Source organism: Dyadobacter psychrophilus (assembly GCF_900167945.1).
Lineage (GTDB): Bacteria > Bacteroidota > Bacteroidia > Cytophagales > Spirosomataceae > Dyadobacter > Dyadobacter psychrophilus.
On record NZ_FUZA01000008.1, the window covers coordinates 173015 to 230685 of the forward strand.

Here is a 57671-nt window from a genome sequence, read left to right on the forward strand (position 1 = left end):
AATTAGACGAATATGCGTGGCACCGCAAAAATAGCGATGCAGCTTATAAAAAGATCGGACAGAAAAAACCAAATGCGTTCGGCTTACACGATATGCACGGAAATGTGATGGAATGGACATTAGATCAATACATTCCGGATTACTATGCCAAACAACCTGCCGGAGAAAAATACGCACCTGTAACGGAGCTTTATCCAACAGCTGTTCGCGGCGGTTCCTGGGATGATGAGCCAGCAGACCTGCGTAGCGCAGCCCGCACAGCTTCGAAACCAGAATGGAAAATCCTTGATCCGCAGCTTCCTAAAAGCGAGTGGTGGATGACAAGTGCTTCTTTTGTTGGTTTCAGGGTGGTTAGGCCGCTTAAACAACCTTCGCAGGAGGAAATTAATGCTTATTACAGTCCAAAATTGATTGAAGATTATTGAGATCATATTTAAACTCTTAACGTAAAGGTAATGGAACAAAATAGACGTGATTTTTTAAAAGCATCGGGCTTGTTTGCTGGCGGTGCAATGCTGAATCCGGTTCGCGGATACGGCTTTAACAGTGCTGTCGATGAGACGATTAAGGTCGCTCTTATCGGTTGTGGCGGAAGAGGAACAGGTGCCGCTGCGCAAGCTTTGAGCACAACCCAGAATGTCCAGATCGTTGCGATGGCAGATGCTTTTAAGGACCGTCTGGATGAATCATACAAAAACCTGACTGCAAAAAAATACAAAAATGCAGCGGGAACGGTGGTTGATATTAAAACCAAAGTAGATGTGCCCGATGACCGTAAATTTGTAGGATTCGACGCATTCAAAAAAGCCATCGCTTTGAAAGACGTGGATGTTGTGATCTTAGCAACACCTCCGGGCTTTCGTCCTTCGCATTTTGAAGAGGCTGTAAAAAATAACAAGCACATTTTCATGGAAAAACCGGTTGCTACCGATGCACCGGGGATTCGTAAAGTGCTTGAAATTGCAGAAGAAGCTAAGAAAAAGAAATTGAATGTGGTTGTTGGTTTGCAACGCCACTATCAGGCAAACTATCTGGCGGCTATCAAGAGAATTCACGATGGCGCAATCGGAGACGTTGTAGGTGGACAGGTTTACTGGGTTGGCAGCAGCCCATGGATGAAGGAGCGCCAGCCGAACCAAACTGAGATGGAATACCAAATGAGAAACTGGTATTATTTCAACTGGCTTTGCGGTGACCACATTTCTGAGCAGCACGTGCACAACATTGACGTGGCTAACTGGGTGAAAAAAGGCTATCCTGTTTCAATTCAGGGCACGGGCGGTCGCGAAGTGCGTACGGGAAAAGCATATGGAGAGATTTTCGATCACCATACTTTGGATCTTGTTTACGCAGACGGAACCGTTATTTCAAGCCAATGCCGTCAGTTTGAAGGCACCTGGAATAAAGTTGATGAGGCTTTTGTAGGAACAAAAGGACGTATCGACAGTTTTGATGGTAAGAAAACAATCTTGAAAGATTACAAAGGTGGCGTGATTTATCAGCACGACGATAAAGGTGATAAAAATCCTTATCAGGTTGAGCACGACGAGTTGTTTGCTGCTATTGCGAAAGGTGAATACAAATTTGCTGATGCTGAAAATGGAGCAAAAAGTACAATGACAGCCATTATGGGCCGTATGGCGACTTATTCTGGTAAGATGATCAAGTGGGATGAAGCTTTCAATTCAGACATTAACCTGTTCCCGGACAAATTAGCCTGGGATGCTTCTCCAAAAATCCTTCCGGGCCCTGACGGACTTTATCCGGTTGCGGTTCCTGGTAAGACGCAGGTTATTTAAGATAAAATGCAGTAGAAAAGGGCTCTTAGGAGCCCTTTTCTGTTTGTAAGTTGTAAGAGAAATTTCTAAATTCGATAAGGAATGTCCATTTTGACGGAATTCAATTGTTGAACCAACGATATAGTCAGTGAAACTTGGCCTGAGAAACGCTGTGCTTATTCTGCTAACCGGTATGCTTTTGCTTGCGGTTGGTGCCTCACTTAGATCTGATCAACCAAAATTCAGTAATCCTGTTATCCTCACTGCCCTCGCTATTGAATTCGTTGGAACTATATGGCTAGTATTAAGCCTCAATCAAAGACGTAAACGCAATAAGATCTAGACTTTGCTGGCCCTGTTGCGAAGATAAAAATCAGCCAGAACCAATGCAGCCATAGCCTCTACGATAGGAACGGCGCGCGGCACCACACATGGATCGTGACGGCCCTTTCCCTGCACAATCGCAACGTCCCCATGCTGGTCAATGCTTTCCTGATCCTGCATAATGGTGGCAACCGGCTTGAATGCTACGCGGAAATAAATATCTTCCCCATTTGAAATACCACCTTGCACTCCGCCGGAATGGTTTGTCCGCGTATGCACTTTGTCCTCATTATCTATATAAAATGCATCATTATGCTGCGAACCCAGCAATGTGACGCCTTCAAAACCGCTTCCATACTCGAATCCTTTTACCGCATTAATGCTTAACATGGCCTTGCCCATTTCAGCATGCAGTTTGTCAAATACGGGTTCGCCCCAGCCTGCCGGAACGCCTGTAATGACGCAATTCACAACACCACCCACAGAATCTCCCTGCTTTCTCACCGAGTCGATGTAATCGAACATTTGCTGTGCCATCTCCGGATCGGGACAGCGAACAGCGTTGCTCTCTGTTAATGTCAGGTCGAGTTCTTTGTATGATTTTTCGAGTTTCAATGTCCCTACCTGTGAAACATATGACTGAATGCTCACGCCCAGATCGGCCAGAAGCAACTTAGCCAGTGCGCCGGCAGCAACTCTTGCAGCCGTTTCCCGCGCCGAACTCCTGCCACCGCCCCTATAATCACGCACTCCGTATTTAACCTGATATGTATAATCAGCATGCGAAGGACGGAACTGGGCAGCAATGTGAGAATAATCTTTGCTGCGCTGATCTTCATTTCTGATAATCAGTGCAATGGGTGTTCCTGTGGTTTTGCCTTCGAATACGCCTGAAAGCACTTCAAATTCGTCCGCTTCCTTGCGCTGCGTCGTGATCCTCGACTGGCCTGGCTTACGCCTTGTCAGCTCGCTTTGAATGAAGTCAGAATCGAAATTTACGCCCGCGGGGCATCCTTCTATAATCACACCGATTCCTGCTCCGTGCGATTCGCCGAATGTGGCTATCTTGAAAATCTTACCGTATGTACTTCCCATTAAATTTTACTTTCTGAATACCCAAACCATTGCTATCAGCAGAAGAATGACAATGCCGTTGGTGGTGTCTTTTAAAATCTTTTTATAATCTATTGATTCTTTGCTGCTATCTAAGCTTTCCAGGTTATCGTACAGCCCGGAGGAGCCGCTTAGTGATAAGTTGGCGAGCTTGTAGTCCTCTCCTTTCACAGAAAGCATTTTAGCGGACCTTAATGTATCATATTTTGCTTTTGCTGAATTGAAATACACCCATTGAAAATATCTTCCCAAAGGAAACTCTCCATCTTTTCTTGGAACAACAAAGTAATCGAAAGTTTTCTCCCCAATCACACTCTGATAACTCCTTTTAATGATTTGGCTGACTTCCGGCGGATAAATGTCAAACGTTGAGCTGGTTTGGATCGTTGGTGCCGGAATCGCTGCAATGTTTCCAACCCCTTCGACCTTGAACATATAACGCACGCTTTCACCCGGATAAACGAGTTCGCTCGACAGATTCTCTTTCAGGCCATATTGCCCAACAGCCACTTGATCACGAAGCGGATGATCGGGTAACTGACGCACGGAAATTGTCGCTTTATTCGATCTAAAAGATTTGATGACCTTGCGCTCAACATTGACTGCCTTGCTATTATCAATCACAAGCATCTGTAATGCTATGGATGGAAAAACAATATCTTCTGTTGTAATCGGGAATAGGCGCGCTTGATACATGTTATATTCCGTATAGCGGCGCCCCCTGATGGTCACCTTGCGTTTGACAATTTCCTCGATGCCCACATTCTCTTCCCAGCAATTGCCTGGCCGTAATTGTTTCAAAATGGATTGCAGCTGTTCATTGAAGCGGTAAAATTCCATTTGGACAGGAGCATTTTCGGCAATATAGAGCGAAATGCGAAGCGCGAAGCCTTCCCGTATATAGATTGCTTTTTTATCGGTTTGTACCGAGAGAAATATCCCATCACCTGTATCTTCTACCTCTGTCTCGAATGGAGGGCTTACAACGGCAGAAAGTGCCTCGCCAGGGCCCGTGGACTTTGAGAAGACTACCATTGTCTCCTCTGATTTTAGTTTAAGTGTGTTAACAGTGATGACAAATTCAGGAATAAGATAGTTACCCGGTTTGGTTGCATAATATTCCTGCGTGATAGTTTGTATTACAACTTTCTTTCCATCCACCGTACTGATTGCACTCGTAGCGGATTTGCTCCGCTTTTCCAGGCCATTAATTTCAGGAAAAATAACCGCCGGACGCGTTTCGGCGTCACGCAAAACAACAGATATAAGAAAAGGTTGATCCAGTGAAAGATTTTTGGATCCAAGTTCGATCGTGGAGGCGTCATTAATTGTCTGGGCACAAAGCGTACCAGAAAAACACAAAATAATATTTAATAACGCATATAATTTCATTAAATATTTTCGTTAACTTTATTAGGAATTGCCGTGATCAGATGTTTTTGGCTTGATTCTTAGATAAATTATTCACGTCCCTAAACCACAAAACTACATAATACTATGGCCTCGATGCTTGAATACATTAAAATTATTCTGCAAAAAGTTAGCTTCGACCGCAGATTGTTTGAAAAGGAACTTAGAAAAGCAATTCGTATGTTGATGCCCGCTGAGGTGAGACGTTTAAGACAATGGTGTTACGATAACTACGGAACGATACATTTACCAGTACTTAATACTTGCTTTGCACGCCTGTCATCATTAGGCTAGAATGAAAAAAAATTAAATGAAAGAGGCCGCTTGGATATCCAAGCGGCCTCTTTCATTATGATCTGTTTACTATTGCTTTTTCTTTGGAGCTGGTTTCTTTCCAGCCGCCGCAGCCGGCTGAGCAGTTTCCTGTGTAGGAGCCACTGCTAATCCCAATGCTTCTTTTGCAGATGCATTGTCCGGATCAACCTTCAATAGCTTCTCCCAGTATTCCTTAGACTTAGCTTCGTCTTTCAACGTAGTTTGTGCGTGGAATGCCAGATAACCATAAGCCAATTTCAGATAAGACTTGTATTTGCTTGGATCTGGATCCTTTTCAGCAAGTTCTGTCAATTTCAGGTAGTAAGGCTGAGAAATGCCTTTATCTACATTTTCTTGTCTGTCATACGCATTGTAAAGCGTACTTGCTCTCCAATAATATCCATATGGCCATTCAGGAAGCTTCTGTGTTACCGTTGCAAAAATAGAATCTGCTTTCAGGAACAATGCTTTTCTCTCCAGAGAAATCTTAGCGCTGTCTGCATAGTTGGAGTCTGCCGCAGTTGGAAGCACTTTCGCTGTTGCCATCTGGAAGTTAGACAATCCAGTGTAATAGTAGTCGTTTGCACTTGCTTTCGCAGTGTCCAATGCGATACCTTTTTCGAAAGTTGCCGCAGCATTCGGGAAGTCTTTTGCAGCATAGTACAATGCAGCCACCTCTTTGTAAGCTGTTGCAGCTTCGGCTTTGCTCGTATCCATGTCAGCGCCTTTCAAAATGTAAGCTACACCAGTTGAATCATAACCTTTTCCGTCTGTTACTTTCTGATTGTAAGCACGACCCAAGTATTTGTAGTCATCACCTATTACTTTATCCGGAGCAACTTTCAAGAATTCAGTCAAGTTCTGAATTGCTTCGTCAGGCTTGTTTGTCTTGAAATAAGACCAGCCATACATACGCAATGTGATCGGGTTGTTGATCTTGCCCTTAATCTCTTCAAGCAATTGCAATGATTTGCCGTAATCGTCTGCTGTAAAAGCAAACTGCGCAGCGCGCAATTTCATTTCAGGATCAGTAGTTCCGCTTTTCTGAATAAACAAGTCGAAGTTTTCAGCCGCTTGTTTGTATTTCTGAGCTAAGAAGTACAATTCAGCAAGGTCTTTATAAGCAGGTGCAAAGTTAGGATCTGCGTCAATTGCCTTTTTGTAATTTTCAAGCGCCAGGTTATAGTTTTTACCGCGCAGGTAGATTGATCCGATTGCATTGTGAGCAGCTGCGTAGTTTGGTTTTGCAGTCAATGCATACTCGTATGCAGTTACAGCAGCACCACCTTCATTACGCAACATCAATGCGTCACCTTTTGCAAGATAAGCATCCGCAAGATTTTTATCTCTCTTAACAGCTTCGTCCAAAAGTCTGATCGCCTCAGCAGGATCGTTATTTTTTTCAAACAATGTGTAAGCTTCTCCTATTCTGAAAAGAACCTCTGCATCTTTTTTCTTTTTCTTCTCAGCTTCGTCAAAAAGTTCTTTTGCTTTCGCTTTTTCACCTTTTGCAAGTGCCACTGTGCCTTGTCCTACCTTGTTAAGGTAAGATTTGTCATCAATTGTCAAACCTTTATCAAAGGCTTTTTGCGCTTCATCCAGTTGGTTGGTTTTTATATAGTAATAACCAAGGTAATATTGGTTATCAGCAGAAGGCGTTGTTTCTGCGAGTTTTTTGAATAAATCGCCCGCTTCATTGTAACGTTCACCGTTAATCAATGCTAAGCCATCCTGCGTCGTTTGTGCGTGTAAATTAACAAACGCTAATAAACCAATTACCAGTGCTACTAATTTCATTCTCATGTTTCTGTTCATTTTTTACCCGGTTAAAATAATGATAAAAAATTTGGCTTTCCAATAACAAGTCCCAAATCTTAAGTTGTATTACACTTATTAAAAATTCTTCCCCGTGGTTATTTCAAGCTCCCTAGGGTAAGGTACAGTTGGCAATAAGCCCATTTTTTGGATTATCAACCCACCTACATCCCGTGCGATGTAAGTCATTAACCCGCCTCCCAATCCCGAGTATCCTTCACGGCTGATGATATACAAGTCCCGGTGGAGGGGATATCTTTTAAATTCGAGTCCTCCCTGAAAAGGCTGAATGTAACTGGCCAGCGAATCGGAGTTTGCCTTCTGCGCGACACCCATTACGTGGATTCCCTTCGAAAGTTCCTCCGATGCCAGTGAATGTCCGTCGCTTATCCAATTGACACCTATAAATCCCAAGTGCAATGGGTTGGAGCGAACATCCTTTATTACATTCTCGTTCGAACCAGATGAAATAATACGCAAACGTTGAATATCGGTAATCCCAAACTTATTGAGGACGAAATTGAGGTTGCTCGCATTAGCATTATCAAACACCAATGTGATCAGACCTTTCTGGTTTCCGCCTTTCAACTGAGACCAATCAGTGATTTTCCCTTCCAGGATCGCCTTTATTTCCGGCATGGTAATCAGGCTGTCCGCATTAGATTTACTAATTACCAAAGCAAGACCGTCTGTTGCTATATGCTGGAATTTATAGGATCCTTTCTGCTTTTTGATGATCTCCGTTTCCTTTTCATTCAGTTGCCTGGTTGCAAAAATGATCCTCGCGCTGTCTTGCAACAACTGGCGAATCGCTTCCTGCTCAGGCTTGTAATCTAATTTGAAATGCGTATTCGGGTAAATTCCCTCGTAAGCATTGGTTAGTGCATTTACCAGCGGTTTGAATGATTCGTCCGAGGCAATTGTGATTGTTCCCTGCCTGGGGTTATCAAGATCACCATTAGAACCACCGCAACCTAGCAAGCTCAGAAACGCTACTGATGTGCCGAGCATTATTCCGGCTGACCAAAATTTCATAGTTCTTTTTGATTTCTTCTTCTCCAAACCCTGTAACCTCTGTAAGCTCCGTACAAAATAAGTGTGCCAGCAAAGGCATTCCTCGCCAGACTGCCAACAGGTAACAACCTAAAAGACAAGGAGGAGAGGATCAAAAAGACCCCTCCTCCTATGTATGTCAGAGCCATTAACACAGAGGTTAGATCACCGATCTTCTCATGCAATGGTTTTTCCCTCATGAGTTACTCCAGTTGGAAATTGATTGGCAGGTTGTACTTAACACGAACCGCACGTCCTGACTGCTTTCCTGGTTTCCACTTCGGCATTGCTTTCACAACACGGATAGCTTCTTCATCGCAACCAAAACCAAGTCCTTTCAATACCGCCACATCTTGGATACTTCCATCCGTATTTACAACGAATGACATAAACACCCTTCCTGAAACGTTGGCACGTGAAGCCGCACTTGGGTATTTGATATTCTTACCTAAATACTTGTACATTTCAGCCGTACCACCTGGAAACTCAGGCTGCTGCTCAACAACGGTAAAAACCTTTTCCGGTTCTGGTGCTGCTTCTACAACGGTTCCTTTGCTTGGTGCCGCTACTGCTTCCGGAGCAACAATGATCTCGTTCGCGTTTGGATCTCCTTCAATTGTTTTATCCGCAACAACAGCTTCTTTAATTTCTTCTACTGTTGGTGGTGGCACCTCTTCAGGTACTTCCTCGTCCTTTTTTACCTCAGGAGGCAAGAACTTCACCGTATTCACCTTAGGTTGTTCAACCGGCGGCGGTGGTGGCGGTGGTGGTTCTGCCGGATCTATTGGCGGCGGTGGTATTTTCATTAAATCCACTTCAACCATTGCAACCTCTTCTTCCTCGCCAGCCGACAGTTTATTAATAATTGACGGTGTAAACATTGCAAGAACAAAGAGAGCCGCTCCGATCAAGGTAGCCTTCGTCACATCGGCACGATAGCCCCGACGAAGTGAAAATGCTCCGTACGCCTTATTACGATCAGCAAACACTATATCATCCAGTGTAGCATTCGGGCCTATTTCTGCCATGGCGCTTTGAATTTGATTTGATTAATTATTATTTCTCTTCGATTTTGTCACCAAGGAGCTTTTTCTCTGAATCTGTCAGAGTCTCCACAAGTGCGTATCTCTTTGATTTGGTAATCGCCATTTCATCAAGTACGTCAACCATGTTCTTATAGGTCGATACTGGTGTTGGCTTAATTACCACAACAAAAGGATCGTTACCTTTTTCATCCTTCGGGTTTGCAGCATTAATGCGCTTTGCAGAAGCAAAAATCACACTTCTCAAATCGAACCCGTAGCGGGTTGTTTTCAAAGATGCTTCTGCTTTATCATCATCCGCAGCTACTCCGTCAAGATAATATACATCGTCGTTGGCTCCCATGAACAGGGTCAACACTTTCGACGCTTTTAACGGTTCAGTTTTTTCCTGGTCCTTCTCATCAGTCTTATCAGGCACAGCCAACGTCATGGATGTCGGTTTCGACATTGTCGTTGCTAGCATGAAAAAAGTGATAAGCAAGAATCCCAAGTCCACCATTGGAGTCATGTCCACGCGAGTGGACATCTTCTTGGCCCGAACCTTACCGTCGCCTTTGCCATGCCCACCACCACCGGATTCTTCAATTGCTGCCATTTTTTCTTCTTATTAAAATGATCCCTTTTGTTAAAACTAATCGTTCGTGTAGCCGGCAGGCGCTTGTTCGCTACCTGTGATCAGGTTGAACTTGTTAATATTCTGCGACTGTAAGTTAGACAACACATCTTTGAAAACCGGGAACTTAGAAAGGTTGTCGCCTTTCAATGCGATTCTCAATTGGTTGTTGGCCTTACGAGCTGCATAAACCCAGTCAGCCAGTTCACTTGCTCCTGTTGAGTCAACAGGAATACCTGGTTGCTTCACATTAGGCATTTGTTCTTTCGACATGTTCAACCAAGGTTTCAACTGAGCCAACGGAAATCCAAAGCTTGATTGCAATGCAAATTTTGCTTTTTCAGTTTCCGTGAACGTGATCCCTTTTGACTGGCCTATGTTTTCAAGCATTGCTGCCCTAACCGGTTTTGCATCCACTCCAAAGAACACTTTGCCCGCTTTGTCAATACTAATGACCATAATGTCATCATCCGGAACTTTTATTTGCGAAATGGAAGAGGGAGTTGTAATCTCCGCTTCATTCGACTTAAAAGTTGCCGTCATGATAAAGAACGTCAGTAGTAAGAACGCTACGTCAGTCATCGCTGTCATATCCGTATGCGGCGCATGCTTCTTAGGTCTTACCTTTCCCATAGCAAATATATAAGTTTTTTGTATATTAACGAAACTTTCATATTAATAGTTCAGAAAACTATTAATAATGTGTAGCAAAGTTTGATTGAAGGCTCAGGCCGATTTCATCAATGCTATAAGTAAGGTCGTCAACACGGCTGTTCAGGTAAGCGTATGAGATTGTTGCGATTGCAGAAGTACCGATACCAAGTGCCGTATTGATAAGGGCCTCAGAGATACCTGTTGCAAGTGCAGCTGAGTCAGGAGAACCTGATGTACCAAGAGCCGCGAAGGCTTTGATCATACCGATTACCGTTCCAAGAAGTGCCAAAAGTGTAGATGCACCCGCAAGTGTCGCGATAATGGTAAGGTTTTTCTGAAGCATTGGAAGTTCAAGCGTTGTAGCTTCTTCGATTTCTTTCTGAAGTGCTGCAAGCTTCTGCTCTTTGTCAAGGGCAGTTTCAGTAGTCAATTGCTTATATTTCAAAAGACCTGCTTTGATAACATTACCAACAGATCCTTTTTGTCTGTCACATTCTTTAATTGCTTCTTCGATTTGGTTTTTGTCAAGAAGGCCTCTCAACTTCACAACGAATGAATCGATGCTTCCAGATCCCTGAGCTTTGTTCAAAGTGATCAAACGCTCGATTGTAAATGTTAAAACGATCAGGAAACAAGTCATCAAAATTGGTACGATAGGACCTCCTTTGTAAACGATTCCGTAGTAATCACCATCGATTGGGCCTTTTGCGTGATCGCCGTCTTTAAAGTGTTCGGGAGCTCCCAGAACGAAAATGTAAACGCATAATGCAATCGCAAATAGTAGAGGGATTACCAATGCCGGGTTCAAACCGCCTTTGCCTTTTGTTGCTGCCGCAGCAGGCTTTGGAGCTGGTGCCGGACTTGTAGCTTTCTTTTCCATCAGACTTACTTTTAAAGGTTAAATTGAGATTTTGGTTGTGAATTAAATAAAACTTTTGGTTAAAACTGGATTTGGTAAAATAAAATTTTGACCGCGTTTTGGATAATAGCCTTCTACAAAAGTATGAGTTTTCCTTTTAAAAAAAAGCAAGCATTTCGTCAGTTTTTTTCTCAGAATTTTTGACATAGCTCGTAGAAATTGCATATTTTAAAGAAACCCGGACATTCAATTTTCTAAATTATTCTCGATTTTATGCTGATTAAGAATCATATGCAAGCAAGATTCAAATTTATACATAATTGTACTCTTTATGATAATCTCTGCTAACATGTTTTTCAAAGTGACCAATTGTAGTTCAAAATATTTCAACAATCCCTTAGAAAAGCAAATATTATTTTTCTCCTACTATTAGCTAAACAACAATTTTAAAATTCGGATAACCAACATTTTATGCTGTTTGGCAAATTTTACTAAAACAACAGAAACAAGAGGCCGGTTTCATCAGCTGTTCGCAGGGCTTCTTGAATAAATTACCACCACGGAAAACAGAATCGCAAAAATCCGGTAATTTTGACTTCCGTTTCAAGCCTCAACGGTAACTTAACAAATTCATAACACAATGAAAATCGACAAAGAGTCTCTTAAAAAAATAGCCCATCTGGCCCGATTGGAAATAAAACCAGAAGAAGAAGAGGGCCTTCTTAAGAGTATGGATTCCGTTTTAACGTGGATGGAGCAGTTGAATGAGGTTGATACCGAAGGCGTGGAACCTCTGACTCATATCCTTAGCGAGGTCAATAACTGGCGTGAAGATGTAGGTGTAAATACGATGAGCCGGGAGGAGGCACTTGCAAATGCGCCTGCCAAAAACACATCCTATATAATGGTCCCCAAGGTAATTGAGTAATGAATAGGACACTTTGCCCCTCCTGTCACCAATTTATCTGAAAGTCATCGGCATCGGCTAATGCTGGAAATGCGACGCGGTAAGCATCAAGCTCAGTCTTATTGAAACTGACTATTTTTTCAGTTTCAACACCTGATAACATGCTCAGCGGTTCCCCTAAATAATCAAGGGCAACAGAATCTCCCTGATAAGTAAGCCCATTCGGGTCCGAACCGATGCGGTTGACGCCAATTACATAACTCTGATTTTCAATAGCACGTGCCTTTAATAATGTATTCCACGCATGCGCACGCCGGGTTGGCCAGTTTGCTACATATATAAGAAGGTCATAAGGATCAGAAGCAAGATTCCGGCTCCAAACCGGAAAGCGAAGGTCATAGCAGACGAGCGGGCAGATTTTCCAGCCCTTATAATCGATGATCAGCCTTGATTTTCCGGGCGTATAGGTAAGATTTTCCTTACCAAAACTGAACAGGTGTTTCTTGTCATTAAATATATAGGAGCCATCGGGGTTGACGCACATTAAACGGTTGTAATATTTGCCATCTTGTTTCACGGCAAAGCTCCCAATGATCAGCGCCTTTGTTTGCGCAGCCATTTGTTTCATCCAGCGCGTGGTGGTGAAGTTCATCGGCTCGGCTGCGGCGGTGTTCATTGTAAATCCGGAATTGAACATTTCCGGAAGTACGATGATATCGGCCGGTTCCGGGAGCAAGGCTATTTTTTCTTCAAGATTAGCAAGATTAGCAGTTGTGTCTTCCCAAAACAAGTCAGTCTGGATCAACGCGACTGACAATGTTTGCTTAGGCTGTCCTGTATACATGCTGGAAGGTTAATGAGTGAATGAGGGAATGAGCGAATGAGTGAGTGAGTGAATAGGCATGACCTGTTTTATTCAGTCATTCACTCATTCACTCATTCAAAATTATTTATCTCCTTCCAGGAAAACGCATGCGGTAATCTGAGTCCACATTGCCTTTGGTAATATCGGCCAGTTTTCCTTTGATCAGTTGCTTCTTTAATGTAGGCAGGTAATCGACAAACAATTTGCCTAACAAATGGTCGTACTCATGCTGAATGATCCGGGCGGCCATGCCAGTATATTCTTCTGTGTACTCATTCCAATCCGTGTCGCGGTAACGGATTTTCACGCGCTCGGGACGATACACATCTCCGCGGATGCCCGGAATGCTCAGACAGCCTTCTTCAAACGCCCACTCCTTTCCATCCTCTTCCAGGATTTCGGGATTGATAAATGTTTTCTTGAAATCAACCAGTGAAAGATCCGGCTCGTCGTCATCGTCGTCATCTTTTTCACTGAACGGTGTTGCGTCCACCACGAAAACACGGATATTCATGCCAATCTGCGGCGCTGCCAGTCCTACTCCATTGGCACCGTGCATGGTCTCAAACATATCTTCTGAAAGTTTTTTCAGATCAAGCTGGTCTTTTTCAATGAATTGGGTTGGTTTTCTCAGGATCGGATCTCCGTATGCTACGATGGGATAAATCATTGTAATGCGACTTTATTCGTTTTAATATAATGTAACCTAAACATGCCCACTCATCTTTTGCTCTCCATATAAGACTGGAGAATGATCGTGGCGCTTATCTTATCAATGTTGCCTTTCTCACGCCGCTCGCTCTTTTTGGAGCCGGACGCGATCATGGATTGCAAAGCCATCGACGAGGTGAATCTTTCGTCGTGTGTGTGCACCGGGATTTCCGGAAATGTTTTTTTCAGGATTTTAACAAATGCAATTACTCTTGCTGCATTCTCGCTTTCTGTGTTATCAAGTCTCTTGGGCATTCCTACTATAAATGCTTCGATCGGCTCAGTGGCTGCGTATTTTTTCAAGAATTCCAACAGGTCATGCGTTCTGACCGTATCGAGGGCAGTTGCAATGATCTGCAAGGGATCTGTAACAGCAATACCGGTGCGTTTAGCACCATAATCAATCGCCAGAAGACGTGGCATTTATCTTAAAGAATGTTAATTGCTTGCAAAGATAAGACCTTTCAATTAGCTTTTCCTGATAGTGCCGGCTCATTATAGATTTTGATACGCGCATCACAGAATCCGATTATCTTTGTTTCATGATTGAAAAGCGCTGGATACACAACCCTGAATTTACCTCTGAACAAACACACATTGTCCTGGAACTGGCCGAATCGTTAAAAGTAAGCCCGTCGCTGGCTACGCTTTTGGTGCAACGCGGAATCCTTGATTTTGAACAATCCCGTAACTTTTTCCGGCCCGATCTTTCGCATTTGCATGATCCATTCTTGATGAAGGACATGTATGAGGCTGTGACAAGACTCAATGATGCGATCAGAAATGGTGAAAAAATATTGGTTTACGGAGACTATGATGTGGACGGCACCACTTCCGTCGCATTGTTCTACGGTTTTCTGAAAAAAATCTACCCAAATCTCGATTATTACATTCCCGACCGATACGAAGAAGGCTATGGCGTTTCGTGGCAAAGCATTGACTGGGCGCATGAAAACGGCTTTTCGCTCATTGTAACACTGGATTGCGGAGTAAAATCAGTTGATAAGGTTACTGCCGCGAAAGAACGAGGCATTGATTTCATCATCTGCGATCACCACCGCCCAGGTTCGGAGCTGCCGCCTGCTATTGCTGTCCTCGACCCGAAAAGAGAAGATTGCGAATATCCATATAAAGAACTGACTGGCTGCGGCGTTGGATTCAAGTTGCTGCAAGCATTTTGTTTAGACAATGAAATTGATCCGGCGGGTTTGTTCGACCATCTGGATCTGCTGGTGATCAGCATCGCCTCGGACATTGTGCCGATTACGGGTGAAAACCGCATTTTGTCCTATTATGGTTTGCAAAGATTAAATGCTGCGCCAAGATGCGGCGTAAAAGCATTGATCCAGATCGCAGGACTGAATGGCGTGCTGGACATTACTAATGTTGTTTTCGGACTTGGGCCAAGGATCAATGCGGCGGGGCGGATTAAGCATGCAAAAGAGGCTGTAAGACTTTTGCTTTGCGAAGAAGATGACGTGGCCGCGGATTTTGCACAGGAAATAAATAAACACAACAGCGAGCGAAGAACCTTCGATACGAGCATTACGGAACAGGCGCTTTTCATGATTGAAAACGACGACTGGTTCACAACTGCAAAAAGTACCGTATTATATAAGGAAGACTGGCACAAAGGCGTGATCGGAATTGTAGCGAGCCGGTGCATCGAAAAATACCATCGCCCTACCATTATATTAACGCAGTCGCATGGAAAAGCAGCTGGTTCCGCACGGTCGGTTCCGGGTTTTGATGTCTATGAAGCGATCGAGGAATGTGCGGATCTTTTGGAACAATATGGAGGGCACACTTTTGCAGCAGGATTAACCTTGCCGTTGCAAAATGTGGAAGCATTCAAAACGCGTTTCAATGACATTGTAAGCAGCCGCATTTTACCGGATCAGCTGATTCCGATGATCAACATTGATATGCTGCTGGAATTGGAAGTGATTACACCGAAATTTTATAACATTCTTCGTCAGATGGGTCCTTTTGGTCCAGGAAACATGACGCCAATCTTCGAATCGCGCAATGTTTCACTGGCTGGCAGGCCCACGATCATGAAGGAAAAGCATCTCAAATTTGATGTCAAGCAAAATAATTCGGGGATTTTTACAGCGATCGGGTTTGGTATGGCGCACTTTTATCCAGATCTGGTCAACGGAAAGCCGTTTTCGATCGCCTACTGCCTGGAAGAAAATAACTTTCGCGATAAAAAAACGTTACAACTGTCTTTGAAAGACATTAAACTGCTGTGAGCGGATTTTCCACTCAGCAATTGAAATAGAGATAAAACAATGATATTAAGAACCGAAAACCTTGTAAAAAAATACGGGGTTCGTCTTGTCAACAACAATGTAAGCTATCAGGTTGAGCAGGGCGAAATTGTGGGTTTGCTTGGGCCAAATGGTGCGGGTAAAACAACCTCTTTTTACATGGCCGTAGGATTGGTCAAACCAAACAGCGGAAAAGTTTATCTGGATGATAAGGACATTACCAGCCTTCCCATGTACAAACGTGCGCGCCTGGGCCTGGGTTATCTGGCGCAGGAAGCGTCGGTTTTCAGATCTTTGACCGTAGAAGAAAACATTCGCGCAGTGCTGGAAATGACGGACCTATCCCGCCATGACCAGAAACAAAAAGTGGAAGAATTGCTCGAAGAATTTCACCTGACCCACGTGCGGAAAAGCAAGGGAATGGTGCTTTCGGGAGGAGAACGCCGCCGGACTGAAATTGCAAGGTCACTAGCGGTGGACCCAAAATTTATCCTGCTCGACGAACCATTTGCCGGCGTTGACCCGATCGCAGTTGAAGACATTCAGAGCATTGTCGCCAAGTTGAAACATAAAAACATCGGCATTCTCATTACCGACCACAACGTAAATGAAACGCTTTCCATCACGGATCGTGCTTATCTGCTATTTGAAGGAAAGATATTAAAGCAGGGAAGCGCGGAGGAACTGGCGGAGGATGAAGTCGTAAGACGCGTTTATCTGGGCCAGAATTTCGAGTTGAAGCGCAAAGTTTAGCATTCTTCGCACATAGAAAAGGGAACGCTTCGCGGCATTCCCTCTCTTACAATTATTCACCATGAACTGTTTGGGCTCTTTTCAGATCCCGCAGTTATTATTTTTTAGGGCACTTTTTACAGTGTTTACCTTTCTTTTTATATTTCTCACAGCACTTTTTAAATACACATTCGGTATTCTCGCTGAATGATTTCATCCAGGTCACCTCTCCAACCGCACAGTCCGCAGGATCATTCAATGTAAAAGCGCTCATTGTTTCCGATTAATGTGTGACAAATGTAATCGCTATTTAGAATCATTCAAACAAAAACGAAAAATTATTTTGAATAAATCTAAATTATAGCTTTTCAGAATGGCTTACTGGATCTTTTCCCAAATCTCATGAATGGGTTTCCCATCGCTGCTTTTACCACTATGGTCCCAGCGGCCGTTTTCCAGTTTATGATCAAATGTCAGTGACGAGCCCACCCGGTTGTTATTTTTGGAGAAAAATTGAATTTTCTCTGTATACTTTCCATCTTTCACAGTGTAAGTGCCCCCGCCCGTTGCATAGAAGCCTTTCACAGCCGGATCAATCGCAAACCATTGAAAACGGGTTGCAGACAATAACTTCAATGTTTTCCGGGTGCCCTCCTGATGAATTTTAACCAGTTCACCTTGCTCGCCGGCCTTCTCAGTAATGTGCCATGCACCGGCCATAGGTGACGAAGTTGCGTCATCCACACGCATCCATACCATTGCCTCCTCGTATTTCAGTGTCAGAATATCATCTTTTACAGTCACAGTAAAAACAATCGGTATGCCAATTTTCAATGAATCCGCAGAGTTGAATTCAGGTGTATAGGTCATTTGGTCACCATTCATTGTGAACGGCCCGCCTTCTGCCCGTTCGAAATATTTATTACCAATGCTATAGGAAGCAATGACGAGGTAATTATCAGCAACAATGAGGGTCGATGCGCTGCCTGTTGGTTCCTGAGACTTCCAGGCGCCCTTCGGAATCTGCGCCAGGCGTTCCTGCGACAGGCGTTCCTGCGGCACGCGTTCCTGCGGCAGGCGTCCCTGAGCAAATCCAAGTAGCGAGGCAAAAACAAGTGTGGCTGTCAGTAAATGTTTCATTGGATGTTCGATTTTTGATTTTGCAATATACGTTATCAAAATTATGCCACCATTTTCCTGCCTTGCTGCGCTATTTCAAAACTTCGCGCAAAACTTCGAGCGACTTGATCTCGCCTAATGACTCCATATGTATTTTGTAAAAAAAGACGAGCTTTTCTAAAATCAAGATCCTGCGCTTTCGGTCCAAAGGCATATTTAAACCATAATTTCCTATCAGCAGCTGCATTGTGGCACTTTTTTCGACAGGATCGGGCATATGGGGGAAATGGTTGTTTTTCAATTCGCTTTCCAGATCTTCTACAGTCTCTATTCCAAATCCGAGAAAAGAAGCGAGCTGGACCAGAAAATGAATGTGAAAATTCTCAAAAGAGCCTTCGGCTTCGTCCAGATATACTACGGATTCCTCTATGAACTGAAAAAGCAAAGGGTTACTTTCTTCTTCTTTTAAAGTTTTGCCTAACATTTCAGTAACAAAAAGCGCCAGACTTGATTTAACAACATCATAAGGCAAACTTTGAAACGGCTGGTAACATTTCATTTCGGAGATCCGGTGCATGGTATCTTCCTTATTTTTATGATAAACCACCATATCGAGCAAGGTCAGCGGCTGAAATAAAGCAATCCGATTTGTTCGCGACTTGCTGCTCCTGACTCCGTTCACTATATATGTCTGAATCCCAAAGGCTTCCGTGTAAATTTTTGCGATGATCGAAGATTCGCGGTAACGGATATAACTCAGAGCGACTCCTCGCGTTTTATGTAACATATATATTAGCTGGCCTTTTGGTCAAAAATAGTTATCTTTCCATTAAAGAATTGCACACAGAAAACGGCTTGTAAAATTCGGAGAAATTTGAAGTTTTTTAAGCCAAAGGATTTGTACCTTTGCGACGCAAAACGAACTATTTTAGATTATTAATTCGTTAAGTTATTATTCAGGGAATACGATTTGCATACTGCAAATAAAAATATTTCTAACGCATAACTCTTCATATGAGCGACGCCATTAAGCATGAGTGCGGCATAGCACTTATCCGTCTTAGAAAGCCTTATCAATACTACATCGACAAGTACGAGACACCGCTATACGCAGTCCACAAGCTTTCGGTAATGATGGAAAAACAGGTAAACCGGGGACAGGATGGAGCCGGAGTAGCCAATATCAAGATAGATGTCCCGCCAGGGAAACGATACATCAGCAGATACAGATCCGTAGAACCTCAACCACTTACGGACATTTTTTCCAAAATCCATAAGAAATTTCGCAAGGGTTTAAAGAACCATAGAGAGCATACCAATGATGCAAAATGGTTGCAGGAAAACCTGGCTTTTACGGGCGAGGTTTGGCTAGGCCATTTGCGTTACGGGACACATGGTTCGAATGAGGTGGAAAACTGCCATCCGATGCTGCGCCAGAGTAACTGGAGAAGCCGTAACTTGGTGATGGCCGGAAATTTCAACATGACCAATGTGGATGAGCTTTTTGGAAAGCTTGTATCATTGGGACAGCATCCGAAAGAAAAAGTGGATACTGTAACCGTGATGGAGAAAATAGGACATTTCCTGGATGAAGAAAACCAGAGAGTGTTTGAACGCTTCAAAGGAATTTACGAAAATCCGACACTTTCCAATGTCATAGAAGAAAATATCGACCTGCCACGTCTGCTTTACAGATCGTGCAGGGACTTTGACGGTGGATATGCCATGTGCGGATTGACAGGTTATGGCGCATCATTTGTGATCCGCGACCCTGCCGGAATTCGACCAGCATTCTATTATGCTGATGATGAAGTGGTGGTGGTTGCTTCTGAAAAACAGGCGATTAAAGCCGCTTTCAATGTTGATTACAATCAAATTCAGGAAATCACGCCAGGTTCAGCGTTGATCGTTGATAAAAATGGTGAGTATAATGAGTTCCCGATCTTGCCTCAGCTTGAAAAACGCTCATGCAGCTTTGAAAGGATTTACTTCTCCCGCGGAACCGATCCGGATATTTACAATGAGCGCAAGCAGCTAGGCAAGCTTTTAATTCCGCAAATTCTCAAAGAGGTCAATTATGATCTCGAAAATACAATCTTCTCTTACATTCCAAATACTGCGGAAACGGCGTTTTTGGGTATGATTGAAGGTTTGGAAGAATATCTTGCTAAAAAACGCAAGCAAGCCATTATGGAAGGCATTCTCTTTGAAGCCGACCTTGAAAAAGTGCTTTCGTTCAGGCCGAGAATAGAAAAACTGGTTACCAAAGACGTGAAGTCGCGGACATTTATTACAGCCGATGCTTTGCGTGACGATATGGTTTCCAGCGTTTACGACACAACTTTTGAAGTGGTGCGGAAGAATGTGGATACGGTTGTTATTATTGACGACTCCATTGTTCGCGGAACCACGCTTGAAAAAAGCATTTTAACCATGCTCGACCGGTTAAGCCCTAAGAAAATCGTAGTGGCATCCTCCGCTCCGCAGATCCGTTTCCCGGATTGCTATGGAATTGATATGTCAAAAATGAAGGATTTCGTCGCTTTCCGTGCGGTGCTTAAATTGCTGGAAGAACGCGATCTGGAATATTTGCTGGAAGACACTTATATGCATAGTGTGACATCCATTGCGACCAAAAATCCATATCATACCAATTACGTGAAAGCATTGTATGAGCCCTTTACGGATCAGGAAATTTCAGATAAAATTGCTGAGATCATTCGTCCGAAAGATTTGAATGCAGAGCTTTCCGTTGTATTCCAGACCGTCGACAACTTGCACAAAGCTTGTCCGCAGCATTTGGGAGACTGGTATTTCACAGGAAATTATCCAACATTAGGAGGAAATAAAGTGGTTAACAGGGCATTCGCCAATTCCCACGAAGGAAAATTGGAAAGAGCTTACTAAGTGAGAATATAAATATCAAAAGAGCCGTTGCACATTTGCGACGGCTCTTTTTTTGTAATTCAGCTATTTTTCCGGAAATTGGCACGTCCGGCGGTCATTGATTCGCCATTTATTTAAACCTAAATCCTAATGATCCAATTTACCAAAATGACATTATCAAAAGCCTGCTCCCTATTCTTCGCATTTTGCATGCTTGCGACTTTCGCAAAGGCGCAAACAACCGCCACAGGAACGCTTAATGACCTTAGTTTTCTTGAAGGTCACTGGAAAGGCACTTACAACGGCGGCCCCATCGAAGCCGGTTGGACAGCTCCGGAGGGAAGCAACATTATGGGTTACATTCGCATGATTAAGGATGATAAGCCATCTTTATATGAAGTGTTTGCATTTGAGCAAGGTGACAAAGGGCCAATCGCCAGGGTAAAACATTTCAAGCCCGGCCTGATTGCATTGGAAGAAAAAAATGTTTCCGACACTTATAACTTCATTGAAGCCAAGAAAAACCAGGCATTATTCGAAAAAGATGACGTTTCTGTGCGAATTATTTACGAAAGGCGTTCACAAAATCAGCTGGTTATTCAGCGCGGCAAAATGGAGGATAACAAATGGGTTTTCATGGATCTGTTTGTATTCACCCGCGTTCCTTGACCCCGCATTCCAAAAACATTTAAAAGCGATTCAGTAATGGGTCGCTTTTTTAGTTTTTCAAAATCAGGTAAACCCCTGCAACGAGCAAAATCGCCCCTGCTATGCGAGGAAGCGTGATTTGGTGCACTGCAAAACCTTGTAAACCGTAATGATCAATCGTGATCGCGGCAATCATTTGGCCGGCTACAACCAAGCAAATCATATTGGCGGGACCAATATTTCTTACAATAAAAACAACGGTAAGCACATAAAAAGCGCCCAAAACCCCGCCCATAAAGCGTGTCCAGGATATTTGCTTTAAGTCGGAAATACTTGGAACCGGATTCTGATTAAAACAGGCGAAAGCAATCAGAAGGATTACGAAACCGACAAAAAATGAAGTCAGCGCTGCTAAAATAGGGTTATTAAATGATTCGCGCAGCTGCACATTCACCCCGGATTGAACTGCGTTGCTAATGCCAATTAAGAAAGCCAGAAATAGAAAGATCCAATGCATGAAACAGGTTTTTCAATAAAAGCTTACTTCTTCAGTTCGTCTACTTCGTCAGGATCAACGGTCTGGTAATAACCGTAAACGCGCAAAATGATGGCAAGCGCAATAGTGACCTCAGCCGCCGCGACCACGATCACAAAAAGTGCAAAAAGTTGGCCGCTCAGCCTCTCTGGATCATACCGACTGAATGCTACAAGATTAATATTGACCGCATTCAACATCAATTCTATCCCAAGCAAAATCCCAATAAAATGGCGCTTGGTTATGGCAATAGCCAACCCTATGCAGAATAATGCGGCTGCAACAATCAGATAATGTTGTAATGGGATCAATGTCATGGTGCAGGATTGCGGTTCATAGCGAGATAGGCCGCGCCAACCAGGGCAACCAGCAATAAAATGGCGGCAATTTCAAATGGCAGCAAATGGCTCGTCATCAACTCTACGCCAATCGTTTTAATGGTTGACTTGCTGCTGATCGTATCGCCCGTCATTTTGAAATTAGCCGTTGCAACGATCTTAATGAGGAGTACAAAAAAACCTGCACCCAATAAAGAACCCCAAATTCCGCGGCTCAGCAATATTTCAACACGGTTATGGTGCTGCGGATCGTCATTTTTCTTTTTCTGAGTAAGCATTATCCCGAAGATCAGTAAAACCAGGATTCCACCAACGTAGATCATAATTTGGGTCACACCCAGGAAGTCCGCACCCGCCAAAACGTATAACGCCGCGACTCCTAAAAAAGCCAAAAACAACGCAAATGCACCATAAATCAGGTTTTTGGAAAACAGGATAAAAAGCGCAGCAATGATCGCGAGAAGGGAAAATCCGTAAAATGCCGCAACTTCCATTATAATGCTCAATTTAAATTCAGAAAAACGCCAAATCAATGTTAATCCTTCGACTTGGGTTTCATCGTTGGCCGAAATGCAGGCTTGGGTTTCGCCTCCGGTTCAGGGATTATCTCAGCTTTTGGCTCTTCAATATCTATTTTTTCAGCCCCAGCAGCTGTTTCAGGCTCCGCAGCTGCTTTGGGTTCCTCCACTATTTTTTCTTCGGCACTAACTGCTGGCTTCATTTTTGGCTTAAAAATCGGCCTCGCCGGAGCTGGTTTCGCAGATTCCTCGGCTACTTTTTCTGCCGGAGACGGGATTTCAGCCTTATCTTCCGAAACAACTTTCGGCTTCATGGAAGGTTTGAACGGCAGTTTCGGTGCAGGCTTGGGAGTTTCCTCTGTCTTGGCTTCGGAAACTTCTTCCGCTTTCACTTCTGGCAGCTCTTCTTTGGCAACAACGGGAGCAGCAGGTTTTTTCGGCAGGAACACTGGGCGCGCCGGTTTGGAAACAGGAACTTCCTCCTTAGCCTCCGCTTCTGTTTCCTGCACTTTCGGCTTCATTCCCGGCTTAAATACAGGTCGCGCAGGACTTGCGGATGGCTGTTCAGCGGTCACTGTCGGCTTAGGTGCGGCTTTTAATGCCTCTTTTTCTTTCTGGAATTGTTCGAGCAACCGGCGCTTTTCGTCCGCTTCTTCGGGCGTGAGATTGGCATAATTGTAAACCATATCCCGAACATCCAACTCACTGTAATCGAACGTTTTAGTCATCGTCAGACATTCGGTCGGACACACTGTTGTGCAAAGTCCGCAGTAACAGCACTTCGCCATATCAATGTCGAACTTGGCAGCATATAAGCGAATCGATGACCCGTCAGATGCTTTTCCAACCTCTTCAATTGCCCTGATCGGCTCAATCTCAATGCAGTCAACCGGGCAAACCTTCACACATTTATCACAGACAATGCAATCATCCATTTCATTGTGCAGGCGATAACGACCATTATCAGGAATCGGGATAGTTTCCTGCGGATACTGGATCGTAACCATTCCCTCCTGTCCGCCAAAAAAATCGTCAGAACGGATATCCACCATTGTGCGGCGCTTCCGCGCATTCCACAAATGCCGCAATGTCAGCCGCATGCCGGTCACCGTCGTGTTAATCCCCTCCGATATGTTTTTAAAATACGTTGACAAACCGATCTATCTGTTAAGCTCTAATTATAGCCTATGGCAAATATAGACTAAACTGATTTTTAAAACGTATTTTTTAGCCAAAACATCCCTATTCCAACAGCTTTCCAATGTTTTTTAAATATTCTCTCGCCAGCAATTCTCTGTCAAAATGCTTTCTTGCGTATGCATGCCCATTGCTCCCGTGAAGTGATGCAAGTCCTGGATCAGCAATATATTTTAGGATTTTTTCAGCCAAATCCTTCGGGTTTTCTGGCTCGACAAACATTCCTGCTTCTGCCATCTCAATTAATTCCCGTGAAATGCCATCAATAGCAAGCAAAACGGGCTTGCCACAAGCGAAATAATCGAAGGTTTTGTTGCTGTAAACTGTTTTGAATACATCCGTTTTCTTCAAAACCGAAGCGCCTGCGTCTGCTGCAAAAATGTATTTAAAAACATCAGTCTTGGAAACCGTGTCTATAAAACTAACATTATGGAGATTACGCCTCCTTGATTCTGCCATCAAATGTTCCTTCTCAGTTCCGTCACCGACGAACAGGAAATGTGCTGCTGTGTTTTTAAGAAGGTCTGCAGTCTCAATAATTTGGATCAAATGATTTGCCAGACCATGCGCCCCGACATAAACAATAATGAAACGATTATTCAATCCAAGCTCTTTACGGAACGCAATCCGCTCAAATGTTCGACCGACCTGATTGGAAAGTACAAAATCAGCGGCGTTGGGAATAAGCCATAGCTTGTCTGCATTCACATTTTTGCCGCCGACTAAAACAGCTTTAAAAGCAGGCGTAAGCACATTAATTGCCTTGGCTCTCTTATATAAAACCCTTTCCAGCCAAAACGCAGCGCGTATGAAGGTTTTGCTTTTTAAAACACCCGTTTCAACGGCAGATTCCGGCCACAAATCCCTGATTTCCAAAACGAAATCAATGCGCTTCATCCACGAAATTATTAACCCCGCAACGCCGACAAACAATGGCGGGGATGTGCAAAGAACCATATCATACTTGTCTTTGGCATAAAATGCTCCACCCCAAATAGCAGAAAAAACAAAGGAAAACTGTGCAAATAGCCGGCTTGTAAAATCAGGACCAGAAGGTCTGGATACATAACATCGGACTACTTTCACGTTATCCCGGTTCGTGTGCTTTATAAAGAATTTACCTTCATAACGGTCAGTTTCCAAGTGCATATAATGTCCCATTCCAGCTAAAACCGTTACTTTATGGCCTTCATTGATCCATATCCGGCTTATCTCGTTCCACCGCGAGCCGCCGCCATCATCGTCTTCCAGGAAATATTGATGAATTAAAAAAATGTGCATTTGTTTCATCAGTCCACTTTTTCAATAACCGTCCTTATATAATTGCCGAATGATGAGAAAACGAGACGCCGCGCAGCTACTTTCTTTCCATAAGTGTCAGAATACCAGCCTGTTGTTTTATTAAATTTAATTTCTTGACTATCCTTATCGGTAGCGGTCATTTGGTAATGTTCAAAAAACTGGGGATGCGGGTGCCAGATCTGGTGCATAGGAAGGTTATCTGGCAAATTTTCAATGTGATCTTCAATAGTCCAATGCAGCTTTCCCTTCGTTTTAGTGATTCGCCTGTGATGCGTTATTCCCCTGCCCAGTTGATTAAACCCTTCAAACTCCGCATCTATTTCAAATGAATTAGCATGCTCATACACAGAACATTTAGCCTTTTTTATCCAGTTAAACCAAATAAACCGCGGGCCTTTCTTCATTTGATCAAATTCCCCGAGCATCACCGAATTGTGCGAAGCCGTCCCTGCAAAATAGCGCGTCCATTTTTCGTCCGTATTATAGGAATAAGAACCAGCGTCGCGCATCAGGTTCATACCATTCACCCAAATGTCCAAATGCAGATTATCCGCCTGAAATGGCCTGTCTTTATATGCGCCACACCGCACGAAAGTGAGCGTTTTGTCATCGCGAATGGTATAATAACCGCCATTTTCAAAACCCGCCAAAACTTTCGGCTTAAAGGTTTCCTGCACATTTTGAACTGATTTTTGCAACGATAACCATAACGCCTCTTCATTCCAGGGACCAATCCCAAAATCTAAATTGATTTGCAAAGCTTTACTAAGCGCTTCCAACTGCGGGCGAAAATCGTGGTAAGGACATTCTGACAGCGGAAAAAACAGCGCGCCATCATTATTACCATAATTGGGAAGAAAGCCCGTAACGTCATCCTGGCAACTGCGCAAAAAGTAGAGCGACTTCCTTGCCCGGTCATAAACGACGTCGGCCCATTTGTCTGCATTCAGTTCAGCGACTGTGATTGCCAAAGTCAGCAATTGCACAGCAATCCGATGGTAATTCATCGAAAATTGCAGAAATGTTCCGTCTTCGTAAATCTGATAAGCGATCTCCTGCTCGAACCACCGTTTTGCTTTGCTTTTCCACAGCCGACTTTCCGGAAAATGCGGAAAATATGTCCCTACGATGTATAATGTTAACGTTTCAGTAAGCGCGTGGTTATTTCGAACAGCAGTCCGGGAGAAATGAATGTTTGCTGCAACGCGCCGCATTTGATCGTAAATGCTTTGAATGATTTTTGTGAAAATTGCTGGTGAAAGCGATTCTGAATGTTTGTAATAATGTAAAGCAAAGAGCCAGTTAATGACGCGCAGTGAAATCTCCTGTCCGCACCGCCAGTTTGGGCCGCGGTTTACAGGATTTTGGTCGATCCAGTCATTGATCAATGCAAAAACAAGTTCGGACTGGTCCTTTTCAAAGTGAAAGTCGAACCGAAAAAGAGCGGATAGGAAGCAGAAACGTGATTTCTCCCAGACATATTTAATGTCACCATCATTCCTCGAAAGTGTTGGAATTTTGCTCCAATGTATGTTCTTGTCATAAGTGAATCCATTTTCCGGATTCGTATGCCAATCAGGAACTGTTTTCCATTGGTCATTAAAATATAAAAACCGGTTTTCCCGGATATGCTCCGCCCTTTCCTGCAAACCCGGTAATTCCGCATTGCGCAGTAAACCTGATTTGGCCGGGTCAAATGGAAACGGAATGTGTTTATCCAGCCAGGCTTCCTTCGAAACATGCTGAAAACGTTTGTTACCGACCGAAAAACGAAGCCTTAGCAGCCCAATTCTGCCCTGAATTTCGTACCAAAGGCGAAAACACAGATATCGAACGCCCATATTGCTCAGAAATCGAATCATATATGGACCCAATTTCCGCGTTTCAAACTTTCCAATGCGGCCAACGTCGCTTCTGTTGTGTTCACGATTTCCTCAAAAGGAATCGGTGGCAGCCCGCCATTTTTTACAAAATCCAGCAATGATCCAAATGCTTCCTCATGCCCTTTATTGCGGTTGGTTTTGAATACGGAAAAGTGTTTAAAACCGTAACCTCGCAAGGTTTTGAAGTCATCGAGAATTAATGTCCGTCCTGAGGCGTGGACTTCAATGCGTTCCTTCGGATAATCGATATGACCATTAGAGAAATAACTGACAACCCCCGTTGAGCCATTCTCGCATTTCAGCAAAATAGAAGCATTATCAGTCGTTTCAGCTGGATTTTGTGTCAAGGCATTCATACAAACTGAAATGATCTTGCTTCCTGCCAAAAACGAAATCAAATCAACAAAATGGCACGCTTCGCCCAGGATCCTTCCGCCTCCTACTTTTCGGTCATGAATCCACGCATGTTGTGGCACAAATCCTGCATTTACATTCATGATAATGTTCATTACAGAATCTCCCAACAGGCTTTTCATTTTCTGGATATGGGGAGAAAAGCGCCGGTTGAAGCCCACAGTCAACGAAGCATTAGCAGGATTTTCATCTTGAAAGACATTACAAAACGCATTCAATTCATTCTGCTGAATGGCCAAAGGCTTTTCAACAAAAACATGTTTTTCAGCCCTGATAGCGTCGCGAGCCATTTGCGCATGCAGGTTATGTCGCGTCGTAATGATTACCAGATCAACTTCCGGATCATTTATAACATCCTGATAGTCAGTCCCGCAATAGGCAATACTATATTTACGGGCAAGGTTGGCTGCCGATAGTCCGTTAGCACTGACAATGTGCTTAATAGACGCGTATTTTAATAGCGGAAGCAATGTTATAGCAGTATAATGCCCGGCTCCCACAATGCCAATTACTCCTTTTGTTCCCGAAAAATATTTTTTAGCTACGCGAATTGACCTTTTTGTTGAACATGTTTCAGGGTAATCCAGGATGACCGCAATGTTTCTATGATCGTTCTGTTTCAAATAAGCACTTTTGAAATCTGCTAACGGAATGCTCTCACCAATTAAATAAGAAGGGTCGAACGAGCCATTTGACATAAGTTGAAGTACTGACTGGAAATTGCGGTTTTCAGTCCAGCGAACGTAAGCGTATGGATAATCTATTCCATTATGCTCATATGCAACATCGTAACGCCCAGGGCCATAGGAGCAAGAAACCTGAAATGTCAGCTCCTTTTCATAGAAATCGGACCGCGTTAATCGAAGATCCGCCGTCCCTATTAACACAATTTTACCCCGTTTTCGTGAAATCTTTGCCGCCAGGGATATTATTTCGTCAGATTGAGAAGTGGTTGCAATGATCACGGCATCTGCGCCAAAGCTGTTGGTCACCTTAGCAATGTGCTGTTCAGGATCAAGAAAATCAGGGTTAATAGCCGTCAATCCTCTCGAAATAGCCACTTTAAGCCTATACTCATTTGTCTCGATGCCGATCACATTGCATCCGCTGATTTTGAGCATTTCGGCGGTCAGCAGTCCAATGAGCCCCAGACCGATCACAACAACCGTTTCGCCCAGCGACGGCGAGACCAACCGGATCGCATTCAAGCCAATGGAACCTATTACAGCAAAGACAGCTGTGTGATCAGGAACTTCTGAAGGGATTTTAGCGATGAGATTTCTGGGAACGCAAACCATTTCCGCATGTGGACCGTTGCTCACAACCCGATCGCCGATTTGAATATCCAGAACGCCTTCACCTATTTCCAAAACGTGACCAACATTGCAGTAACCTAATGGAACAGGCTGATCAAGCCTGTTTGAAATGTTCCGAATCGTGTTGAACAGGCCCTCGGACCTGACTTTTTGATAAGCAACCCGGAATTTATCCGGCTCTAACCTTGCCTTTTGAAACGGGTTGGCCCTCGAAAAACGAATCAACGCCTGCTCGGTTCCCGGAGAAATAAGACTTTTGTGCGTTTGGATCAGCACATAACCGGGCTGAATGGTCGGAGGCGGAACTTCCTGCAACGAAGTTTCCCCCGTTCGCAGGTTTTGCGTAAGCTGCTTCATAAAATATAGTGTGTTATTGAGTGGCGGAAATTACAATGTTAAAAGCAATAACAAAATTTTAATATTTTTGATGATTACAATTCAAGTAAAAAAAGCAAATCCAGCTTAATTGAAGCATGAAAAAACTGAATATTGGAATCGTTGGTTATAAGTTCATGGGGCGTGCGCACAGCAACGCCTGGAAAAAAGCGCCGCAATTTTTTGACATGCCGGCAACGCCCGTGTTGAAGGCAGCGTGCGGAAGGCATGAAAGCGCAGTAAAAGAATTTGCCGATAAATGGGGCTGGGAAGAAACTGAAACAGACTGGAAAAAGCTCGTTGCAAGGCCCGACATCGACATTATAGATGTAGCATTGCCGCAAGATCTGCATTATCATGTGGCCCTTGCAGCTGCCAGGGAGGGAAAGCATATATTTTGTGAAAAGCCACTTTCTATGAACAGCAAGCAGGCTGAAGAAATGCTGAAAGTGTGTGAGGATAACAAGGTTAAACATTATTTGAACCACAATTACAGGAGGACACCTGCTGTTTCGTTTGCCAAAAAAATGATCGAAGACGGCAAAGTGGGTCGCATTTTTCACTGGCGCTGCGCTTATCAGCAAGACTGGATCATTGATCCTGATTTTCCATTAACCTGGCAATTGCAAAAAGAATACGCGCAGGCCGGACCTCAGTGGGATTTGAATTCGCATGCAGTTGACCTCGCGCATTATCTGGTAGGTGACATTGCAAGCGTCTCTTCCTTAACAACGAATTTTATCAAAAACAGACCCATCGTGGAAGGTGGTGAAACGACGGGAAACCTGACGGCTGGCACAGCGGGCACCGAGATGGGCGAAGTGACCGTTGAAGACGCTGCATTAATGATGGTCATGTTCAAAAATGGCGCCATAGGATCATTTGAAGCCACACGTTTTGCCGCTGGGCGTAAAAACAGGCTTTCTTTTGAGATTTACGGAAGCAAAGGCAGTCTTTGTTTTGACCTCGAAAGGATGAATGAGTTGCAATATTTTTCGCGCGAGGACGAAAGCGGCCAACAAGGTTTCCGGACCATTCTTGCAACAGAAGCGGCGCATCCATATGCAGGCAACTGGTGGCCGGCGGGGCACATTATTGGTTACGAACATTCATTCGTGCACGCTGTAGTGGATTTTGTGAACGCCATTGAAAACAATACAGACATTAAGCCTGATTTTTCCGATGGCTTAAAGATCATTCAGGTTTTGGAAGCGGGCCTCGAGTCGGCAGAATCCAAACGTCAGGTAGATTTATAGCAATATGCAAGGCCACCTTTAACAATTAAATGTATTTCAAATGAATACGTATACCCAATATCGTTCGTTAAAGGTGGCTTTAAAATTTAGCTCTATACTCTTTGTTTGCGTGCTATTTTCGCTTTCTGCTTATGCTCAGAAAGTGAAGAACCAGAAAAGCATTTTTAGCCGTGAAAACCTCATTGCGTGGTGCATCGTCCCTTTTGACGTCAAAGAGAGAGGGCCGGCAGAACGTGCCGAAATGCTGAATAAGCTAGGAATCACCATGCTTGCCTACGACTGGCGCGAGAAGCATGTTCCCACTTTTGAAGAAGAAATTGAACAGCTTAAAAAGCATAATATCAAGCTGCAAGCCTTTTGGTATTACTCGGGCGCCAATCCTGAGAATGACAGGAATTTCGCCACCATTATCGAGGTTTTGAAGAAACATCATGTTAAAACCGAAATCTGGTGCATGGTCAGCGGCATCAAAGGACTGGATGAAATGACTCAGGAAGAAAAGATCAAAACAGTGGCAAAACCGGTGGCTTACATAGCAGACAAAGCAGCTGAAATTGGTTGTAAATTAGGGCTTTACAACCACGGCGGCTGGTATGGAGAGCCAGAAAACCAACTGCAAATCATTGATTATCTGAAAAAACCAAACATCGGAATCGTCTACAATTTCCATCATGCAGAAGAGCACATTGCAACTTTCCCTCAGTTTTTCCCAAAACTGGTCCCGCATTTGCTGGCCATTAATCTTTCCGGACTTAAAAAAGGAAATCCGACAAAAGTAGTCCCGATAGGCCAGGGCGATGCGGAGCTCGACATGATTAAAATCGTCAAAAACAGCGCTTACAACGGCCCAATCGGCATTATCAACGAAGATACCGCTCCGGATGCAGAGGTGGGGTTAATGCTGAATATGGATGGTTTGAAGGGGATTTTAGAGAAGTTGGGCGATGAGGATGCGTTGAAGAGTTATAAGTAACATTTTGACCATTCAATTTTTCATCTCGGCCGCAGGGTAAATGAAGAAGCTTGACAGAGGCAATTATTTCTACCTTCATCACACTTCCTCACAAGTATTTTCATTTAACCGAGCGCCTATGTTCTATTTATACAAGCGAAAAATTTTCCTTTTTAAAATCGCCAGCCTCCTGGGCATAAAGCGCTACGCTTTCACAGCTATTTTAGCGACAACTCTACTTTCAGGCTGCTTCCTCAAACAAGACCGGACTTCTACTGTTTATGGGACTATTACAGATCAGAATGGTGAGCCGGTTGATAGCATTATGGTGCTTGCGCAGGGTATGCGCTATCTCACTTTCGAAGCATTGCAACATACTTATTCGGATTCAAACGGGCATTTTGAGATGGTAATTGAAGTTCCAAAAAAGTTCGGGACGATTGACATATCTGTGCCATTTTATCCGAAGGAAAACCCAAAATTTCAAACCAAATATAAGGGCAAGAAATCCATTAAGAATGATATAGCAACAAGTAACTGCTGCATTACCCCAGTAGGTGAAAAAACAAAATATGACTTCCAACTAATACCAAAGTAACCCGCCATGAAACAAATGCGAATAAGCTTAACTATCTCATTAAAACGCGCTCTTTATATAATTGCGCATTTTTTAGTGACCATTCAGCTTAATAGCTGCTTCCTTAAACAAGACCGGACAACGACGGTTTATGGAACTATTACGGATCAAAGCGGAGCGCCAATAGATAGCATTTTAGTGATTATGCAGGGTGCTAAATCTATGACTTACTATGAAACCTTGCATCAAGTCTATACAGATGAAGACGGGAAGTATGAGTTGCTTTTAGATTTAGCAAAAAAGTACCATTCGATAGATATTGGGATGCCGTTTTGGCTAGATGAGAATCCAAAATATGTTAAGCTTTTTAAAATTAACACTATTCACAAAGATGATAATCGAACAAATAATTGCTGCAAAGCCATTGTTGGAAAAAAAACAAAATATGATTTCCAATTGATTCGCAGGTAACCAAATCTTTAATTTAATCATACACTAAAATGCAACACCTTGCCGCTTTCGCGAGGAGAGGACGCTATTGTCTTCTTCCAACCCTCCTTTTTGCCTTTTCAATAACATTTGGACAGGATTATGAGCGATTACGACAGCAAAAGCTTAACAGTCTTGACCTGTCCGGTATGGATCAGAAACTGTTTCTGAATTGCGGTGTAACCACTAAGCATGAAATCAATCATTTCAAAAATTTGAGTAAAAGTGACAATTCAAATGCCGAACCCTTGTCAGCGGAAGAATGGCTTAATTTATATGACAGGCTCATCGACACGGATCTCAGACCTGCAAATAGCCGATTAGTAGAATTGACAAGATTAGTGGAAACAAACATTGACAAAGTTACTCGAAGCAATGTGGTGCCGATTGGGATCATTAACCTGGAAGGAATTTACCTTTCGGAAGAAGAGCTTGTCAAAAATGAAGCGAGTAAGAAGGCAGGGCGTGCCATTGACTTTACGAAATATGAAACGGTCCGTATTGTTTCTGCTGCGGTTTTACAAGAAGATCTCTACCAGGCCAAAGTGTCCTTTTTCCTAAATAAGCAGCTCAATATTCATAACCACGCTGCAAAAGTCACAACATTCGAAATCGATTTTAACGATGGCAAGGGCTTCACGTCATTCCCTATTATGGATCAACTGATTTTGCATGAATTTGAATCTCTTGGTGAACATCGGATCAACATTCGCTTTCAGGCTGGCAATAACACATATCATTTTGAGACAAAGGTGAATGTAAAACAAATGGTTCGCTATCCTTACGAAGAGTTCGATATCACCGCAAAACGATTTTCAACACAATCTTCCGAGGCAGATTCGACTGCCAGAACTGCATTTGTTGGAGGCACCATTCGGATCATCAAGGGTTGTGATGAAATCCTGGACAAGCCCATTCTTGTAGCGGAAGGGTTCGATATGGGTCAGGATGTGAATCTGGATGTATTGGAAGCTCGTTATCGCACTTCGCTCAACCAATTTCTGCTGGAAGGATATGACCTGGTGCTTTTGGATTACAATGATGGACGGGCCGCCATTCAGGATAATGCGCAGGTGCTTAAGGCCGCTCTTGAACTTATTAACAATCAAAAGAGTGGGAACATTGAGTCTATTGTTATCGGCGAAAGTATGAGCGGACTTGTGGCAAGATGGGCGCTGAAAGAAATGGAGAACGCGGGACAGGCGCACCTTGTTCGATTATTGATCTGCTACGATACGCCACATCAAGGTGCAAATGTGCCTGTTGGGCTCATACAATTAATGTATGACGCACATCCCACTTTGCTTACAAATGTTATTTTGAAGTTTTTTGCCAAAGGGTGGCGCAGTTATTATTCAGCGCTGGGAACCCCTGCAGCGAAACAGCTACTCCTTCACTACGCAGGCCATCCAAATGTCGGAGCAAAGCATCCTGATTTCGATAATTTCCGTACGCAACTAGTCAATCTTGGTAATGGCGGCTATCCTGCGAATTGCCGTAACATTGCGGTGGTACATGGCAGCATGAACGCGGGTGACAGAACATTATTTGATGATTACAATTATGGAAGCCGATTATTGCTTAGCTGGACTCCATTTGGCCTACAGAATTCGAACATAGATCTGTACACAAATGATTTGAGCCAAAACAAAAGTGTTTTGAAATTCGGTACTTGGGGAATATTCTCAAAAAAACTGGGAGTCAACCGAAAGTATAATAGTCCTCTAAATGATGATTTTCTTCCTGGTGGGCGAACTCAAATGTCTGTTCCTAACAAGCTCTTTAACAAGACAAGTGAGTTTGAATTTTGCTTTGTACCCACTTTTAGTTCGACAGATTACCAAGGGCCAAGGTCAACGCAAGTACAACGCGAAATGCTAAATATTAATCCCAACATTGCTCAAACGCCATTTGAGGCTATCTATGGAGAAAACATCAACACAACCCATATTGCTCTCGACTTCGGTCCTTGGGTACCAATGGGCTTCGCCGAAGGCCTGCTAACCGGCAACCCCGCCTGCCCTGCGCTACCCGTGCCGCCAATTCCAACAATTGTGCCATTCAATACTTGCTATCCATTCAGCCAAAAACGCACCACGGAGGACAATACAGCGAACATAAATGTGTCACTAAAAAACGCTTCTAATGGTCAATACGTGCATAACTGGACTGTTTTACCATCGAATCAATACTTCACAACAACAAACGAAGACAAAATTACTTTCCAGGCCGAGCGGGTGGATCATTATGAGGTTACTTGCGTTCGAACTTACCCAAATCGCAGGGATTTGAGCTCGACGGCTACGGCGACCATCTGGGTTTATGATTGTAACAATGTGCCCGCTAAGCCGGATGAAGATCAACTGGTGTTTGCAGATGCTGGGGACGTTTGGGAAGGCGATTTCCTGCTGACAACCGCGGTAGATTCGCTGGCTGTGTTCGCGCATTATTACCCGGTTACTAAAATATTATATGCATCGCTCCAAAACGGAACATTCATCCCGAGAAGTAAGCTCAAAGTCAGCGGCATGTTTGATTAATTTGCTGCGCTTTTCGCAGAAAGTGACCCGAGTGATCCTCTTCCGGTTCATTTAGTGAAATTTGAGGCCCGTGCTGAGGGCAAGAATGTGCTATTGACTTGGTCCACTTCTAGTGAAGTAAATAGCGAAAAGTTCGTCATCGAGCGAAGTGCATCTGGCAAGGATTGGGATGCAATTGGTCAAATTAGGGCACAAAAGTTGAGTAGTGAGCAGGAAGAATATGCATTCTATGATCCCAATGTCGAGCTGAAAGTTGCCTATTATCGCTTAAAAATGGTTGATTCAGACAGCACATTTGCTTACAGCAAGATCGAAAGCTTGCAATTTGACGGTTCACAATTTGCAATATTTCCTAATCCAGTCGGGAACGACGGGTTATTGCAACTGCCCGACGGCGCTAACGTTATAAACATTGCCATTTTTGATCTTTCCGGGAAAAAAGTATTTGAAGAAGACGATGCAGCCAAACACGTCAATATTGAAAAACTTCCAGCCGGGAATTACATCGTCCGCGTCCTGTTGAACGATGGAAGTGAAACAAGTCAAATGGTCGTGAAGAAATAAGTAAGCAGATGCCGCGCCGGCAGCGGCCGACCATCGCGCGGCGAACCGTCCCCGATCCTCTGCTTGCAACCATAGCGCCCTAAAACAAAAAGAGGCGCTAAAAATTAGCGCCTCTTTTAATCGTGGGAGTTGAGGGATTCGAACCCCCGACCCTCTGCTTGTAAGGCAGATGCTCTGAACCAACTGAGCTAAACTCCCTTTTTCCCCGTCGTTTGGGAGTGCAAATATGTAGGACTAAAATCTTCTCTGCAACTTTTTTGATAAAAAAATTTAAAAAAATTGCAATTCCTTGAAGATCAAGGCACATTTTATTCAAAATTTAAATACAATGTTACGGTGTGGGTAGTCAGTTTACTGATTCCTTTTCCGGCCGAATTCTTAGACGGCTGAAAAACGTTCGTCAGCCCGTGAGAAAAACGCAGTTCAGGAGCAAACTTGAAAAACTCGAAAAATTGCTCGTAGCCGATCCCGTAATCCAATGAAACATCACTTGATTTTGTATCCAGCTGCCCGCCGCCCCGGCTTCTTTTAACATTGGTCTCCAGACCCAGCGTCAGACCTGCGATCATGTACATTCTGGAATTCACGCGTCGCAAAGACTTGTATTTCAATAATACAGGAATCTCAATCCATGTCGATTCACGTTTTTCAATCTTGTCCGTGCCGTTGGGATAGCTGTATTTGACGTTTCGATCGTAAAGGGAGACAGATGGCGTCGTGCGGATGTCGAAGTGATCGGTGAGAAACGCATTTACGATGAAACCCATGCGGAATGCCGCATTCGTCGGGGATTGGATGACAAATGCAGAGTCTTTGGATACGAAATCGTTATTGTGCTTGATATTAAACCGCGTGAAAGGCACGCCAAACAAAATACCATAGTGAATAGGCTTGTCATCATAAAATTCCAGGTGACGACGCCTGTAACCAATGCCCTGTGATTTCACTTCCTGGGCCGCCATCAGCAGCACAAGAATGCCTAATATTATTTTTGCCCTATGTAAATCGAACAAATCCCGAAGGTAAGTGTAATGCATTTGGTATTGATAAAACCTGCTTTTTTATAGATTTCAAGAAAAGCCTCTCCATCCGGAAACGCCTGAACAGACTCGGGCAGATATGTATACGCCGAACTGTCTTTGGAAACGCTTTTGCCGATCAACGGCAATATATATTTGAAATAAAAATTATAAAACTGTTTAAAAGGGAAGCTGCGCGGCTTGGAAAACTCTACCACCACACAAGTTCCGTTTGGCTTCATCACGCGGTTCATCTCGCTCAGTCCCGCCAGCAAATTCTGAAAATTGCGTACTCCAAACGAAACGATGATTGCATCGAAATAATTGCTCTCGAAAGACAAGTTTTCAGAGTCGCCGCTCTGCAATGTAATGATGTCCTGCTTGCCCAGTTTTGCTATTTTTTCGCGGCCAACGGCGAGCATTCCTTCCGAAATGTCAACGCCGATAATCTTCTCCGGCTTCAATGCAAGCGCTTCTATCGCAAAGTCACCCGTGCCTGTGGCAATATCCAGAATCACTTTCGGCGCCTGCTTTTTGAGCAGCTTAATGGCCCGTTTGCGCCAGTAAATGTCCACGCCCGCGCTCAACAGGTGGTTCAGCAAATCATATTTTGGTGAAATATTATCAAACATTTCAGCGACCTGCTCCCTTTTGCTGCCTTCTTTATCTTTGTATGGAATTACACTCATATTGCTTTATTGTTAATACAACAATTAAACAAAACTAACAGATAAATGTTGTTATTCTGATCACACGGATGATGTAATTGAAATGCCATGATGACCAAAACCGAAAACCTGCGTCTAAACGGAGAATCCACTTAGGACTAACAGTTAATCGGTTGTCAATCATGCGTCAATATTTACTTGGAACACTCCTTCTCGTCGCCGTTTCTGTCGTGAATGCACAAACGCGTCGCGTGGCATCAACGAATGGCATCAGTCAGAAAAAAGTTTATGACAGAAACGACTATCTGCCTTTTACACTGAGCATTAAGACCGGCATAACACAATTTTTTGGAGAACTGAATGAGCAGGATATGCGCGGCGTTTCGGGTGTGAGCATCGGGCGGGCTTTCAATAAGAATGTTTCCTTGCATCTGGATTATCATTCAGGAAAACTCGGTGGCCAGAAATCCGCATTTTTTAATTCGTGGTTTGTGAATGTTTATAACAGTGCGGAACTAACAGCAAAATGGAACCTGACAGAACAATTTAACCAATTTGAACCCGGTAAGGCAAGTTTCAGTATTTATGGAGGCTTAGGGATCATTCATTTCAATGCGCATGCCTATGATCTGGACAATAACCAGTTGCTTCGTTTTACAAATAGCCCATTAAGCGCACGCAACCCACATTTCCTGCGCTGGGGGCGGCCAAAAAGTTTAGCCAAAATCAAAAAAACGCGGGAGGGAATATTGCCATTAGGCACTTCTCTCGACTACAAATTGTTAAAACATTGGAAGATCGGCCTTGATTATCGCTTCTATTTTGTGAGAACGGACAAGCTCGATGCAACTTCCGGCATGCGGCTTATCAATCCCGAAGAAAGTGAGTCATACAGCGATACGCCTAATGATAAATTCAGTTTTATTGCCGTAACATTGGCCTATCGTTTCCATCTAAATCATTAGCAGAACTTTAAAACATGTTCTCAAACACTGTTAAATACAAGCTTTACCCCACATTGCTCAATCGTTTTGACCGCTTTGAAAAGGGCTATATCAGCGAAACAGAGCTCCTTAACAGCGTGAACCGCCTGCCGGTCCCGCAAACGGAAGCACAACGAAAAGGCGTTTCTTTTGAAGAGGCTGTGATCAAAGGCATCGACGAAGAGGAATTCGATCCCGAGATCATTTCCCGCGTGCGTGCCCTCCTGCCCCGGCCCATGCTCAAAACGCAGGTTTATTGTGAATATCAGTTGGAAGACGTGCTGCTTTACGGCTATGTGGATGTGCTGGGAAAAATGGTTGCTGTTGATATTAAAACCACAAGCAATTATCAGCCAGGATGTTATGCAGTAAGTCACCAAAATTTTTATCTGCCTGCATTGCGGGGCAAGGGAGTCCGGAGTTTAAAATATGTGATCACAGATTTTAAGGACGTTTACCAGGAAGAGTACGACCATTCTATGGACTTTTCCTCCCAAATGCGTCAGATCAAGTCATTTTGCGCATTTCTGGACACGCATCGGGCAGAGATAACGGATCTTAGGATTTTCGGCAATTGAATGGATTGCTATTGAAAAGGGTTTTGGGTAAATAAAAAAAGCAGGACGGTACAGGACACCTTTATGAGCCATTAATTAGAATATTGAAAGTAAAAATATCATATTTTCAACAGTGCTCATATGAGGAAGCCTACACCCGTTCCCGAGGATGAGCCGCATTTGGGCGAGCTGTGGAACCGTTTTCGGCAACATGACGAGCAGGCATTTGATGAACTTGCGGAGCGTCGTTACCGGCTTTTATTTAACTATGCTACAAAATTTACCAAAGACACGGAGCTGATCAAAGACTGCATCCAGGACCTGTTTTTGGAATTATGGTATCGCAGGACCCGCCTTACCGACACTTCCTACGTCACGGTTTACCTCATTTGCGCATTGCGGAATAATCTTTTGCGGAAATTGAAAGTGAACACTCGCCTCGACGATTCGGCGGACATTGCTGTCAGCTGCGAAGGTTTCACCGATAATCTCACGATTGAAACCATGCTGATCAGCTCCGAATCCATGTCGCAAAAAGAGCGTGAGATCCGGAATGCGATCAACCGGCTTCCTAAGCGCCAGCAGGAAGTGATTTTCCTCAAATTTTACGAAGGTTTGTCCAACGACGAGATCGCCAAAGTGATGGAAATCGAGCGACAAACCGTTTCCAACTTCATTTACAGGGCCATTGCCCAGCTCAAAAACGACCTTCCCTCCTTCTCGAATGTCATACCGCAAATTATTTTAGTATTTTTTCTAAAATTTTTATCATAAAAAGGGTATCCGTTTCCAGGACCGTACTATTTCAATGTATACAGTCCAATGAACACGGAAAATGCAGGATTACGCACGATACGATATTAAAGATTTCCTGGCCGACGAGGCGTTCTGCAGGTGGGTGTTGCATCAAAAGCCCGCCGACAATGCTTTTTGGGAAAACTGGGTCCGCAATAACCCCGATCGTGCCAGCATCGTAATCACGGCAAAAGAATTAATCTCGGAAATCCATCACGCGCAACACTATCTGAGCGAAGATGAGCTGCAACATGAATTGCAACGCTTATCTGCCGCAAGGAAATCTGCCACCGAAGAAATGGAATATGCCGAATCAGCCAATGATGGCGTCGCTCCGAACTGGCTCAGCCGCTTTTCGCTGGCATTAGGCGTCTTAACGTGCCTCGTTGTCCTGTTTTATTTTTATACAAATTCTCCCACCAACACGAGCCAATCGCAAATCAGCCAGGAATCATTAAAGGATGAGAAAAACGAAAAGTGGATTGAGGTAACTAATAATGAATCCATTACAAAATACATTGCATTGCCTGATGGCAGTTCTGTAAAACTTTCGCCCGAAAGCAAGCTGAGTTATCCGGCCGCTTTTGTGAAAAATGAGCGCGAAGTTTTGCTGAATGGCGAGGCATTTTTCGATGTTACTAAAAATCCGGAAAGTCCGTTTAAAGTCTACACCAGCGATGTAGTAACTACGGTTTTGGGCACCAGTTTTACTGTAAAAGCTTTTGATCAGGATAAAGATGTGCGCGTTGTGGTCAAAACGGGCCGAGTGACCGTTGCTGCCAATGCACCGCAAAGCAAAACGCAGGAACCGGAGAAGAATGAGCTCGTGCTGTTGCCCAACCAGCAGGTTGTATATCATCGTAATGAACAGAAAATGAAGCGTTCGCTCATTGAAAATCCTGCGCAGGTGGGCCCGGCCGACATTACAAGCCAGAACCTGGTTTTTGAAGATGCTCCGGTTGCAAAGGTTTTTGAATCACTCCAAAAACGATACGAAGTCCAGATCATTTACGATGCCGATTTAATGGCTGGCTGTCAGCTAACCGCAGAGCTAGGCCAGGAGCCATTATTTGAAAAACTCGGTATGATATGCAAAGCCATTCAAGCACGCTATGAGGTGATCGACGGACAGATTGTGATACACGGAAGTTCGTGTAAATGACATTGAAATACATTCCTAACCCTTAAAATAAACATTCATGCGCCAATCCAGCCATCCGCCCTGATGTAAAAATAAACAAGCCGAAGATGCTGTAACATCCCCGGCCTGTCTTTTCCCCCTTCTTAATTCCCATTAATAATCCGGTTCGCTAAAACCGGAACAGGGGAGTTTTGTATCTCATTTTTCCAAAAAAGCATACATACAAATCTATGAAAATTAGTACGAAACCGATCAGGATTTTATTCAAAATCATGCGCATGTCAATCTATCAGCTGATCCTGTCAGTCCTCTGCACAACATTGGTTGCTGCCAATGACAGCCGGGCCCAGGAGTTACTGAACCGTCGGATTTCACTGGATCTGGATGATCAGAAAATAAGCGTTGCGTTGCGGCAAATCAGCCGTCAGGCGTCCGTGCGGTTCATGTACAGTCCGCAGGTGATCCCAGTTGAGAATAAAGTGACCTTACACATTCGTAATGAGCCGCTGAATATGGTTCTCGAGTCGCTTTTCAAGCCGCTGAACATTGGTTACGAAGTCTCTGGCAATCAGCTGGTGCTCAGCATTATGTCTGATATGAAACCATTAAATCCCCAGCCAGTCGAAGAGCAAAAACCGGTGGACAGGAACATTAGAGGTTCAGTAAAAGATGAAAAAGGCGCACCATTGCCCGGCGTAAGCATTGTGGTAAAGGGAACGCAACGCGGTTCGCTAAGCGATACGGAGGGAAATTTCGACGTAAGCATTCCCGACGGCGAGCATACGATCATTTTCTCTTTTGTGGGTTACCTGAGCCAGGAAATTCCGGTGGGCAGCCAGAGCACGATGGACATTGTTATGAAAGATGATCTGAAAGCATTGCAGGAAGTGGTCGTAGTCGGTTACGGAACGCAGAAGAAGGTCAATTTGACCGGCTCGGTGGCCTCCGTGGAAGGTGAAGAACTTTTGAAAACACCGGCAACCAACATTACCAATTCGCTAGTAGGAAGGCTTCCGGGCCTGATCGCCGTGAATGGAAACGGGAAGCCAGGGGCAGGATCGTCCATCTCCATCCGCGGCGCCAGCACATTCGGCGATAACAGCGCATTGATCGTTGTGGACGGCATTATCCGGACTTTTGACCAGATCGATCCCAATGAGGTAGAAAGCATTTCGATATTAAAAGACGCCTCCGCGACAGCCGTTTATGGTTCAAGAGCGGCCAATGGTGTTATTTTGGTTACTACAAAACGCGGTGCAACGGGCAAGCCAACATTCAATTACAATGGTTTCGCAGGCTTTCAGCAGCCGACGCAATACCCAAAAGTGCTGAGCGCCTATGAATATGCAATTACCAAAAATAAGGCCGTGCAAAATCTCGGCAAACCCATTCAATATTCGGATCAGCAACTGGAAGACATTCGCAACGGCGTGCTTCCCGAATATGACTGGTATGGCAACACTTTGAAAAAACAATCATTTCAAACGCAGCAAAACCTGAGTGTGAGCGGCGGCTCCGATGCCATTCGCTATTTTCTTTCGCTCGGTTACCTGGATCAGGACGGCATGTACGACCGCATTAACTTCCAGCGGTATTCCATCAGGACCAATGTGGATGCGAAAATCAACAAAAACCTGACCATATCAGCCGACATTGATGCCAGCGCCAGAAACACGAACCAAAGTGCCTACGCCCCGGAATCCATTTTCGACGACATTGTAGCCGCCTACCCGCTTGATAAAGCCTATAATCCCGACGGGACGATTTTTTACACCCGCGAGCAACATCCCGTTGAAGAGATAAAAACCGGCTATAACCGCATGCGGAACAACATTCTGCAAGCCACATTGACGGTAAAACATGAATTGCCGTTTATCAAAGGTTTGTCCGTTTTGGGACGCGCTTCTTTCGGCCGGGAATACGCCAATAACAAGCATTATAATGTGCCTATTTTCATGAACCGCCAGGATGCCGACGGCAATACGCTGGAAATATATCCCTATGGCGGCTGGAATGGCAAAACAGCATTAACGCAGTCATTCAGCGAATACAATACAACCACATTGAACGCCTCGCTGAACTACTCACGCAGCTTTGGCCCGCACGAATTTGGCGGCCTGCTCCTGTTTGAGCAGCTCGATGCGAAAGGCAATAATTTCTACGGTTTTCGGACCAATTTTCCAGCGCAGGGACTGGATGAATTTTTCTATGGTGGTGAAAGTCAGAAAGATGCCAATGGCGGTTCCTTCACAGACGGTCGCCGCGGCGCTATTGCGCGGGTGAATTACAGTTTTCAGCAGCGTTACTTGTTTGAGGCATCATTCAGAAGGGACGGTTCTGTGGCTTTTCCGGCTTCCAAAAAATACGGTTTTTTCCCCGCGGTGTCGGCAGGCTGGCGGATTATTGAAGAACCATTTCTCAAAAACAGCGCGGCCCTTTCCTTCCTTGATAATCTGAAACTCCGTGCTTCTTATGGTGTCGTTGGTAACGACCGTAATGTGTACACGGGCTATCTTTTGAGAAACCCCACATTCCAGTATTCGCAGGTTTACAATCCGTCGGGAACCATTGTGTCGGGCACAGAAGGCCTTTCTACCATTGCTCCGGGCATTTTGCCTAACCCGGACGTGACCTGGGAAACGGCTTCGGTTTCGGATGTGGGGCTGGAAGGTTCGTTATGGAAAGGAAAGTTGCAATTTGAAATAGACCTGTTTTACAAAAGAACTTCCAACATTCTGCGCACACGTATCCGCTCCATTCCGGGCACATTGGGCGCACAGTTGCCAGCAGAAAATTACGCCAAAGTGGACAACAAAGGCATCGAGTTCATGCTGAGCCACCAGAACAGTTTTCAAGCTTTGAAATATTTTGTAAAACTCAATGGCAGCTTCTCGCAAAGCAAGGTGATCACCCTCGACGAACCGGCTAACACGCCTGATTATCTGCTGCAAACAGGCCGCCCGCTGGGTTTCATTACAGGTTATAAAGCACTGGGCTTTTTCCAGACAGACGAAGAAGTGGCTACCTATTTACCCCAGTTTAACGGAGGCCAAAAAGCAGGTGATGTGAAATATGCAGATATTAACGGCGATGGAAAAGTAGACGCTAATGACCTGACTATCATTTCCATGGACAACAATGTCCCGAAAGTGATCGGCGGATTATCATTTGGAGGTTCACTCAAAGGTTTTGATCTGAATGTGCTTTTCCAGGCTGCCGGACGGGTTCGCCAAGTGCTTTACGGCGCCGCCAGGGACTTTTTTCAAGGCGGATCACGCAACACTTATGTGGATTTGCTGGATCACTGGTCTCCCGAAAATCCAAACGCATTGTATCCAAGGCCCTGGGAAGGCCCTCACCCAAATAACTCGCTGACTTCCAGCCTTTATCTGCGCAACGCGAGTTATATCCGGTTAAGGTCGATCGACTTTGGTTACACATTGCCTTCCGAGCTGATCAAGAAGATCGGCGTGCGTAATGTGCGGGTTTACTTTTCGGGAGCCAATCTTTTTGTGTGGTCAAAGATGAAAATGTTCGATCCTGAAATCGAGAACACCACGGGCACTTACTATCCGCAGCAGCGCACGCTGAACCTCGGCCTGAACCTTACTTTTTAATCAGTTACTGTTTACTGTCATGACAAAAATATTTGCCAAAACACTGCTGGTTGTAATGATCCTTATGACCACCGCCTGCAACGAAGAATTCCTCGAACGCCAGGCCACAGACTCTATTCCCGAGGAAAATATCTTCGCGGATCCTGCGCTGATCCAGCTTTTTGTAAACAATATGTACCTGGATGTGCCTTCGTTTGAACGCAATCTGTACGACAACATTACCGACGAATCGCGCTGCTATTGGGGCGGCGGGCCGAGGAATGTGGTTCAGGGTCAATGGTTTCCCGACAATAACCCTATGGAATACTGGGCTTACGGGCCTGTGCGGAAAACGAATATGTTTTTGGATAAAATTGATGAAGCCGACATTGAGGAAGATCAAAAAACAAATTTCAAAGGACAGGTAAAATTCCTGCGGGCGATGCTCTATTTCAATATGATCAAACGTTACGGCGGCGTGCCCATCATTACTGAGCCACAAGGACTTGACGACGATCTTTTCGTTGCCCGGCAATCCACCGATGAAAGCTTTGATTTTGTGATCAAAGATCTGGAAGAGGCCATTACATTGCTGCCGGAAACGCACGGAAGCCGCGCCGTGGATGTAGGAAAAGCCAATAAGCATTCTGCAAAAGCCTTTTTGGGCCGCGTGCTGACCTATTGGGCAAGCACACTATACAATCCTGCGGGCGACGTGGCACGCTGGCAAAAAGCTGCACTGGTAAATAAAGAAGTGATGGATGCCGGTAATTATAAGCTGCACCCCAACTTCCGCAACATCATGCTCGACAAAAACAATGAGGAAGAAATTTTCAGTGTGCAGTTTCAGAAACCATTCCGCGAGCACGGCTGGGATTCGTGGGGCCAGCCCGATTCGCAGTCCAAACAGGATGCTGTGAACCGCAGTCCCGTGCAGGAATTTGTGGATGCATTTGAAATGAAAAACGGGAAAGCTATTAATGAAACGGGCTCAGGATACAACCCGGCCGATCCTTACAAAAATCGCGACCCAAGATTCGACGCGACGGTGCTTCACAATGGTGCAACGTTTTTTGGTTCAACCATTTACATGTACGAAGGCGCGCCCATCGACGGCATAAACCTTCCCTATGCGACTATTACGGGCTATCTGATCAGAAAAGGCATGAACGAGAGCAACAAAGATTACTACGGAGCAGCAGGCAGCGACCAGAACTGGATCGAGCTGCGTTACGCCGAGGTGCTTTTGAATTATGCCGAGGCCAAAAACGAAGCATTAACCGCGCCTGATGCGTCAGTATATGCCGCCATTGAAGCCGTTCGCCAGCGTGCAGGATTGGTTCCTTACCAGCTTCCGGCAGGACTTTCCAAAGTGCAAATGCGTGAAAAAATCCGCCACGAGCGCTTTATTGAGTTGGCTTTTGAAGGCAAGCGCTACTGGGACTTGAGACGCTGGAAAATTGCCGCGCAAGTGCTGAATGGTAAGCAGTTCAATGCAATGTACATTACCAAAAACGCGAACGGCACCTACACTTACAAAGCAAAACCGGTAGACGGTGTGCCTTATGTTTTCCAGGAAAAAATGTATTTCATGCCCATTCCGCAGCGCGAGATCGAGAAAAATCCTAACCTGAAACAAAACACCGGCTGGTAACAACCTGCCATTTACCGACTTAGCTCATTTCCTATGAAGTCCAAATTTCAGCATATCCTTCTGGCCATCTTTTTTTTGTCAGTCATATTGGTAAAACCGGCTGATGCGCAAGCGCCTAATCCCGGTTTTGCACCCAAAAATGGCGACCATATCATCCTGCTCGGCAACACATTTGCGGACCGGATGCGTCATTATGGCTATTTCGAAACCTTACTTCAAAAAAACTTCCCCGGTAAGCAGCTAACCATGCGCAACATGGGATGGAGCGCGGATGAAGTGGGTTTACAGCCCCGACCGCTCAATTTTCCAGGTTTTGGAGAAAAAACAAAAAGACTGACCGAAGGCCAGAAGGAAGTGAAATTTCAAGGTTTTACGCACGAAGGCGAGCGCATCATTATGCCCGTTGCGCTCAATTTCGAAGGTTTGAACCAGGACCTTTACGATCAGAAAGCGGACATGATCTTCCTGTGTTTTGGCATGAATGAAGCATTTAAAGGTCCTGCCGGCCTGCCGCAATTTGAAAAAGACCTCAACACTTTTATTCAAAATCTGCAAAAGAATCAATACAATGGTCGTTCAGCGCCTTCACTGGTGCTCGTTTCCCCGATTGCGCATGAAGAGTTAGGTGTCAATTTTCCAAATCCGGCAGAGCACAACAAAAATCTGGATCTGTATTCCAAAGCCATGCAGAAAGCGGCGGCTGCAAAAGCGATTTATTTCATCGATCTTTTTACGCCTTCACTGGCTAAGATGAAACAAAAAGGCCAGGAAAAATTAACGATCAACGGCATTCACCTCACCGGCAATGGTTATAAACTGGCTGCAGAATGGATGGGCCAATCCCTGGGTTTTGGAAAAATGCCCGATCTGAACACCGAAAACAGCAAAAAACTTTTCGCGGTGATCAAGATGAAGGACGATCATTTTTTCTACCGCTGGCGGGCTGTGAATGGCGAGTACATTTATGGCCGCAGAAGAGAGCCGTTTGGCGTGATCGCATTTCCCCCGGAGCTAAGAAAAATTAATCAAATGACGGCGTCGCTGGATTCCGTGATCTGGGAAATGGGCAAAAGCAATGGCGCGGAAGCTTATCAAAAAGCCGTTGAAATTGTGGACAGGCGTGGAAAACCGGTTGATCCCATGTTAATGCCCGACATTCCGATGACAGGACGGCAAGGCGAAGCCGCGAAAGCAGCCGCGCATGCACATCACGAGAAAATGTGGCCCGCCACAACCGACAAATTCAAGCTGCCGGAAGGCTACGAGATCAACCTTTTTGCCTCAGAAAAAGACTTTCCGATTGAAAAACCGGTGGCCATGAACTTCGATGCACGCGGCAGGCTTTGGGTTGCGACCATGCCAACCTATCCGCAATATTTCCCCGGCATTCCGGTTCATGATAAAATTGTGATCCTGGAAGACACAGATGCCGATGGAAAGGCCGATAAGCACACCGTTTTTGCTGACGACTTGTATCTGCCATTGGGTTTTGAATTCGGCGATGGCGGCGTTTATGTATCCCAGGAGCCGGATATCGTGTTTATGAAGGACACTAATGGCGACGACAAAGCCGATCATCGCGAAGTGGTGCTAACTGGTTTTGGCTCCGAAGACAGCCATCATGCCACGCACGCATTCACATTCGGGCAGGACGGCGCATTGTATTTCAATGAAGGCACATTCCTGAATTCACAGGTGGAAACGCCTTATGGGCCCATCCGCTCCTATGCGGGCGCAACGTATCGTTACGAGCCAAGAACCGCAAAACTCACGCATTACATTTCCTATCCTTATTACAATCCCTGGGGCAGTATTTTTGATAAATGGGGAATGCATTTGATCGGGGACGCGTCCGATGGTTCCAATTATTTTGCCCCGCCCATGACCGGCAATGTCACTTATCCCGACAAGCATCCACGCATTGAAATGTTCACGGAAACGCGTGTAAGGCCAACGGCGGGCATCGAAATTGTTTCCAGCAGACAGTTTCCGGATGAGGTTCAAGGTGATTTTTTGGTCAATAACAACATTGGTTTTCAGGGCACCAAGCAACACCGGATCATTCCGCGCGGCTCGGGAATTGGCAGTAAAGAAGTCGAGGCCATCCTACAATCTCAGGATCCAAATTTTCGTCCTATCGACATTGAATTTGGCCCGGATGGTGGTTTATACATTGTGGATTGGTACAATCCGCTGATCTCACACGGAGAAAATCCACCGCGCGATCCCGCACGTGATAAATCGCACGGAAGGGTTTGGCGGATCACTTACAAAGGCAAACCGGCGCTGAAAGTAACCGACGTTTCAAAACAGAGCATTCCAGAATTACTTAATAATCTGAAAGTGCATGAAGACCGTTTCCGCTATCGTTCGCGGGCACAGATCCGCGAAAAGAAAGCAGCGGAAGTCCTGCCGGAACTGAAAAAATGGGTGACTGCACTGGACAAAAACGATCCGCAATACGAGCATAACCTGCTCGAAGGATTGTGGCTTTATCAGGATTTTAATGTGGTTGAACCTAACATTTTAAAAACATTACTCAATGCAAAAGAGCCGCAGGCACGCGCCGCAGCCACAAAATTGCTTCTTTACTGGCACGACCGCATTCCCGGCTCGCTCGAACTGATGCGCGCCCGAGTGAATGACGAATCGGCGCGGGTGAGGATTGAGGCGGTTGTTGCATTGAGCTTTTTCAATTCAGAAGATGCGGTCATTGCAGCCACGGATATTTTTAAATATCCTACCGATTATTATATGGATTATGCTGTGCATGAGACTTTTAGGTTTTTAAAACCGATTTGGCTGGCGGGGATGAAACAAGGCAAAAGTTTTGGACCAAATCAAAAACAAGCCAATCATTATCTTTTAAAACTGGCTAATGCACAGGAACTGGCCACATTACCACAAACTCCTGATGTGCTAACCGCCACGCTGACCCGGCCGGATATTAATGTTGCAAAGAAACAGGAAGCATTAGCCAGCCTGGCAAAAAACCAGAGAACGGGTAAGGTTAATGTGCTTTTGAATGCCATTCGTGAAGAAGAAAAAAGTAGGAAGGGCGCCCAGCAAATTCCTACCCAACAGGAACTTATCAAACTTTTGTTAGCTTCTGAGCCTTCGGAACTGAAACAAAATCAGGCTGAATTGACAAAACTGATTAGCGTGGATACCAGCCAGGTGATGCAGGCGACTGGTTTTGCGGCTGTCATCACTGCCGGGCAGTCGGACCAATCTTTGCAAAAAGCCATTCAGGAAAATCCAGCGGCATATTTGAGTGGAATTTCAATGTTGACTGATGCTGATTTGAAGGCTTCATTTTACAAAAAAGTAAAAGATCTTGCTCCTAATGTGCCTGCAGTTGGCTATCCGTTATTAATGAAAATGACCCTGGAAAGCGAAACTAAAACGCAGAGCACAAAAGATTTGGTAGCATCATTAAACAGCACGCCTGAGTCCATTCAAAATTCGCCAGCATTCGCCGCAGCCATTACAATTATGAAAAATATGGTGAATGGCGTGCCGGAAAAAGACAGGAAGTCTGTGCTTTCAATGCTGGAAAATATGGGAACCATTGAAATTAAACTTGTGGCCATTGAAGCGAAAATGGCTTTTGATAGAAAAGCATTAACCGTTCCCGCCGGAAGAGCAGTAACATTAGTCTTTGAAAACCCCGACCTGATGCCGCATAATGTGGTGATCGTCAAGCCCGGAACGACCGAAAAAGTGGGCGAAGCGGCAGATGCGATGGCAAGTTTGAAAGATGGTTTTGAAAAGAATTTTGTCCCATCGACGCCGGATGTGCTGTTTGCAACGCCACTGGTTAACTCGGGGAAAAGCTTTCGGCTGGAATTCAAAGCGCCTACTCAACCTGGCGAATATCCTTTTATATGCTCATTCCCAGGACATTGGCGGGTTATGCAGGGAATTTTGACCGTTACGGATTCAAAAGTGCCTTAACATGTCAATACTAGAACGGACTTTGTTCGCTGCCGGAATTCTGCTGATCAGCATCGAAAGCATTGCGCAAACCTATATAAACCTCTATCACGGAACGGTCCCGAACTCAATTTCGGGGCCGGACCAGGAAATCCAAGCAGCCAATGCATCCGTGGATTCCCTCACATCGAAAGTCTCCATTCCAGGCCTGACCATATTTTTGCCAACCAAAGAAAAAGCAACCGGGACGGCGGTTATCATCTGTCCCGGAGGCGGTTACGGCACATTACTAACCAAACGCGAAGGCAGCGATGTGGCAAGATCATTCAACAAACTAGGCATAGCCGCATTCGTCGTAAAATACAGATTACCAGATCCTAAGATCATGAAAGATCAATCCATCGGACCGATCCAGGATGCGCAGCAAGCTATAAAGATCGTCAGAGAACGCGCAAAAGAATTTGGAATCGATCCCACGAAAATAGGCATCATGGGATTTTCAGCAGGCGGCCACCTCGCTTCCACCGCCGGAACCCATTTCGAAACACGTTACCTTGATGAAGCAGGAAAAACCAGCCTTCGCCCGGATTTCATAATTTTGGTGAATCCCGTTGTCAGTTTTAATGATAGCACGGGGCATATCGGCTCGCGGGATAATTTATTGAGCAAAAATGCAGGTGCTGAAAAGATTCGTTTGTTCTCCAATGAACTGCAAGTTACCAAAGCCACACCGCCCGCATTCCTCGTCCATTCCGGCGCAGATGTGGTCGTTCCGGTTTCGAACAGCATTGAATTTTACAAAGCATTGAATAAAAATGGAATTCCAGCCGCATTGCACATTTATTCCAAAGGCGAGCATGGATTTTTGACCTATCCCGCTTTTGAAGAATGGTTCGGAAGAGTTATAGAATGGATGAAGACATTAAAATAGCCAAAAGCCCGATCAATTATAACCTGGATTCTGCTTAAACTCATCCTTGTTCGTAATTGCATCCAGCTGGACTTGCGGGATGGGACGGACATTGTGCGTTTCTTTAATGTTTGCTTTCGCATCCATATTGTATTTCTGGACGTAACTCACCAGTTTTCCCGTTCGTTTCAGGTCGTACCAGCGAAACAGTTCGCCTGCCAGTTCGCGGGCGCGTTCGTCCAGGATGAAATCAATGTTCAGATCTTTCGCAGTGATTGTCATGCTGGCTTCCTTACCTGGGATCGCGCGTTTTTTACGCAGATCGTTGATATAAGTAAGCGCTTCCGCAGGATTGGTTTTCATTAACGCTTCCGCCGCGATCAGGTACAATTCAGCGATCCGGATCACGAAGCCATCGCGCGAGCTCCATTCCTGGTTGGCGGTGAGGCGCGTGGGGTCCATTAATTTGCTCATTTGGATAAATTGGGAACGGAGCAAAAGCGATCCGTCTTCCTTATACATCGTGTTGCGGTCGAAGATTTTGTAGCGGCCCGCAGCATTTGCGATTTGTGCAGGCGTAGCAACCGTTTTCATGAAAACCATGGATGTGTCTCCAAAAGCCATTTTGGGATAGCCATTCACCGTTCCGGCCTTCAAATTGGCCATATTAGCAAGCCAAACCGTTTGAAAAGTGCCAGCATAACGCTGATCCACCTTTTCATCAAACAAATCCAATAAATGCAATGTGGGCACATAACGCTGGTAAGGACGACCATAGGCAACCGAACGCTCCATCCCGGGCTGTTTGTCGTAGACCATAATATAATGCAAATGGCTGTTATTCCCCTTTCCTGCCGCAGGATCGTAATCGCCGTTCATGGTGTCGTCGTTGGTATAATTCACGTAATAGACCACTTCCGAGTTTGCGCCGCCTTCGGAATTTTTCATGTCCCAAAGCGATTTAAAATCAGAAAACAATGCATAGCGGCCCGATGCGATCACTTCCTTAGCCAATGTTGCTGCAGTTGCGTACATTTCTGCATTGTTGGTAGAGCTGGCGCGGGTTAAGGCCATTCTTGCTTTGAAAGCTTTTGCAACGTCCTGTGTAATGCGGCCATTTGTGGATTTTGCCGGAGCCAGATTGGCAATGGCAATGTCCAGATCAGCAAAAATCACTTTGTAAAAATCTTCCACGCTCGATCTTTTGGCAGTAGTTACCGCACCGGCGGTTGGCTCCGTTTGCAGCACCACATCGCCCCAGGTTTCGGTGATCAGCCACAAGTAATGTGCCCTCAAAAACCGCACTTCGCCTTCATATTGCTTGTTCATCGCTTCCGACAAAATAGGCGCGGGAAGCAACTTTAATGCTGTGTTACAAGTATTTAGAGCTTTGTATAAATGTGCCCAGTAATCCTTCAAGTTCGTTTGCGCACCATTCAAATCGACTGTGTAATCCGAGATCTGGTTGGCTTTATTATCACCGCCGCGAAGGAAAAGGTCGGTTCCGGTTTCAGCAAATGCGGATGGAAATTCTTTGCCATACCAAAGTCTTGTTCCTGAATAAGAAGCATTTACAGCTGCTGTGATCCCCAGTTCTGTTTGGAAAAACGGGTCTTGGGTTAAGCCGCTTTTATTGGTTTCGGAAAGATAATCTTCGCAGGATGTGAGTCCGGCGAGTGAAAATGCCACGAGTAAGGCCGATATTTTGATTTTCATTGGAATGTCTGTTTTTGAATTAAAAATCAATGTTTACACCAAAGATCATCTGCTTCACAAGCGGGAAACTCAGATCTCCGCCGCGTTCCGGATCGTAATCCTTGATCTTGCTGAATGTGAAATAGTTTTGCAGCGTTCCGTAAACCCGCACCCGGCCCACACCGATCTTTTTGGTCAAAGGCGAAGGAATGTTGTAGCCCAACGAAACGTCCCTGATTTTCACAAATGACCCTTTGACATAACCTAATGTGGATTGATACAAATAGTTTGTCGTTGAGTATGAGCTGTTTGGCCTTGGAAAAGCATTGGTTGGATTTTCCGGCGTCCAGTAATCCACATTGGACGAGTTTTCAAGCGCGCTTGGCTTGTAGGCGCCCGCATTGTATTCGTAGTTGATATAATGTCCGATGCGGCCGTAGACAAACACGCTCAGGTCGAAGTTTTTGTATTCAAAATGATTGTTAACCCCGAACGAGAACTTTGGAACACTCGAAAAAGTCGTACGATCGCCCGGATCGACCACGCCGTTTCCGTTCATATCTGCTACTTTCACATCGCCTGGTTTATTTTTTCCAAAATCCAAAGCAGCTTCTTCTTCGCCTAACTGCCAGATCCCGATCTTTTTATAATCAAAAAACACTTTCGTTGGCTCGCCGACAAACCAGCTGTTGGCCTCGTTGCGCGTTACGCCATTGTTCAATGCGAGGATTTTTTCGCGGTTCAAAGTGAATGTCCAGTCAGTAGACCAGTTGAATGCTTTTCCGCTAATATTTTGGGTCGTAATGGCGAGCTCAACCCCTTTATTTTCAACTTGACCGATGTTTTCCAGGATTTCGCTGTAACCTGTATGCGTCGGCAGCAAGCTTGGCAATAACAAATCTCTCGTTCTTGATCGGTAAACATCGATCGTTCCTGAAATTCTGTTTCCCATCAAACCAAAATCTAAACCTGCATTCCATGTGCCAGTTGTTTCCCAGGTCAACGCAGGATTCGGGATTACGCTTGGCCAGTAACCATAGGCAGCGCTGGTTCCGAAAGCATACGCAGACAGTCCCAAACCGCCTTTTGTAGCATAAGGATCAATGGTAGAGTTACCCGACCTGCCCCAGCTGACGCGCAATTTCAGGTCATTAAAAACTTTGCTATCCTGCAAAAACGGCTCTTCGATCACGCGCCAGGCTCCTGAAACGGAAGGGAAATAGCCCCATTTGTTTCCTGCGGCCAAAACAGAAGATCCATCAGCCCGCAAGGATGCCTGGAAAATGTATTTGTTGCTTAACTTGTAATTAATCCTTCCAAAAAACGAAGCAATGGTAGTTTCCCGCAACCGGCTGCCGATTGCTTTGGAAATGGTGTTGGAATTCAGGTCATGAAAAGATGTGATCGGTGAAGCCTGGTTGTTACCCGATGACGTGTATTCCTCGAATTTTGTCCCCAAAGAACTCGTCCCCAAAAGCCCCTGGATCTGGTGATTACCAATGCTTTTGTTGTAATTCAATGTGTTTTCCCAAGTGTAATTGAAGTAATTATTGATCTCCACACCGGAATTGGAATTACGTCCGGCATTCGCGACCGTGTTGTAACCTTTGTAATAACCGCGGCGGAAATCCCTGAAATCCAGACCGATCGTTGATTTCAAAAAGAGCTCATTCGTAATTTTTACATCCAGATATGCTGATGAAAACAGGCGTTTGTCCACAATATTGTTCACAAAAACGCCTGGCTGCTCGTCCGCCAAAGGCGTGAATTGTGCGCTATAACCGGGTGCCGGATTAAGGATCAATGTTCCGTCATCATTGAACGCCTTCGCGATCGGAAGGATTTTGTTGGCCATATTCAGCGGATTATCGCGTTTATCCTGGTTTTTGTAAGAATAAATCGCGCTTAATCCAACCCGGAAACGATCATTGAGCTTATGGTCCACGCCGATTTTCCCGTTTAGCCTGCGATAGACATCATTAAGCAGCAGGCCTTTGTCCTTTTGATAACCAAATGAGGTCGAGAAAGTCGTTTTTTCGCTTCCGCCGGTCAGGTTGATCTCGTAATTCTGCATCAAGCCATTGTGGAAAATATAGCTTTGCCAGTCTTCAAACTGCTTATCCTTAATGTATTGCAATTCTGTAACCTGAAAAATATCCTCATCTTTCCGGTAAACGTCACCATTCGTGGTCCGGTAAGCCTCGCGTTTTTGCTGCGCATATTCCTCACCGTTCATCATGCGCGGATACAGCGCCTTCTTGTTCATCGACACGTAAGAATTGAACGAAAGTGTCGATTTGCCGGCAGAGCCTTTTTTCGTGGTAATGATGATCACACCGTTCGCCCCACGCGTTCCGTAAATCGCCGTTGACGCAACATCTTTCAGCACTTCTATCGAGGCAATGTCCGTCGGATTAATGTCGATAAAAGAGCCGTAGGGGATTCCGTCCACCAACACAAGCGGCTTATTATCAGCTCTTAACGATCTGTTTCCACGCAAAACAATGTTAATGTCCGCTCCCGGCTGCCCCGAGCTTTGGGTAATGTCGATCCCCGAAACTTTTCCTTGCAATGACCTCAGCGCATTGGTGGTCGGAATCGCCGTGATATCCTTGGCTTTCACCGACGTGATGGCCCCGGTCACATCGCTTTTTTTCATCGTTCCATAACCCACAACCACGATTTCTTCCAACGCCTTGGTATCCGCCAGCAGCTTCACGTCAATCACAGAGCGGTTATTGACCTCAATTTCCTGGCTGATATAACCCACATAAGAAAACACCAGCGTCGCGTTTCCCGCCGGAATGGTCAGTTTATACAAACCATTTGCATCCGTAGTTGCGCCTGTTGTGGTTCCTTTCAATAAAATGCTTACTCCGGGCAGCTCTTCGCCATTATCTCCCGTAACTTTTCCCGTAATATCCGCAACAGAACTCAGCCCGTTTTCTCCATTCGCAGACACGACCAAACTCGCGGTGAAATGCAGATGATTTCCAGCATAAACCTTCTGATTACCAACCGGTAAGATTCCATACACGAGCATCAACCCCAGGGCCGACGCACTTTGTAGTTTTCTAAACATACATCATAACAGTTTATATTATTCTATTTATTAATGCAAAAATCACATTCAAAAACAGCCGCATTTCCGGTCGAAACGGACGATGAAGACCGGGTTTCCAATTAGAAAGATTGAATGAATTTTGGGCTTGGGAGAATATTAATAATCTTAGAAATTATTGATTATAACTTTCTCATCCGCACCACTTGACAGCAGGAAGGTTAGCGATTAGCTAGAAATGCCAAAGGTTTTAGGCAAATATTTTTATGCAAACGATGTCGGGAACGTAGCCAAAATAGAATTGATCCGTTTTTTTGTTGGACAATTCAGTATTTTTTAATGTGTTTTTAATGCAGAAGGAAATTATGTGTCTAGGAGTAAATTGTATTTATTTTATAAAATGCTTTTGTATGAATTCACCGGCATAGGCAAATACAGCACCGCTGAGCAACGCAAGAATAACCACTATTCCGGGAGCAAGCTCATCGGACGGGGTAAATAAAAGCTTAACGCCGTGAAATCAGCGGGGATATCTGACGATTATCTTGAAAAGGGAATGGCACTGCGAAAAGCCACTACCCTGACTAATCTTACCACCTATTACCGCTAACTCAAGCAATTTGTCTTCGCTTTGTTTTTGAAGTAAATTCGATAGCCTACCCGCTAAGTCTCGTTACAGACTATTCTCCATTTCTAAAATGAAAAACAAATTGTTTTCGGCGCTATGCCTTGCTGTGGTTATTTTATTTTGCGCTGCAATTTTCCGCACCAACAGTCCAGCAAAGACGGACGCGGCCCGCCAAACAGGGAAGATTTATCTCAATGAAATGCATCGGCTTGACTCCATGCTTGTTGCGTATCCCAACTACTTTATGGATAGCAACAATGCTGCGAGACTTCGTGTGTACACTGATCTGGCTCGACAGTTCAAGCGTGTAGAGCTTTTCTTTCTTTATTTTTATCCCGAAAAAGCATATGAAACGATTTGGCAGCCGATCCAGGCAACAAAGCAACCGGTCGGGCCACCATTGCCTGACAACTTCCTGATAGCAGGACCTTTTGGCATTGACGCAGATTCGATCGTGGTCAAGTCAAGTAAAGCGAATCGCGACTTTGAAAAAATGTTCATTACCCGGGCAGCAAATAACTTCCGGACGACGCTGGCTGAAACGCAATACGAAAAGAGAATTTCGCAAATAACAGATGCCCAGATCATGGAAGCCATGAGACTGCAACTGTTCAATATCAGCAGCGTAGGGCTCGGCAACGGTGATTTTCAGCTGAATCCCGTCAATTTGCCGTGCGTTCAGGCCGAAGTAGCGGTTTGGAGTAAGATCATGAGAATATATTTGGCGCAGCTTCCCCGTTCTTCCAAAAAACTTAAAACCCAGGTGGAAGATTTGCTGGACGAAACCGAGAAATTTTTTCTTGCAAACACTGATTTTGACGCATTTGATAGAATGGAGTTGCTTACCAATTATCTTAATCCGTTGTCTAAACATTTGGCCATAGTCAGAAAAACACTGAATATCCCAACTGAAAACCGCTTTGCAGCACTCAATCCCGAAGCCAGTGGCCTTTTTGATGCAGATATTTTCAATCTATCATTCTTCATGCCCGACAGCAGCATGACGCTTTTCGAGGAACGTGCCGAATTAGGCAAAATCCTGTTTTTCGATCCGATCCTTTCCGACAACAACGAACGTTCCTGCGCGTCGTGTCATAAACCAGAAATGGCATTTACCGATGGTCTAGGAAAAAGTATGAGCTTCACGCTCGATCAATTGCCCCGGAATGCACCAACGATTATCAATTCGGTTTTTCAGCCATTTCAATTTTGGGATGCGCGTGTTAATTCCCTGGAAGATCAGGCGGATTCTGTCATTATGAATCCTAATGAGATGCACGGAACATCATTTGAGATCGTGGCTGAGCGCATTACGGCAAGTGAAGACTATATCAAGCTTTTTAATACGGCATTCCCTGAAACAATTAAACATGGAATTGCCAGGAAGCACATAAAAAGCGCTATTGCGTCGTACGAGAGGACATTAGTTGGTCTCAACTCACGGTTCGACAAATACATGAGGGGCGAGAAGGCAGCCATGAGCATTCAGGAAATTAATGGCTTTAACGTCTTTATGGGCAAAGGCCGTTGCGGAAGCTGTCATTATGCACCTCTGTTTAATGGCACTTTGCCTCCACACTTTTCCATTTCGGATCACCGGAGTCTGGGCGTGCCTGTGAAAGATACGATGAGCAAATACGAGATTGACGCGGAT

The 57671-nt window shown here is 44.7% G+C and carries 47 protein-coding genes and 1 tRNA gene (2 of these 48 running past the window's edge); 23 read left to right on the top strand and 25 right to left on the bottom strand.

The genetic code is table 11. The features are described 5' to 3' along the window. Window positions 1–425, top strand: the end of a protein-coding gene (locus B5X68_RS24140; RefSeq protein WP_082217333.1) for a formylglycine-generating enzyme family protein. 562 nt of this gene lie to the left of the window's left edge; only the last 425 of its 987 coding nucleotides appear in the window; the start codon falls outside the window, past its left edge; the stop codon is at window positions 423–425. Between the two features lie 30 nt (window positions 426–455). Then, on the top strand, window positions 456–1799 hold the full coding sequence (locus tag B5X68_RS24145) for a Gfo/Idh/MocA family protein (RefSeq protein WP_082217334.1): 1344 nt from the start codon (window positions 456–458) through the stop codon (window positions 1797–1799). Between the two features lie 318 nt (window positions 1800–2117). Here B5X68_RS24145 and aroC read toward each other — a convergent pair whose 3' ends face one another. Then, window positions 2118–3197 (bottom strand): chorismate synthase, encoded by a 1080-nt coding sequence (gene aroC, locus B5X68_RS24155; protein ID WP_082217336.1) that lies wholly within the window; start codon window positions 3195–3197, stop codon window positions 2118–2120. Window positions 3198–3203: 6 nt separating this feature from the next. Beyond that, window positions 3204–4607, bottom strand: a complete 1404-nt coding sequence (locus tag B5X68_RS24160; protein ID WP_082217337.1) for a BatD family protein — start codon at window positions 4605–4607, stop codon at window positions 3204–3206. Window positions 4608–4712: 105 nt separating this feature from the next. Between B5X68_RS24160 and B5X68_RS29280 the strand changes: the two genes are divergently transcribed. Continuing rightward, entirely contained in the window at window positions 4713–4919 is a 207-nt protein-coding gene (locus tag B5X68_RS29280) for a hypothetical protein (protein WP_082217338.1), read from the top strand. A gap of 69 nt (window positions 4920–4988) precedes the next feature. Here the strand turns inward: B5X68_RS29280 and B5X68_RS24170 are convergent, their stop codons facing one another. From B5X68_RS24170 to B5X68_RS24200, 6 genes are all read right to left on the bottom strand, one after another. After that, on the bottom strand, window positions 4989–6737 hold the full coding sequence (locus B5X68_RS24170) for a tetratricopeptide repeat protein (protein ID WP_229208547.1): 1749 nt from the start codon (window positions 6735–6737) through the stop codon (window positions 4989–4991). A gap of 96 nt (window positions 6738–6833) precedes the next feature. Then, a complete protein-coding gene (locus B5X68_RS24175; protein ID WP_082217340.1) occupies window positions 6834–7790 on the bottom strand; it encodes a substrate-binding domain-containing protein in 957 nt (318 codons plus the stop codon). Window positions 7791–8011: 221 nt separating this feature from the next. Continuing rightward, on the bottom strand, window positions 8012–8836 hold the full coding sequence (locus tag B5X68_RS24185; protein WP_082217342.1) for an energy transducer TonB: 825 nt from the start codon (window positions 8834–8836) through the stop codon (window positions 8012–8014). Between the two features lie 28 nt (window positions 8837–8864). Continuing rightward, window positions 8865–9446 (bottom strand): ExbD/TolR family protein, encoded by a 582-nt coding sequence (locus B5X68_RS24190; protein WP_082217343.1) that lies wholly within the window; start codon window positions 9444–9446, stop codon window positions 8865–8867. A 36-nt stretch (window positions 9447–9482) separates the two neighbouring features. After that, window positions 9483–10097 (bottom strand): ExbD/TolR family protein, encoded by a 615-nt coding sequence (locus B5X68_RS24195; protein ID WP_082217344.1) that lies wholly within the window; start codon window positions 10095–10097, stop codon window positions 9483–9485. A gap of 61 nt (window positions 10098–10158) precedes the next feature. Continuing rightward, a complete protein-coding gene (locus B5X68_RS24200) occupies window positions 10159–10998 on the bottom strand; it encodes a MotA/TolQ/ExbB proton channel family protein (RefSeq protein WP_082217345.1) in 840 nt (279 codons plus the stop codon). A 619-nt stretch (window positions 10999–11617) separates the two neighbouring features. On the opposite strand from B5X68_RS24200, the gene gatC reads away from it, so the two are divergent. After that, entirely contained in the window at window positions 11618–11905 is a 288-nt protein-coding gene (gene gatC / locus B5X68_RS24205; RefSeq protein WP_082217346.1) for an Asp-tRNA(Asn)/Glu-tRNA(Gln) amidotransferase subunit GatC, read from the top strand. Between the two features lie 25 nt (window positions 11906–11930). On the opposite strand, the gene B5X68_RS24210 is transcribed toward gatC, so the two are convergent. The 3 genes from B5X68_RS24210 to ruvX all read right to left on the bottom strand — a co-directional run bounded on the left by B5X68_RS24210 (window position 11931) and on the right by ruvX (window position 13883). Beyond that, a complete protein-coding gene (locus tag B5X68_RS24210) occupies window positions 11931–12728 on the bottom strand; it encodes an amidohydrolase (RefSeq protein WP_082217347.1) in 798 nt (265 codons plus the stop codon). A gap of 106 nt (window positions 12729–12834) precedes the next feature. Next, entirely contained in the window at window positions 12835–13419 is a 585-nt protein-coding gene (gene def, locus B5X68_RS24215) for a peptide deformylase (RefSeq protein WP_082217348.1), read from the bottom strand. Window positions 13420–13469: 50 nt separating this feature from the next. After that, complete coding sequence (gene ruvX, locus B5X68_RS24220; protein ID WP_082217349.1) at window positions 13470–13883, bottom strand: Holliday junction resolvase RuvX; 414 nt, start codon at window positions 13881–13883, stop codon at window positions 13470–13472. Window positions 13884–14002: 119 nt separating this feature from the next. Here ruvX and recJ point away from each other — a divergent pair, with 119 nt between their 5' ends. Both recJ and lptB read left to right on the top strand, forming a co-directional pair. Next, the gene (recJ, locus tag B5X68_RS24225) at window positions 14003–15715 is read left to right on the top strand and encodes a single-stranded-DNA-specific exonuclease RecJ (RefSeq protein WP_082217350.1); all 1713 of its coding nucleotides are present in this window, start codon (window positions 14003–14005) and stop codon (window positions 15713–15715) included. A 39-nt stretch (window positions 15716–15754) separates the two neighbouring features. After that, the gene (gene lptB / locus B5X68_RS24230; RefSeq protein ID WP_082217351.1) at window positions 15755–16486 is read left to right on the top strand and encodes an LPS export ABC transporter ATP-binding protein; all 732 of its coding nucleotides are present in this window, start codon (window positions 15755–15757) and stop codon (window positions 16484–16486) included. Between the two features lie 357 nt (window positions 16487–16843). Here the strand turns inward: lptB and B5X68_RS24235 are convergent, their stop codons facing one another. Together B5X68_RS24235 and recO are read right to left on the bottom strand one after the other, a co-directional pair. Then, window positions 16844–17605, bottom strand: coding sequence for a DUF4488 domain-containing protein (locus tag B5X68_RS24235; protein ID WP_229208548.1), 762 nt, complete (start codon window positions 17603–17605; stop codon window positions 16844–16846). Window positions 17606–17675: 70 nt separating this feature from the next. Next, window positions 17676–18371 (bottom strand): DNA repair protein RecO, encoded by a 696-nt coding sequence (recO, locus tag B5X68_RS24240; RefSeq protein ID WP_082217352.1) that lies wholly within the window; start codon window positions 18369–18371, stop codon window positions 17676–17678. Window positions 18372–18598: 227 nt separating this feature from the next. Between recO and B5X68_RS24245 the strand changes: the two genes are divergently transcribed. Both B5X68_RS24245 and B5X68_RS24250 read left to right on the top strand, forming a co-directional pair. Next, the gene (locus B5X68_RS24245) at window positions 18599–20491 is read left to right on the top strand and encodes an amidophosphoribosyltransferase (protein WP_082217353.1); all 1893 of its coding nucleotides are present in this window, start codon (window positions 18599–18601) and stop codon (window positions 20489–20491) included. Between the two features lie 129 nt (window positions 20492–20620). Continuing rightward, on the top strand, window positions 20621–21139 hold the full coding sequence (locus B5X68_RS24250) for a DUF6265 family protein (protein WP_082217354.1): 519 nt from the start codon (window positions 20621–20623) through the stop codon (window positions 21137–21139). Between the two features lie 49 nt (window positions 21140–21188). Here B5X68_RS24250 and B5X68_RS24255 read toward each other — a convergent pair whose 3' ends face one another. The 7 genes from B5X68_RS24255 to B5X68_RS24285 all read right to left on the bottom strand — a co-directional run bounded on the left by B5X68_RS24255 (window position 21189) and on the right by B5X68_RS24285 (window position 28978). Further along, window positions 21189–21635 (bottom strand): DMT family transporter, encoded by a 447-nt coding sequence (locus tag B5X68_RS24255; RefSeq protein WP_082217355.1) that lies wholly within the window; start codon window positions 21633–21635, stop codon window positions 21189–21191. 23 nt (window positions 21636–21658) lie between these two features. Then, entirely contained in the window at window positions 21659–21970 is a 312-nt protein-coding gene (nuoK, locus tag B5X68_RS24260) for an NADH-quinone oxidoreductase subunit NuoK (protein ID WP_082217356.1), read from the bottom strand. Next, on the bottom strand, window positions 21967–22485 hold the full coding sequence (locus B5X68_RS24265; RefSeq protein ID WP_082217427.1) for an NADH-quinone oxidoreductase subunit J family protein: 519 nt from the start codon (window positions 22483–22485) through the stop codon (window positions 21967–21969). Before B5X68_RS24265 ends, nuoK begins: the two co-directional genes overlap by 4 nt. Before the next feature lie 41 nt (window positions 22486–22526). Beyond that, a complete protein-coding gene (locus B5X68_RS24270) occupies window positions 22527–23663 on the bottom strand; it encodes a 4Fe-4S binding protein (protein WP_229208549.1) in 1137 nt (378 codons plus the stop codon). An 88-nt stretch (window positions 23664–23751) separates the two neighbouring features. Continuing rightward, a complete protein-coding gene (locus B5X68_RS24275; RefSeq protein WP_082217429.1) occupies window positions 23752–24987 on the bottom strand; it encodes a glycosyltransferase family 4 protein in 1236 nt (411 codons plus the stop codon). An 8-nt stretch (window positions 24988–24995) separates the two neighbouring features. Next, complete coding sequence (locus B5X68_RS24280; RefSeq protein ID WP_082217357.1) at window positions 24996–26870, bottom strand: alginate lyase family protein; 1875 nt, start codon at window positions 26868–26870, stop codon at window positions 24996–24998. Beyond that, complete coding sequence (locus B5X68_RS24285) at window positions 26867–28978, bottom strand: bi-domain-containing oxidoreductase (protein WP_082217358.1); 2112 nt, start codon at window positions 28976–28978, stop codon at window positions 26867–26869. Before B5X68_RS24285 ends, B5X68_RS24280 begins: the two co-directional genes overlap by 4 nt. Window positions 28979–29094: 116 nt before the next feature. Between B5X68_RS24285 and B5X68_RS24290 the strand changes: the two genes are divergently transcribed. The 6 genes from B5X68_RS24290 to B5X68_RS29290 all read left to right on the top strand — a co-directional run bounded on the left by B5X68_RS24290 (window position 29095) and on the right by B5X68_RS29290 (window position 35374). Then, the gene (locus B5X68_RS24290) at window positions 29095–30252 is read left to right on the top strand and encodes a Gfo/Idh/MocA family protein (protein ID WP_082217359.1); all 1158 of its coding nucleotides are present in this window, start codon (window positions 29095–29097) and stop codon (window positions 30250–30252) included. A 40-nt stretch (window positions 30253–30292) separates the two neighbouring features. After that, on the top strand, window positions 30293–31225 hold the full coding sequence (locus B5X68_RS24295; protein WP_082217360.1) for a sugar phosphate isomerase/epimerase family protein: 933 nt from the start codon (window positions 30293–30295) through the stop codon (window positions 31223–31225). A 118-nt stretch (window positions 31226–31343) separates the two neighbouring features. After that, window positions 31344–31802, top strand: a complete 459-nt coding sequence (locus B5X68_RS24300; protein WP_141110401.1) for a hypothetical protein — start codon at window positions 31344–31346, stop codon at window positions 31800–31802. A 6-nt stretch (window positions 31803–31808) separates the two neighbouring features. Continuing rightward, window positions 31809–32252, top strand: coding sequence for a carboxypeptidase-like regulatory domain-containing protein (locus B5X68_RS24305; RefSeq protein ID WP_141110402.1), 444 nt, complete (start codon window positions 31809–31811; stop codon window positions 32250–32252). A 29-nt stretch (window positions 32253–32281) separates the two neighbouring features. Continuing rightward, a complete protein-coding gene (locus tag B5X68_RS29285) occupies window positions 32282–34810 on the top strand; it encodes an esterase/lipase family protein (protein ID WP_229208550.1) in 2529 nt (842 codons plus the stop codon). A gap of 54 nt (window positions 34811–34864) precedes the next feature. Further along, the gene (locus B5X68_RS29290) at window positions 34865–35374 is read left to right on the top strand and encodes a T9SS type A sorting domain-containing protein (protein WP_229208551.1); all 510 of its coding nucleotides are present in this window, start codon (window positions 34865–34867) and stop codon (window positions 35372–35374) included. A gap of 123 nt (window positions 35375–35497) precedes the next feature. Here the strand turns inward: B5X68_RS29290 and B5X68_RS24315 are convergent. From B5X68_RS24315 to ubiE, 3 genes are all read right to left on the bottom strand, one after another. Continuing rightward, window positions 35498–35572, bottom strand: a tRNA-Val gene (locus tag B5X68_RS24315). 110 nt (window positions 35573–35682) lie between these two features. Next, window positions 35683–36411 carry a type IX secretion/gliding motility protein PorT/SprT gene (gene porT, locus B5X68_RS24320; RefSeq protein ID WP_310588656.1) on the bottom strand — a complete coding sequence of 243 codons (729 nt, stop codon included), beginning with the start codon at window positions 36409–36411 and terminating at the stop codon, window positions 35683–35685. Beyond that, window positions 36360–37082, bottom strand: coding sequence for a bifunctional demethylmenaquinone methyltransferase/2-methoxy-6-polyprenyl-1,4-benzoquinol methylase UbiE (gene ubiE / locus B5X68_RS24325; protein ID WP_082217363.1), 723 nt, complete (start codon window positions 37080–37082; stop codon window positions 36360–36362). Before ubiE ends, porT begins: the two co-directional genes overlap by 52 nt. A 161-nt stretch (window positions 37083–37243) precedes the next feature. On the opposite strand from ubiE, the gene B5X68_RS24330 reads away from it, so the two are divergent. The 8 genes from B5X68_RS24330 to B5X68_RS24365 all read left to right on the top strand — a co-directional run bounded on the left by B5X68_RS24330 (window position 37244) and on the right by B5X68_RS24365 (window position 50654). Continuing rightward, window positions 37244–38026 carry an outer membrane beta-barrel protein gene (locus B5X68_RS24330; RefSeq protein ID WP_082217364.1) on the top strand — a complete coding sequence of 261 codons (783 nt, stop codon included), beginning with the start codon at window positions 37244–37246 and terminating at the stop codon, window positions 38024–38026. A gap of 14 nt (window positions 38027–38040) precedes the next feature. Continuing rightward, window positions 38041–38622, top strand: coding sequence for a hypothetical protein (locus tag B5X68_RS24335; protein ID WP_082217365.1), 582 nt, complete (start codon window positions 38041–38043; stop codon window positions 38620–38622). A 120-nt stretch (window positions 38623–38742) separates the two neighbouring features. After that, window positions 38743–39375: an RNA polymerase sigma factor gene (locus tag B5X68_RS24340; protein ID WP_082217366.1), complete on the top strand. Its 633-nt coding sequence runs from the start codon at window positions 38743–38745 to the stop codon at window positions 39373–39375. 61 nt (window positions 39376–39436) lie between these two features. After that, entirely contained in the window at window positions 39437–40558 is a 1122-nt protein-coding gene (locus tag B5X68_RS24345) for a FecR family protein (RefSeq protein WP_082217367.1), read from the top strand. Between the two features lie 209 nt (window positions 40559–40767). After that, window positions 40768–44154: a TonB-dependent receptor gene (locus tag B5X68_RS24350; RefSeq protein WP_082217368.1), complete on the top strand. Its 3387-nt coding sequence runs from the start codon at window positions 40768–40770 to the stop codon at window positions 44152–44154. Window positions 44155–44173: 19 nt separating this feature from the next. Continuing rightward, window positions 44174–45787, top strand: a complete 1614-nt coding sequence (locus B5X68_RS24355) for a RagB/SusD family nutrient uptake outer membrane protein (protein ID WP_082217369.1) — start codon at window positions 44174–44176, stop codon at window positions 45785–45787. Between the two features lie 33 nt (window positions 45788–45820). Beyond that, the gene (locus tag B5X68_RS24360) at window positions 45821–49744 is read left to right on the top strand and encodes a PVC-type heme-binding CxxCH protein (RefSeq protein WP_082217370.1); all 3924 of its coding nucleotides are present in this window, start codon (window positions 45821–45823) and stop codon (window positions 49742–49744) included. Window position 49745: 1 nt separating this feature from the next. After that, window positions 49746–50654: an alpha/beta hydrolase gene (locus B5X68_RS24365; protein WP_082217371.1), complete on the top strand. Its 909-nt coding sequence runs from the start codon at window positions 49746–49748 to the stop codon at window positions 50652–50654. Window positions 50655–50666: 12 nt separating this feature from the next. Here B5X68_RS24365 and B5X68_RS24370 read toward each other — a convergent pair whose 3' ends face one another. Further along, window positions 50667–52349, bottom strand: a complete 1683-nt coding sequence (locus tag B5X68_RS24370; RefSeq protein WP_082217431.1) for a RagB/SusD family nutrient uptake outer membrane protein — start codon at window positions 52347–52349, stop codon at window positions 50667–50669. 19 nt (window positions 52350–52368) lie between these two features. Next, window positions 52369–55410 carry a SusC/RagA family TonB-linked outer membrane protein gene (locus tag B5X68_RS24375; RefSeq protein WP_212568037.1) on the bottom strand — a complete coding sequence of 1014 codons (3042 nt, stop codon included), beginning with the start codon at window positions 55408–55410 and terminating at the stop codon, window positions 52369–52371. A 677-nt stretch (window positions 55411–56087) separates the two neighbouring features. Between B5X68_RS24375 and B5X68_RS24380 the strand changes: the two genes are divergently transcribed. Continuing rightward, on the top strand, window positions 56088–57671 hold the 5' portion of the coding sequence (locus B5X68_RS24380) for a cytochrome-c peroxidase (protein WP_082217372.1). Its footprint extends 354 nt past the window's final position; 1584 of the gene's 1938 nt are visible here — the first part of the coding sequence; the start codon lies at window positions 56088–56090; its stop codon lies beyond the right edge, outside the window.

Coding starts and splice junctions, on each gene's coding strand:
- B5X68_RS24340 (WP_082217366.1), top strand. CDS start 38,743: ATGAGGAAGCCTACACCCGTTCCCGAGGATGAGCCGCATTTGGGCGAG.
- B5X68_RS29285 (WP_229208550.1), top strand. CDS start 32,282: ATGCAACACCTTGCCGCTTTCGCGAGGAGAGGACGCTATTGTCTTCTT.
- B5X68_RS24255 (WP_082217355.1), bottom strand. CDS start 21,635: ATGCATTGGATCTTTCTATTTCTGGCTTTCTTAATTGGCATTAGCAAC.
- ruvX (WP_082217349.1), bottom strand. CDS start 13,883: ATGCCACGTCTTCTGGCGATTGATTATGGTGCTAAACGCACCGGTATT.
- ubiE (WP_082217363.1), bottom strand. CDS start 37,082: ATGAGTGTAATTCCATACAAAGATAAAGAAGGCAGCAAAAGGGAGCAG.
- B5X68_RS24175 (WP_082217340.1), bottom strand. CDS start 7,790: ATGAAATTTTGGTCAGCCGGAATAATGCTCGGCACATCAGTAGCGTTT.
- B5X68_RS24370 (WP_082217431.1), bottom strand. CDS start 52,349: ATGAAAATCAAAATATCGGCCTTACTCGTGGCATTTTCACTCGCCGGA.
- B5X68_RS24265 (WP_082217427.1), bottom strand. CDS start 22,485: ATGGAAGTTGCGGCATTTTACGGATTTTCCCTTCTCGCGATCATTGCT.
- B5X68_RS24185 (WP_082217342.1), bottom strand. CDS start 8,836: ATGGCAGAAATAGGCCCGAATGCTACACTGGATGATATAGTGTTTGCT.
- B5X68_RS24285 (WP_082217358.1), bottom strand. CDS start 28,978: ATGAAGCAGCTTACGCAAAACCTGCGAACGGGGGAAACTTCGTTGCAG.
- B5X68_RS24365 (WP_082217371.1), top strand. CDS start 49,746: ATGTCAATACTAGAACGGACTTTGTTCGCTGCCGGAATTCTGCTGATC.
- B5X68_RS24190 (WP_082217343.1), bottom strand. CDS start 9,446: ATGGCAGCAATTGAAGAATCCGGTGGTGGTGGGCATGGCAAAGGCGAC.
- B5X68_RS24350 (WP_082217368.1), top strand. CDS start 40,768: ATGAAAATTAGTACGAAACCGATCAGGATTTTATTCAAAATCATGCGC.
- B5X68_RS24195 (WP_082217344.1), bottom strand. CDS start 10,097: ATGGGAAAGGTAAGACCTAAGAAGCATGCGCCGCATACGGATATGACA.
- B5X68_RS24210 (WP_082217347.1), bottom strand. CDS start 12,728: ATGTATACAGGACAGCCTAAGCAAACATTGTCAGTCGCGTTGATCCAG.
- B5X68_RS24250 (WP_082217354.1), top strand. CDS start 20,621: ATGATCCAATTTACCAAAATGACATTATCAAAAGCCTGCTCCCTATTC.
- B5X68_RS24280 (WP_082217357.1), bottom strand. CDS start 26,870: ATGATTCGATTTCTGAGCAATATGGGCGTTCGATATCTGTGTTTTCGC.
- B5X68_RS24200 (WP_082217345.1), bottom strand. CDS start 10,998: ATGGAAAAGAAAGCTACAAGTCCGGCACCAGCTCCAAAGCCTGCTGCG.
- B5X68_RS24275 (WP_082217429.1), bottom strand. CDS start 24,987: ATGCACATTTTTTTAATTCATCAATATTTCCTGGAAGACGATGATGGC.
- B5X68_RS24295 (WP_082217360.1), top strand. CDS start 30,293: ATGAATACGTATACCCAATATCGTTCGTTAAAGGTGGCTTTAAAATTT.
- aroC (WP_082217336.1), bottom strand. CDS start 3,197: ATGGGAAGTACATACGGTAAGATTTTCAAGATAGCCACATTCGGCGAA.
- nuoK (WP_082217356.1), bottom strand. CDS start 21,970: ATGACATTGATCCCATTACAACATTATCTGATTGTTGCAGCCGCATTA.
- B5X68_RS24305 (WP_141110402.1), top strand. CDS start 31,809: ATGAAACAAATGCGAATAAGCTTAACTATCTCATTAAAACGCGCTCTT.
- def (WP_082217348.1), bottom strand. CDS start 13,419: ATGATTTATCCCATCGTAGCATACGGAGATCCGATCCTGAGAAAACCA.
- porT (WP_310588656.1), bottom strand. CDS start 36,411: ATGCATTACACTTACCTTCGGGATTTGTTCGATTTACATAGGGCAAAA.
- B5X68_RS24375 (WP_212568037.1), bottom strand. CDS start 55,410: ATGTTTAGAAAACTACAAAGTGCGTCGGCCCTGGGGTTGATGCTCGTG.
- B5X68_RS24160 (WP_082217337.1), bottom strand. CDS start 4,607: ATGAAATTATATGCGTTATTAAATATTATTTTGTGTTTTTCTGGTACG.
- B5X68_RS24330 (WP_082217364.1), top strand. CDS start 37,244: ATGCGTCAATATTTACTTGGAACACTCCTTCTCGTCGCCGTTTCTGTC.
- B5X68_RS24235 (WP_229208548.1), bottom strand. CDS start 17,605: ATGAAACATTTACTGACAGCCACACTTGTTTTTGCCTCGCTACTTGGA.
- B5X68_RS24355 (WP_082217369.1), top strand. CDS start 44,174: ATGACAAAAATATTTGCCAAAACACTGCTGGTTGTAATGATCCTTATG.
- B5X68_RS24145 (WP_082217334.1), top strand. CDS start 456: ATGGAACAAAATAGACGTGATTTTTTAAAAGCATCGGGCTTGTTTGCT.
- lptB (WP_082217351.1), top strand. CDS start 15,755: ATGATATTAAGAACCGAAAACCTTGTAAAAAAATACGGGGTTCGTCTT.
- B5X68_RS24170 (WP_229208547.1), bottom strand. CDS start 6,737: ATGAAATTAGTAGCACTGGTAATTGGTTTATTAGCGTTTGTTAATTTA.
- B5X68_RS24335 (WP_082217365.1), top strand. CDS start 38,041: ATGTTCTCAAACACTGTTAAATACAAGCTTTACCCCACATTGCTCAAT.
- B5X68_RS24290 (WP_082217359.1), top strand. CDS start 29,095: ATGAAAAAACTGAATATTGGAATCGTTGGTTATAAGTTCATGGGGCGT.
- recJ (WP_082217350.1), top strand. CDS start 14,003: ATGATTGAAAAGCGCTGGATACACAACCCTGAATTTACCTCTGAACAA.
- B5X68_RS29280 (WP_082217338.1), top strand. CDS start 4,713: ATGGCCTCGATGCTTGAATACATTAAAATTATTCTGCAAAAAGTTAGC.
- B5X68_RS24245 (WP_082217353.1), top strand. CDS start 18,599: ATGAGCGACGCCATTAAGCATGAGTGCGGCATAGCACTTATCCGTCTT.
- gatC (WP_082217346.1), top strand. CDS start 11,618: ATGAAAATCGACAAAGAGTCTCTTAAAAAAATAGCCCATCTGGCCCGA.
- recO (WP_082217352.1), bottom strand. CDS start 18,371: ATGTTACATAAAACGCGAGGAGTCGCTCTGAGTTATATCCGTTACCGC.
- B5X68_RS24360 (WP_082217370.1), top strand. CDS start 45,821: ATGAAGTCCAAATTTCAGCATATCCTTCTGGCCATCTTTTTTTTGTCA.
- B5X68_RS24300 (WP_141110401.1), top strand. CDS start 31,344: ATGTTCTATTTATACAAGCGAAAAATTTTCCTTTTTAAAATCGCCAGC.
- B5X68_RS24345 (WP_082217367.1), top strand. CDS start 39,437: ATGCAGGATTACGCACGATACGATATTAAAGATTTCCTGGCCGACGAG.